The organism is Methanobrevibacter sp. (assembly GCF_017940815.1).
In the GTDB taxonomy this organism is placed as follows: domain Archaea; phylum Methanobacteriota; class Methanobacteria; order Methanobacteriales; family Methanobacteriaceae; genus Methanocatella.
The window spans coordinates 1-46,366 of record NZ_JAGAXX010000049.1; the positions used below are offsets into that span (position 1 = coordinate 1).

General features: G+C 35.4%; 60 protein-coding genes. 8 read left to right on the plus strand and 52 right to left on the minus strand.

The features are described 5' to 3' along the window. The first annotated feature begins 586 nt into the window (after positions 1 to 586). Genes proS through ILA26_RS05960 form a run of 4 tightly spaced genes read left to right on the plus strand, consistent with a single transcriptional unit; the run spans position 587 to position 3,799 of the window. The gene (proS, locus tag ILA26_RS05945) at positions 587 to 1,990 is read left to right on the plus strand and encodes a proline--tRNA ligase (protein ID WP_292895316.1); all 1,404 of its coding nucleotides are present in this window, start codon (positions 587 to 589) and stop codon (positions 1,988 to 1,990) included. 7 nt (positions 1,991 to 1,997) lie between these two features. Next, entirely contained in the window at positions 1,998 to 2,669 is a 672-nt protein-coding gene (gene cofC / locus ILA26_RS05950) for a 2-phospho-L-lactate guanylyltransferase (protein WP_292895319.1), read from the plus strand. A 4-nt stretch (positions 2,670 to 2,673) separates the two neighbouring features. After that, complete coding sequence (thiD, locus tag ILA26_RS05955) at positions 2,674 to 3,408, plus strand: bifunctional hydroxymethylpyrimidine kinase/phosphomethylpyrimidine kinase (RefSeq protein WP_292895322.1); 735 nt, start codon at positions 2,674 to 2,676, stop codon at positions 3,406 to 3,408. A gap of 4 nt (positions 3,409 to 3,412) precedes the next feature. Continuing rightward, positions 3,413 to 3,799, plus strand: a complete 387-nt coding sequence (locus ILA26_RS05960; RefSeq protein ID WP_292895325.1) for a putative zinc-binding protein — start codon at positions 3,413 to 3,415, stop codon at positions 3,797 to 3,799. A gap of 4 nt (positions 3,800 to 3,803) precedes the next feature. On the opposite strand, the gene ILA26_RS05965 is transcribed toward ILA26_RS05960, so the two are convergent. The 7 genes from ILA26_RS05965 to ILA26_RS05995 all read right to left on the minus strand — a co-directional run bounded on the left by ILA26_RS05965 (position 3,804) and on the right by ILA26_RS05995 (position 10,493). Then, entirely contained in the window at positions 3,804 to 4,556 is a 753-nt protein-coding gene (locus tag ILA26_RS05965) for an ABC transporter ATP-binding protein (protein ID WP_292895328.1), read from the minus strand. A gap of 9 nt (positions 4,557 to 4,565) precedes the next feature. Further along, positions 4,566 to 5,315, minus strand: coding sequence for an ABC transporter permease (locus tag ILA26_RS05970; protein WP_292895331.1), 750 nt, complete (start codon positions 5,313 to 5,315; stop codon positions 4,566 to 4,568). An 87-nt stretch (positions 5,316 to 5,402) separates the two neighbouring features. Then, complete coding sequence (locus ILA26_RS05975; RefSeq protein ID WP_292895334.1) at positions 5,403 to 6,623, minus strand: hypothetical protein; 1,221 nt, start codon at positions 6,621 to 6,623, stop codon at positions 5,403 to 5,405. A 142-nt stretch (positions 6,624 to 6,765) separates the two neighbouring features. Continuing rightward, positions 6,766 to 8,913, minus strand: a complete 2,148-nt coding sequence (locus ILA26_RS05980) for a heavy metal translocating P-type ATPase (protein ID WP_292895337.1) — start codon at positions 8,911 to 8,913, stop codon at positions 6,766 to 6,768. A 31-nt stretch (positions 8,914 to 8,944) separates the two neighbouring features. Continuing rightward, positions 8,945 to 9,211, minus strand: a complete 267-nt coding sequence (locus ILA26_RS05985; RefSeq protein WP_292895340.1) for a DUF6110 family protein — start codon at positions 9,209 to 9,211, stop codon at positions 8,945 to 8,947. Between the two features lie 714 nt (positions 9,212 to 9,925). After that, positions 9,926 to 10,051 carry a hypothetical protein gene (locus tag ILA26_RS05990; protein WP_292895343.1) on the minus strand — a complete coding sequence of 42 codons (126 nt, stop codon included), beginning with the start codon at positions 10,049 to 10,051 and terminating at the stop codon, positions 9,926 to 9,928. Between the two features lie 160 nt (positions 10,052 to 10,211). Further along, entirely contained in the window at positions 10,212 to 10,493 is a 282-nt protein-coding gene (locus tag ILA26_RS05995) for a 4Fe-4S binding protein (RefSeq protein WP_292895346.1), read from the minus strand. Between the two features lie 127 nt (positions 10,494 to 10,620). Between ILA26_RS05995 and ILA26_RS06000 the strand changes: the two genes are divergently transcribed. Further along, positions 10,621 to 11,550 (plus strand): CPBP family intramembrane glutamic endopeptidase, encoded by a 930-nt coding sequence (locus ILA26_RS06000; protein ID WP_292895349.1) that lies wholly within the window; start codon positions 10,621 to 10,623, stop codon positions 11,548 to 11,550. 154 nt (positions 11,551 to 11,704) lie between these two features. On the opposite strand, the gene ILA26_RS06005 is transcribed toward ILA26_RS06000, so the two are convergent. The 10 genes from ILA26_RS06005 to ILA26_RS06050 all read right to left on the minus strand — a co-directional run bounded on the left by ILA26_RS06005 (position 11,705) and on the right by ILA26_RS06050 (position 17,180). Then, positions 11,705 to 12,037, minus strand: coding sequence for a carboxymuconolactone decarboxylase family protein (locus tag ILA26_RS06005; protein ID WP_292895351.1), 333 nt, complete (start codon positions 12,035 to 12,037; stop codon positions 11,705 to 11,707). A gap of 73 nt (positions 12,038 to 12,110) precedes the next feature. After that, the gene (locus tag ILA26_RS06010) at positions 12,111 to 12,308 is read right to left on the minus strand and encodes a helix-turn-helix domain-containing protein (RefSeq protein ID WP_292895352.1); all 198 of its coding nucleotides are present in this window, start codon (positions 12,306 to 12,308) and stop codon (positions 12,111 to 12,113) included. 81 nt (positions 12,309 to 12,389) lie between these two features. Continuing rightward, the gene (locus ILA26_RS06015; RefSeq protein WP_292895353.1) at positions 12,390 to 12,779 is read right to left on the minus strand and encodes a hypothetical protein; all 390 of its coding nucleotides are present in this window, start codon (positions 12,777 to 12,779) and stop codon (positions 12,390 to 12,392) included. 484 nt (positions 12,780 to 13,263) lie between these two features. Then, positions 13,264 to 13,956 (minus strand): DUF4013 domain-containing protein, encoded by a 693-nt coding sequence (locus ILA26_RS06020; protein WP_292895354.1) that lies wholly within the window; start codon positions 13,954 to 13,956, stop codon positions 13,264 to 13,266. A gap of 123 nt (positions 13,957 to 14,079) precedes the next feature. Continuing rightward, the gene (locus tag ILA26_RS06025) at positions 14,080 to 14,277 is read right to left on the minus strand and encodes a helix-turn-helix transcriptional regulator (RefSeq protein ID WP_292895355.1); all 198 of its coding nucleotides are present in this window, start codon (positions 14,275 to 14,277) and stop codon (positions 14,080 to 14,082) included. Between the two features lie 101 nt (positions 14,278 to 14,378). Continuing rightward, a complete protein-coding gene (locus tag ILA26_RS06030; RefSeq protein ID WP_292895357.1) occupies positions 14,379 to 14,798 on the minus strand; it encodes an RNA-binding protein in 420 nt (139 codons plus the stop codon). Between the two features lie 35 nt (positions 14,799 to 14,833). Then, complete coding sequence (locus ILA26_RS06035; protein ID WP_292895359.1) at positions 14,834 to 15,391, minus strand: 50S ribosomal protein L15e; 558 nt, start codon at positions 15,389 to 15,391, stop codon at positions 14,834 to 14,836. A gap of 135 nt (positions 15,392 to 15,526) precedes the next feature. Continuing rightward, the gene (locus tag ILA26_RS06040; protein ID WP_292895361.1) at positions 15,527 to 15,718 is read right to left on the minus strand and encodes a hypothetical protein; all 192 of its coding nucleotides are present in this window, start codon (positions 15,716 to 15,718) and stop codon (positions 15,527 to 15,529) included. Continuing rightward, positions 15,719 to 16,456, minus strand: a complete 738-nt coding sequence (locus ILA26_RS06045) for a hypothetical protein (RefSeq protein ID WP_292895363.1) — start codon at positions 16,454 to 16,456, stop codon at positions 15,719 to 15,721. 154 nt (positions 16,457 to 16,610) lie between these two features. After that, positions 16,611 to 17,180 carry an FmdE family protein gene (locus ILA26_RS06050; protein WP_292895365.1) on the minus strand — a complete coding sequence of 190 codons (570 nt, stop codon included), beginning with the start codon at positions 17,178 to 17,180 and terminating at the stop codon, positions 16,611 to 16,613. 70 nt (positions 17,181 to 17,250) lie between these two features. Between ILA26_RS06050 and ILA26_RS06055 the strand changes: the two genes are divergently transcribed. Beyond that, on the plus strand, positions 17,251 to 17,652 hold the full coding sequence (locus tag ILA26_RS06055; RefSeq protein ID WP_292895367.1) for a DUF3795 domain-containing protein: 402 nt from the start codon (positions 17,251 to 17,253) through the stop codon (positions 17,650 to 17,652). 18 nt (positions 17,653 to 17,670) lie between these two features. Here ILA26_RS06055 and ILA26_RS06060 read toward each other — a convergent pair whose 3' ends face one another. From ILA26_RS06060 to ILA26_RS06085, 6 genes are all read right to left on the minus strand, one after another. Then, on the minus strand, positions 17,671 to 18,102 hold the full coding sequence (locus ILA26_RS06060) for a DUF3021 domain-containing protein (RefSeq protein ID WP_292895369.1): 432 nt from the start codon (positions 18,100 to 18,102) through the stop codon (positions 17,671 to 17,673). Between the two features lie 8 nt (positions 18,103 to 18,110). Further along, the gene (locus ILA26_RS06065; protein ID WP_292895371.1) at positions 18,111 to 18,551 is read right to left on the minus strand and encodes a LytTR family DNA-binding domain-containing protein; all 441 of its coding nucleotides are present in this window, start codon (positions 18,549 to 18,551) and stop codon (positions 18,111 to 18,113) included. 3 nt (positions 18,552 to 18,554) lie between these two features. Beyond that, positions 18,555 to 18,830 carry a 2TM domain-containing protein gene (locus ILA26_RS06070; protein ID WP_292895373.1) on the minus strand — a complete coding sequence of 92 codons (276 nt, stop codon included), beginning with the start codon at positions 18,828 to 18,830 and terminating at the stop codon, positions 18,555 to 18,557. A 126-nt stretch (positions 18,831 to 18,956) separates the two neighbouring features. Continuing rightward, positions 18,957 to 19,655: a diacylglycerol/polyprenol kinase family protein gene (locus tag ILA26_RS06075; protein ID WP_292895375.1), complete on the minus strand. Its 699-nt coding sequence runs from the start codon at positions 19,653 to 19,655 to the stop codon at positions 18,957 to 18,959. Beyond that, positions 19,652 to 20,773, minus strand: a complete 1,122-nt coding sequence (locus ILA26_RS06080) for a tocopherol cyclase family protein (protein WP_292895377.1) — start codon at positions 20,771 to 20,773, stop codon at positions 19,652 to 19,654. The genes ILA26_RS06075 and ILA26_RS06080 overlap by 4 nt, the downstream gene beginning before the upstream one ends. 287 nt (positions 20,774 to 21,060) lie before the next feature. Then, positions 21,061 to 22,446, minus strand: a complete 1,386-nt coding sequence (locus ILA26_RS06085) for an MFS transporter (protein WP_292895379.1) — start codon at positions 22,444 to 22,446, stop codon at positions 21,061 to 21,063. A 545-nt stretch (positions 22,447 to 22,991) separates the two neighbouring features. Here ILA26_RS06085 and ILA26_RS06090 point away from each other — a divergent pair. Then, a complete protein-coding gene (locus tag ILA26_RS06090) occupies positions 22,992 to 24,305 on the plus strand; it encodes an IS4 family transposase (protein WP_292895381.1) in 1,314 nt (437 codons plus the stop codon). Positions 24,306 to 24,551: 246 nt separating this feature from the next. Here ILA26_RS06090 and ILA26_RS06095 read toward each other — a convergent pair whose 3' ends face one another. The 28 genes from ILA26_RS06095 to ILA26_RS06230 all read right to left on the minus strand — a co-directional run bounded on the left by ILA26_RS06095 (position 24,552) and on the right by ILA26_RS06230 (position 44,739). Further along, the gene (locus ILA26_RS06095) at positions 24,552 to 24,989 is read right to left on the minus strand and encodes a helix-turn-helix domain-containing protein (RefSeq protein WP_292895383.1); all 438 of its coding nucleotides are present in this window, start codon (positions 24,987 to 24,989) and stop codon (positions 24,552 to 24,554) included. A gap of 155 nt (positions 24,990 to 25,144) precedes the next feature. Beyond that, positions 25,145 to 25,507: an EamA family transporter gene (locus tag ILA26_RS06100; protein WP_366514883.1), complete on the minus strand. Its 363-nt coding sequence runs from the start codon at positions 25,505 to 25,507 to the stop codon at positions 25,145 to 25,147. Positions 25,508 to 25,718: 211 nt separating this feature from the next. Continuing rightward, on the minus strand, positions 25,719 to 26,345 hold the full coding sequence (gene upp / locus ILA26_RS06105) for a uracil phosphoribosyltransferase (protein WP_292895385.1): 627 nt from the start codon (positions 26,343 to 26,345) through the stop codon (positions 25,719 to 25,721). Beyond that, positions 26,338 to 27,627: a uracil-xanthine permease family protein gene (locus ILA26_RS06110; RefSeq protein ID WP_292895387.1), complete on the minus strand. Its 1,290-nt coding sequence runs from the start codon at positions 27,625 to 27,627 to the stop codon at positions 26,338 to 26,340. The genes upp and ILA26_RS06110 overlap by 8 nt, the downstream gene beginning before the upstream one ends. Before the next feature lie 240 nt (positions 27,628 to 27,867). Then, positions 27,868 to 28,509 (minus strand): queuosine precursor transporter, encoded by a 642-nt coding sequence (locus ILA26_RS06115; RefSeq protein ID WP_292895389.1) that lies wholly within the window; start codon positions 28,507 to 28,509, stop codon positions 27,868 to 27,870. Between the two features lie 106 nt (positions 28,510 to 28,615). Next, positions 28,616 to 30,484, minus strand: coding sequence for a hypothetical protein (locus tag ILA26_RS06120; RefSeq protein ID WP_292895391.1), 1,869 nt, complete (start codon positions 30,482 to 30,484; stop codon positions 28,616 to 28,618). A 166-nt stretch (positions 30,485 to 30,650) separates the two neighbouring features. Continuing rightward, on the minus strand, positions 30,651 to 31,286 hold the full coding sequence (locus ILA26_RS06125) for a CBS domain-containing protein (RefSeq protein WP_292895392.1): 636 nt from the start codon (positions 31,284 to 31,286) through the stop codon (positions 30,651 to 30,653). A 14-nt stretch (positions 31,287 to 31,300) separates the two neighbouring features. Continuing rightward, positions 31,301 to 32,128 carry a 4Fe-4S binding protein gene (locus tag ILA26_RS06130; RefSeq protein WP_366514884.1) on the minus strand — a complete coding sequence of 276 codons (828 nt, stop codon included), beginning with the start codon at positions 32,126 to 32,128 and terminating at the stop codon, positions 31,301 to 31,303. A 34-nt stretch (positions 32,129 to 32,162) separates the two neighbouring features. After that, a complete protein-coding gene (locus ILA26_RS06135; protein ID WP_292895394.1) occupies positions 32,163 to 33,095 on the minus strand; it encodes a carbohydrate kinase family protein in 933 nt (310 codons plus the stop codon). A gap of 9 nt (positions 33,096 to 33,104) precedes the next feature. Continuing rightward, positions 33,105 to 33,995 (minus strand): formylmethanofuran--tetrahydromethanopterin N-formyltransferase, encoded by an 891-nt coding sequence (locus ILA26_RS06140; protein ID WP_292895396.1) that lies wholly within the window; start codon positions 33,993 to 33,995, stop codon positions 33,105 to 33,107. Positions 33,996 to 34,003: 8 nt separating this feature from the next. Further along, entirely contained in the window at positions 34,004 to 35,047 is a 1,044-nt protein-coding gene (locus ILA26_RS06145; protein WP_292895398.1) for a hypothetical protein, read from the minus strand. Positions 35,048 to 35,050: 3 nt separating this feature from the next. Further along, entirely contained in the window at positions 35,051 to 36,421 is a 1,371-nt protein-coding gene (locus ILA26_RS06150; protein WP_366514885.1) for a 4Fe-4S binding protein, read from the minus strand. Next, the gene (locus ILA26_RS06155; RefSeq protein WP_292895402.1) at positions 36,418 to 37,446 is read right to left on the minus strand and encodes a 4Fe-4S binding protein; all 1,029 of its coding nucleotides are present in this window, start codon (positions 37,444 to 37,446) and stop codon (positions 36,418 to 36,420) included. The genes ILA26_RS06150 and ILA26_RS06155 overlap by 4 nt, the downstream gene beginning before the upstream one ends. A gap of 1 nt (position 37,447) precedes the next feature. Then, positions 37,448 to 38,572, minus strand: a complete 1,125-nt coding sequence (locus ILA26_RS06160; RefSeq protein ID WP_292895404.1) for a nickel-dependent hydrogenase large subunit — start codon at positions 38,570 to 38,572, stop codon at positions 37,448 to 37,450. Beyond that, positions 38,569 to 39,018, minus strand: a complete 450-nt coding sequence (locus tag ILA26_RS06165; RefSeq protein WP_292895407.1) for an NADH-quinone oxidoreductase subunit B family protein — start codon at positions 39,016 to 39,018, stop codon at positions 38,569 to 38,571. The genes ILA26_RS06160 and ILA26_RS06165 overlap by 4 nt, the downstream gene beginning before the upstream one ends. Positions 39,019 to 39,051: 33 nt before the next feature. Then, positions 39,052 to 39,444 (minus strand): DUF1959 family protein, encoded by a 393-nt coding sequence (locus ILA26_RS06170; RefSeq protein ID WP_292895409.1) that lies wholly within the window; start codon positions 39,442 to 39,444, stop codon positions 39,052 to 39,054. A gap of 10 nt (positions 39,445 to 39,454) precedes the next feature. After that, positions 39,455 to 39,757: an energy-converting hydrogenase subunit EhaL family protein gene (locus ILA26_RS06175; RefSeq protein WP_292895411.1), complete on the minus strand. Its 303-nt coding sequence runs from the start codon at positions 39,755 to 39,757 to the stop codon at positions 39,455 to 39,457. Between the two features lie 8 nt (positions 39,758 to 39,765). Beyond that, positions 39,766 to 40,020 carry a hypothetical protein gene (locus ILA26_RS06180; RefSeq protein ID WP_292895413.1) on the minus strand — a complete coding sequence of 85 codons (255 nt, stop codon included), beginning with the start codon at positions 40,018 to 40,020 and terminating at the stop codon, positions 39,766 to 39,768. Next, positions 40,017 to 40,889, minus strand: coding sequence for an NADH-quinone oxidoreductase subunit H (locus ILA26_RS06185; RefSeq protein WP_292895415.1), 873 nt, complete (start codon positions 40,887 to 40,889; stop codon positions 40,017 to 40,019). The genes ILA26_RS06180 and ILA26_RS06185 overlap by 4 nt, the downstream gene beginning before the upstream one ends. 9 nt (positions 40,890 to 40,898) lie before the next feature. Continuing rightward, positions 40,899 to 41,114 carry a DUF788 domain-containing protein gene (locus ILA26_RS06190; RefSeq protein WP_292895417.1) on the minus strand — a complete coding sequence of 72 codons (216 nt, stop codon included), beginning with the start codon at positions 41,112 to 41,114 and terminating at the stop codon, positions 40,899 to 40,901. A gap of 9 nt (positions 41,115 to 41,123) precedes the next feature. Then, positions 41,124 to 41,798 (minus strand): hypothetical protein, encoded by a 675-nt coding sequence (locus ILA26_RS06195; RefSeq protein WP_292895419.1) that lies wholly within the window; start codon positions 41,796 to 41,798, stop codon positions 41,124 to 41,126. A 6-nt stretch (positions 41,799 to 41,804) separates the two neighbouring features. After that, on the minus strand, positions 41,805 to 42,491 hold the full coding sequence (locus ILA26_RS06200; RefSeq protein ID WP_292895437.1) for an EhaG family protein: 687 nt from the start codon (positions 42,489 to 42,491) through the stop codon (positions 41,805 to 41,807). Then, positions 42,488 to 43,081: an EhaF family protein gene (locus tag ILA26_RS06205; protein WP_292895421.1), complete on the minus strand. Its 594-nt coding sequence runs from the start codon at positions 43,079 to 43,081 to the stop codon at positions 42,488 to 42,490. Before ILA26_RS06205 ends, ILA26_RS06200 begins: the two co-directional genes overlap by 4 nt. Then, the gene (locus ILA26_RS06210; RefSeq protein ID WP_292895423.1) at positions 43,078 to 43,338 is read right to left on the minus strand and encodes a DUF2107 family protein; all 261 of its coding nucleotides are present in this window, start codon (positions 43,336 to 43,338) and stop codon (positions 43,078 to 43,080) included. The genes ILA26_RS06205 and ILA26_RS06210 overlap by 4 nt, the downstream gene beginning before the upstream one ends. Continuing rightward, entirely contained in the window at positions 43,338 to 43,601 is a 264-nt protein-coding gene (locus ILA26_RS06215; RefSeq protein ID WP_292895425.1) for a DUF2108 domain-containing protein, read from the minus strand. Before ILA26_RS06215 ends, ILA26_RS06210 begins: the two co-directional genes overlap by 1 nt. Positions 43,602 to 43,603: 2 nt before the next feature. After that, positions 43,604 to 43,855 carry a DUF2109 domain-containing protein gene (locus tag ILA26_RS06220; RefSeq protein WP_292895439.1) on the minus strand — a complete coding sequence of 84 codons (252 nt, stop codon included), beginning with the start codon at positions 43,853 to 43,855 and terminating at the stop codon, positions 43,604 to 43,606. Between the two features lie 4 nt (positions 43,856 to 43,859). Continuing rightward, a complete protein-coding gene (locus tag ILA26_RS06225; protein WP_292895427.1) occupies positions 43,860 to 44,357 on the minus strand; it encodes a hypothetical protein in 498 nt (165 codons plus the stop codon). Then, the gene (locus tag ILA26_RS06230; RefSeq protein ID WP_292895429.1) at positions 44,350 to 44,739 is read right to left on the minus strand and encodes an energy-converting hydrogenase A subunit A EhaA; all 390 of its coding nucleotides are present in this window, start codon (positions 44,737 to 44,739) and stop codon (positions 44,350 to 44,352) included. The genes ILA26_RS06225 and ILA26_RS06230 overlap by 8 nt, the downstream gene beginning before the upstream one ends. A 115-nt stretch (positions 44,740 to 44,854) precedes the next feature. Here ILA26_RS06230 and ILA26_RS06235 point away from each other — a divergent pair, with 115 nt between their 5' ends. Next, on the plus strand, positions 44,855 to 45,787 hold the full coding sequence (locus tag ILA26_RS06235) for an NAD-dependent epimerase/dehydratase family protein (protein WP_292895431.1): 933 nt from the start codon (positions 44,855 to 44,857) through the stop codon (positions 45,785 to 45,787). 23 nt (positions 45,788 to 45,810) lie between these two features. Here the strand turns inward: ILA26_RS06235 and ILA26_RS06240 are convergent, their stop codons facing one another. Next, positions 45,811 to 46,182 (minus strand): hypothetical protein, encoded by a 372-nt coding sequence (locus tag ILA26_RS06240; protein ID WP_292895433.1) that lies wholly within the window; start codon positions 46,180 to 46,182, stop codon positions 45,811 to 45,813. Positions 46,183 to 46,366 lie beyond the last annotated feature (184 nt).

Consider the following 46,366-nt stretch of genomic DNA (forward strand, 5'->3'; position numbering starts at 1 on the left):
ATATTAATATTTAAGTTCCACCTTATATATTAATTTTACTGCTTTTAAATTAAAAATAAAGAAAAAATAGAACGAAAAAATTTCGAGACTCAAAAACTAGTGAAAATTCAAATCACACAAGTTTTTGAAAGAGACAAAAAATACAAAAATTGCATCTAGAAAAAATAACAGAAAACATTCCAAAAATAAAAAAACTAAAATTAAATCAGCACAAAAAATTTAATGCCCAATATTGCGAGTTTAAAAACTCACAACACCGCCTTTAGGCATTAAACTGTCAATAATTTAAAAGTTGAGGTTAGCTCGTTTTGGAGATAACTCTCTTGATTAACTATATTATGGAAGGTCATATATAAATATAACTTTTAAAAGCTTTTTACATACTGGTTTTGATTAAAAAAATATTTAAAGCTTGTTGAAGTCATTTTGGAAAATTGCTTTCATTGAAACATAATATATGAAGTTTTTGTCAAATATTTTTAGAAACAAAGATTATAATATTGTTTTTTAATGAAATATTCATGATTAAATTTAATAGTAATTAAAAACAGATAATTTAATATTATAAAAAAATTATTTAGGTGATATGGTGGAAAATTTTGATGAATGGTTTCATGATATTTTAGAACAAGCAGATATAACTGATTCAAGATATCCTATTAAGGGAATGGCTGTTTGGAGACCTTATGGTTTTCAAATAAGAAAACATTCAATGAACATTATTAAAAACTTATTGGACAAAGACCATGATGAAGTATTGTTCCCAATGCTCGTTCCAGAAAGCGAACTAGCAAAGGAAGGAATCCATGTTAAAGGATTCGAGGATGAGGTATACTGGGTTACAAAAGGCGGTCAAAGAGAATTAAACGAACAATTGGCATTAAGACCTACCAGTGAAACTGCAATCTATCCGATGTATTCATTATGGATCAGAACACACATTGACCTTCCAATCAAGATGTATCAAATCGTCAACACTTTCAGATACGAAACAAAACACACCAGACCATTAATCAGGGTAAGGGAAATCACAACATTCAAAGAAGCTCATACCGCTCATGCAACACCCGAGGAATCAGATGAACAGGTTCAGGACTTCATTGAAATGTACAAGGAATTCTTTGACGATTTGGGTCTTCCATACCTGATTTCCAAAAGGCCCGAATGGGACAAGTTCCCAGGCGCCGACTACACAATGGCTTTTGATGTCATAATGCCTAACGGTAAGACCTTACAAATTGGTACAATCCACAATTTAGGCCAAACATTTGCAAAAACATTTGATATTACCTTTGAAGACAAGGATGGAGAGCACAAGCTGGTTTACCAAACCTGTGCAGGACTTTCCGACAGGGTTATCGCATCTGTAATCGGAATCCATGGAGATGACAAGGGTTTACGCCTACCTCCAAAAGTATCACCTAATCAAGTTACAATAATTCCAATCCTCTTTAAGAAAGGAAAAGAGGAAGTTCTTTCAAAATGCGCTGAAATCAAGGAACAATTAGAGGCAAAAGGCCTAAGGGTTAACCTTGATGATAGGGACATCAGACCGGGTAAGAAATTCAACGATTGGGAATTGAAAGGAACTCCAATCAAGCTCGAACTTGGACCAAGAGACTTGGAAAACAACATTACAATTGCAATGAGCAGGGATGAAGAGGAAAAAATCGAAATTGCATTGGATGACAATTTAGCAGCCAACGTGGTTGACCTATTGAACAAATCATCTGAAAACTTATCCGCTCAAGCATGGAACTTCCAGGAAGAGCATGTCAAATTTGCAAACACATTAGAAGAAGTTCCTGAACTTGTTGAATCCGGAAATGTGGTCAAGTTCTACTGGTGCGGAGAAGAGGAAGTAGGACACGAAATCGAAGAGAAAACTGGTTATGACGTTTTAGGCATACAGGAAGAAGTATCTGAAGGTAAATGTATAGCCAGTGGAAAAGACGCTAAATACATCGCTTTAATTGCTAAAACATACTAGTGATAACATGGATGACATATACGCAATTATCCCAGTAACCAAGTTCAAAAATGCTAAAACCCGTTTATCACCCTTTTTATCAGAGGAAGAAAGGGAAAAACTTCTAAAAGCAATGCTCCATGATGTAACCGACACCTTGAAAAAATATGTTGATAAGATCTTCATAATCAGCAGGGACGAGGACGTGTTGAGTTACGCCCACAGTTTGAATGTGGACACCATCCTGGAGGATGAAAACTCCAATTTGAACAAGGCCTTGAAACAGGCAATGAAATTCTGTAAAGGAAAAACAAAAAAAGTAATCATCGTTCCATCAGACATACCATTGATTGGTAAAACAAATATCCAAATGTTGATTGACGCTTCAAAAAGCCTGGACTTCATCATAGTTCCAGCCAAAGGAGGCGGAACCAACATGATTATCATGAAACCTATGGCAATACACACAAGATTTGAGGGTTTCAGCTATAAGGAACATGTGCAAGCCGCTGAAAGGAAAAAGCTTAACCCACAAGTTCATGATTCCTTCTTCATGGCATTGGACGTCAACACCACTGAAGACTTGGGAGAAATCATGATTCATGGGGACAAGACACATACCAGAAAATATTTAAAAGAACTGAAAGTTGAGTTTGAACCTTTCCGTGGTTCTGAACGGATTAAAGTAACAAGAAGATGATTTTATGATTGTAATGAGCATTGCAGGCGTTGACCCATCAGCAGGAGCCGGTGTTTTTGCTGACTTGAAAACATTCCAAGCAGTGGGAGTTTACGGTACAGGCATTGTAACTGCTCTTACAGCCCAAAATCCTTACAAATTTTTCTCAACCCATCCCATTTCACCAAACTACATTGAAGAGCAAATAGATTCCGTCATGGATTCCTATGATATTAAGTTCATAAAAACAGGAATGCTATACTCACCGGAAATAATTAAATTAGTATCCAAAAAGATAAAGCAATACGATTTGAAGGCTGTGGTTGATCCAGTCATGGTGGCAACATCAGGTGGAGATTTGACAAAAGAGGATATTGCAAAGGTGATGAACAAATACCTGCTTCCAAATTCAATCTTAACCACACCAAACATTAGTGAAGCCGAAAAGCTAAGTGGAATCAAGATCAGCAATAAAGAAGATGCCATTGAAGCTTCTAAAAAAATAAAATGTGACAGCCTGATTACAGGAGGGCATCTGGACGGTATCAACACAATAAACATTGACGGAGAAATATCAATTCAAAAGCAGGAATTGATTGAAACAGACAATTTACACGGTACCGGATGCAACTTATCCGCAGCAATCACCGCATACCTTGCCAAAAACAATGATTTGTATAATTCCATCACAAAAGCATTGGATTATGTGTATGAAGGAATAAAAAACGGAAATCATGGAACATTAATAGCTAAATTGTGATAAGATGAAAGAAAAGATTGTGTTATGTGCATGCAGTGGCATGAATCCGCGTGGCGAAGTGTCACGAGTCAGCGTTTACGATTTGTCCGTTGAACACGATGACATTGAATATTGCTGTGTTGTTGCAAGCGGAGGAAATTATCAAAAATTCATTGAACTTGCTCAAGACCATAATGTAATAGCCGTTAACGGCTGTGAAAACTGCTGTCCTGAAACAATACTGAAAACAAAAAATGCCACAGTCGAATATAATCTAAATGTAAGCAAACTATTGAAAAAACATGACTTACACGCTGAATGTACAGTCAGAATCAATGAAAATGATGAAAAATGCGTTAATATAATTAAAAATGAAATTTTAAAAATAAAAAATGAGTTAGAAGATAGTTAATTAACTAATCTCCCATATCCAAATCTTCTACAATAGTTTCCTGAAGAGCTATGAACTCTTTGGAATCTCTTTTTCTAGGCCTTTCAATATCCACATCGATGATATTTGCAATCCTGCCCGGATTCTTATCCAATATGACTATCTTATCTGCAAGGTATACTGCCTCATCAACATCGTGGGTTACAAAAACGATTGTGTTTTCAAACCTTTTCCAAACACCGATTAATTGTTCCTGAAGCTTGTGCCTATTTTGCATATCCAATGCGGAAAACGGCTCATCCATAAGTAATATTGGAGAATGATTAAGTAGGGATCTGATAATTGCAACCCTTTGCTTCATACCACCTGAAAGTTCATGAGGATAGCTATCCTTAAAGTCGATTAATCCTACACTTGTCAAGTATCTTTCAGCGGCAGCAATGTTTTCCTCTTTTGCACCCTTGTTGGTCATTTCCAAACCGAATGTCACATTCTGCAATACTGTCAACCATGGGAACAGTGAATATTGTTGGAAGATTACTGCCCTGTCACCAGATGGCTTTTTAACTACTTCGCCATTTGCAACAATCTCACCTGAGGTAGGCTGGTCGAGACCTGCAATCAATCTTAATAAGGTTGTCTTACCACAACCTGAAGGTCCTAAAAGGCAAACCAATTCACCGTCATCGATTGTCAAATTGATATTTTCCAAAACGGATAACTGATTAGTTTTCTTACTCTTAAAGGATTTGTTAATATTTTTAACTTCAATTGCCATTCATAACACCTACCAGAATATCCTCTCTTGAGCTTTTGTAAATACATAATCGAAGATGATTCCGATTAAACCAATATCCAACATACCAACTACGGTTGTACCCGGATCGAACAGGCTTGTTGCTGTAAGAATCATGTAACCTAAACCGCTGCTGGAACCTACCATTTCCGCAGAGATGGTACACATCAAAGCAATACCTATTCCCACTTTCAAACCGGAAACAACATAAGGGACTGCTGATGGTAAAATAACTCTTTTTAAAACGTTCCAATCACTTGCCCCTAAAGTTTGAGCGGATTCTATTAAAACCTTGTCGGTTCTTTTTACACCATCAATTGTATAGACCAAAATAGGGAATACACAACCCATGAATATGATAAATACTGCTGGAAACATTCCAATTCCGAACCATAAAATTGAAAATGGAATCCATGCAACAGGAGGAATCGGTCTTAAAACACTTATAACCAATGTAGCGATATCTTCCAAGGTCTTATACCAACCGAGCAAAATACCTAGTGGAATTGCAACTACAGAAGCTAAAATCAAACCTCCAAACACTTTGTATAATGTATCCAAGGTATTTGCGAGAAGCTTTCCGTTTAAAATTAACTCCCAAGCGGATTGACATACTGTAATCGGACCAGGTAAAATGTATGGATTGACCAAACCTAGCCCCTCAGTAATTAAATACCAAAATATGATTATACAAATTGGTAAAATTAATGGAATAAACTTATTCTTATAATTATCTAACATTTAATCACTTAGTAAAAAATTTTTATACAATATTAGATTAGCATATCATCATATAAAAACTTTTAAAACTTTAAAAAAAAGACTCTTTCAAAAACTTTGTTGATTTTCAAAATCCTTTTTGCGATTGTCATTCCAAATTAGATCTCTGCGATATATTCGTTTTAAAACCCCTCGTTTGGTCTTGAATGTTCGTTTTCTTGATTTTGGCATTGTTTTTTGAAATGCATTTTCAATTTTGTTACTTGTCTTTTCAATTCGTTTATCTTTTAAGTGATAAATGAAGCTTTTATATCTTGGAGCTATTGATTTTCTAATGATTTTATAAATAACTGGATGAAAATCATTTTTATGATAAATTAATGATTGTACTTCATTTTTGAATTCATCATAGTCATTTAAATCGAATAAATCTTTGATAATTTTCAGTTGTTTGTGACATTCTTGATATTCTTCGTCAGAAATACGATTTTTATCTTTAAAAGTTTTTAATTGTTTATTTAAACTTTTTTTAGTATGAAAAATACATAATTGATGTTTAAAACCTAGTTTTGGAATAATTGAGGCATATTTTTTATCTAGATCTGTTGTGATTGCAATTTTATTTTTATTTGCTGTAGATTCTCTTAAAAACTTTTCTACTGTTGTTTCATCTTCAGTATCGTAAATTGCATCGGCTATGATGCAATTTGATATGGAATCAAGTAATGTGTGACGATATTTCCATTCTCCGTTGATTTTTATCCATTCAACATCAAAGACGTAATAACCCGAGCAACGTCCTAAATCAAATTCTAAAATGTTTTCATTAACAAAAAGCCAATTTTCAATTGTTTGATGTGAAACTGTGATTCCAAAGAATTTTTTAAATGATTTGCAAACATTTTTTAAGCTTCCCAGATAATCTGAAATTAAATGTTCTGATTCACTTTTCAATTCATTCGTAAAATTGCTGTTTTTATCAACAAGACTTGTTAAATCTGTTTGAAAGGTTTTATTACAGCGTTTACAGATATAACGCTGAACTTTCACATTAGTTTTACCTATTTCTTTAAATACTAGGGTTCTTTTTGTAAAACCATATTTAACAACATGACGAGTTCCACAATAGGGGCATCTGGCTAAACTCATTTTAAAATAAGGAACATCCTTTTTAAAACTTAAATCAAAAGATTTAAGAGCCTTTTGACAGGATTTAAAAATTTTCACAAAACGAGGATCTGAAAGGACTAATCCATCATCAGAATCACAAAATATATATTGTTTAACATCTAAAATACTATTTGGAGTAAATGTTTTTTGATTGGGCATGATAAAAACTTTACTCCAACTCTTTATTAAATTTAACTATTTTTAAACGAAATTAAAAATTCAAAGATAACTTTCATCAAAAAAATTCAAATCAACAAAGTTTTTGAAAGAGTCAAAAAAAATCAAGAAAAAAAGAAAAAAATTATGAAGCGTCAGCCACTTCAACGGCCTCTACTTCAATATCGTTTGTAAAGTCTCTGTCTTTAAGCACTGATTTTGTACTCATTGCACCGAACATCATTGTGGACAGGTTATGTATCATTGATGATGTTGACGGTGGAATAACACCCATTACGCCAAGAACTAAAAGGGAACCGTTCACCGCAACGATATTGCGATAGTTGGAATTGATCTTATCCAACATTCCAGTGCTTAGCTTTCTAAGGGTTACCAGGTCATACAAGTCATCAGACAACAATGAAATGTCTGCAACCTCACGTGCAATATCTGATGAATGTTTCATTGAAACTGATACATCAGCCGCCGCAAGAGCAGGTGAGTCGTTAATTCCGTCTCCAACCATGATTACGGTCTTGCCTTCCTCCTTAAGCTCTTCGACAATCCTTGATTTGTCTTCCGGAAGAACTTGTGACCTGTATTGTGTGATGCCCAATGCCTTAGCACCTGCTTTGGCACCGCTTTCACTGTCACCGGTAAGCATTATGATGTTTTCAATGCCTAGTGCCTTAAGCTCTTCAATGACATATTTTGCCTCTTCCCTTACAGGGTCGTCAATGCATATCAATCCTTCAAGCTTTCCGTCAATTGCAAGGTAAACTACAGAGTGTTCGGCTGCTTTTTTTGCAATCTTCTTCTCTTGAGTCTTGGTTACCTTAACCTTCTCGTCATCGAACAGGAAGTGTTTGGATCCGATTACTGCACGTTTGCCATCATATTCGGTAACGATACCATGAGCAACAATGTATTCAACCTCACTGTGGTCCTCCTCATGCTTGAGGCCCTCCTCTTCAGCCTGGTTTACAATGGCTGTAGCAATACTGTGTGCGAAGTGCTCCTCGATACATGCAGCCATTCTGAGGATTTCATCACGTTGGTATCTTTTTGACATAGGAATGACTTCAACAACCTTTGGAGTTGCATTGGTCAAGGTTCCTGTCTTGTCGAACACGATTGTGTCTGCATTTGCATACGCTTCAAGGAATTTACCTCCCTTGACCATCATCCTGTTGTCGGATGCCTCACGCATTGCAGATATGATTGACAATGGGGTTGTAAGCTTGATTGCACATGAGAAATCAACCATCAATACGGACAATGCCTTAGATGCATTTCTTGTGAGTAGATATGTCAATGCTGTCGCAAGGAAACTGTACGGCACGATTGAATCGGCCAATTTTTCAGCCTTGCTTTGAGTTTCAGCCTTCAACTCCTCTGAGTTTTCAATAAGGTCAATAATCTTATTTAATCTGGTTTCCTTGTTCATTGAATATACTTCAACGACAATGTTACCCTCTTCAATTACGGTTCCTGCGTGAACTGTTTTTCCTAAGGACTTATGAACAGCCAGTGGCTCACCGGTCATTGAGGCCTCATTGACCATGGCTTCGCCGTCAACTACTTTTCCGTCCACAGGGATCACGTCACCCATGTGGATTTTGATTTTATCCCCTTTATTGATATCCATAGCTGAAACCTGTTTTTCCTCACCGTCTTCTCCGACTACCCAGACAGTATCAATATTTAAAGCCAAACTGTCTTTTAAAGTACTTTTTGCTTTTTGTACTGTGTAATCCTCTAAAGCGTCGGAGATGGACAACAAGAACATCATGGAACTTGCAGGTTGATATTGTCTTTGCAGTAATGCTCCTGCAACTGCAGCACCATCAAGCAATGCCACATCTATACGGAAATCGGTCAAGCTGTCGAAACCTTCCCATACGTATCTGATTGCACGATATATTGTCAATGCATTCTTGATAGGCAGTGGCAGGAACCATCTTCCAAGCAGCCTGCGTCCGATCATCTTGGACAATTTCAAATAGAAGTCGTCTGTGATTTCCTTTGAAACCTGAGTCTGTGTCGGTTCGGCTTCAAACAAATCATCAATTGTGATTGCGCTTAGAATATCGAATATCTTATGCTTGTTTTCAACCTCCCCATCATAGTATATCAATATACTACCGTTTCTGTGGGAAGTGAAAACCTCATGGATAAAATCTTGCTCTAAAAGTAATGAAGCGATGCCATAACCTTCCTCCTTGGTGAAGGCCCATTGGCCAGCGCGGATTCTTAAACGAACCCCGCTATCATGCATTACTTGAAATTTCATTTATACCACTTATGAAAAAAAATGATTGAACCTATTCTTTGGATTCAACGTAGATTTCTTTTTTAGTATCAGCGTTTGCATCAATAACAATGTCTTCTGCGTTTTCTTTCATGTCTTGGAAACATGCTTCAGCGTCTTTTTTAGCTGACATTACAGTAGCCATTCCTCTTGTTGCTGCGTCTTTAACAGTTTTTGATTCTAATACTTTTTTACCTACGATAGCAGTTGCAATTCCTGCTGCAAAAATTAATGCATGTTTGTGTTCTACACAAGTGTTAATAATATCTTCGCGTTTCATTTTTATACCATCCTTTTTTAATAAATTTTTTTAGTTATATCTTGAAGCTTAAAATACACTCCAACAATATACTATTTGTTTTTTTAATATTAATATTTTAGGTAAACCTAAAACATTTCTATTTTATTACTGGAAACAAAGACTCTCCCGCTCAGCCTAGAAGATATTTTGAACCTGATCTCAAAACTTATGCAAACCTAAAAAATTTCTTCGATTTACATAAGCCATCTGACAATACAATATTAATAAATTATTCCATATAAACTAATCGATTTTTAAAGTGTTTTTAGGCTAATCAAAGGATTTTTATTTAGTTATACTTAAAAATAATTTACGTGCATCAAAAAAATTTTTAGTGATGCCAAAAAAATATCACACCTGAATAATGGATAAAACACTAAAAAATCATGAAAAATAGTCAAACGATAAAGGCAATAAATTTAAAAAAGCAAAGGTGTGTACTTGAGGTAAAATCATGCAAAAAAAACATGAAGTAGCTAATTTAAATTTGGAATGCCTTTACGGTATAAGTTTTGATTATACACTTAAATATTAACATCCCTATTATATTTAAATTAAACGGTCTAAAATTGAGTTATACCTAAAAAAGTAAAACATATTTAGTTATACCAAAAAATAACGAAGTTATGCAGGGATGTTAAAAAAAATAGTAAAAAATATACAACATAAATACAAATTCATGTCAAAATATGCTCATTTCTTAATTATTTCACGAGCTATAAATGCGCCTAAGGCAACATCCTTAATCAGGCTCAAACTTGATCTTGGACGTGGGCGCAATAAACTATGTGACCTTCCATGTCTATGTCTGCGTCCCATATTACTATCCTCCGAAATTTTTTACTACAGAAAATAAGCTCAGCAATAATATATTAAAATCAACAATATATAAATTAAACGGTTATAAATAGGTTTTTAGGCAAAACAAATAATTAAAATAAGTAAAAAAAGAAATAAAATTTATATATTCCTAAAAATTTTATAAACGAACCTGGTCAAGGCAGCGAGTCGGACATCTCATAACACACTTAAGGCATTGTGTGCAACGCCTGTTGTTCAATGTCCATGTCTTATTGTGCACACTAACTGTTATTGCATTTACAGGACATACAAACTGGCATTTTCCACATAAAGTACACTTATGGATGTCATTTCCTATACGCCATCTTGACTTATGTGATGAACGTAAAAATTCTGAAAACAAATGCATTCCTAATTCCAAACCAATTGATGAATGGCCACCACCATGTCTTCCTCTCAAGTACACTCCCCCATTTTTTAGGTATACCTAATTTTATTTACAATCATATATAAATATTTTGGAATACCTAAATTTTATGCGATAAGTAAAAATAACAAAAAATCAAAAAGGTATACAAGGTGTAAATTTGAACATTCACAAAAAATTCTTCTCAAAAATAGGATTCAGCTACCTTGCACTTGGTCTGATTGCAATAATATTCCAAATGATTATAGTAAATCTAATTAACATGACAAATCCCAGCTATTTGTCAGATTTCAATATTCTTTGCGCAATATCCTCATTATGCAATTACATATTGCCGTTTCCAGTGTTTTACTTGCTGATGAAAAAGCTTGAAAGCTTTAAACTTGAAAAGAGCAATCCGACAGCCAAGACATTTGCACTATATCTTGGAATCACATTCACATTGATGTGGATTGGAAACATGATTGGATTAGGAATAACCGCAATCCTAAGCAGCACCATACAGACAGACATCTCAAATCCAGTTCATGAGCTGATCAACAACACAGACATCTTGTTCAATCTGATTGTGATAAGCATAATCGCGCCAATCTTTGAGGAGTTCTTATTTAGGAAAATGCTGATTGACAGAAGCATCAAGTATGGTGCACGAGTGTCAATAGTACTATCAGCAGTTCTTTTTGGGCTGTTCCATGGAAACTTGAACCAGTTCTTCTACGCAGCACTGATAGGAGGATTTTTTGCATATGTCTACATCAAAACCGGAAAGCTGATTTACCCAATAATATTGCATGCATTCGTAAACCTGATGGGATCGGTCGTGAGCTTGATATTGGCCAATGCAATAATCAATCTTGAAACTTCCATAAACTCATTTGATTTGACAATAGCGCTATTGTATCTGGTTGTTTGTGCAACATTGGTAGTTTTGGGAATTGTTGGACTTAGCAGATACAAAAAAGCCAAGTTCAATGGTGAAAAAACCAAAATCAGTCTCAAGTATCCATATAAAACCCTGTTCATGAATTTGGGAATGATATGCTTCGTTGTGTTTTTCATATTCGAAACAATAATGCAGGCCATCCCATAACCATCAAATAATTAAAATGAGACATCATCAAAATAGACTTTTCAATGATAAAATCAATATTCTTATCTGAATTTTTAATTAAAATGAAAAACAGTCTAAACCAAGATTATTTCAATAGGTAAATCTACATAAAAAGAAAAAGATATGGATAAAATTATTCATCCATAGTAGCGATAACGCTGTTTAAGATTTGAAGTGATTTTGAAAATGCAGGCATTCCTGAAGTTAATAACACAATTCTTAAAACATCAATAATTTCCTCTTTGGTAATGCCTAACTCATGAATTGCACTTTTGATTTGCTTTTTGGTTGCTCTTGGATCAGCACGGGAAGCGGTAATTCCAATAGCTATCAATTTTTGGGTTTTATAGTCTAAAACCTTACCGTTCCAAACAGTTTCATTGATATCCTTAACCAATTCATATAAATCCGGTTCGTCATTTTCCAATTCACGAATACCCTTACCGTAAAATACTTCACCTTTCATATAACTCTCTCCAAAATTATATAGTTAAAAATATACCTTTTAAATTATTTATAATTTAAGATTTTAAAAAAAATCATTCCTCAAACAGAAAAACATCTGCAATAAAATCCTTTTTCAATGCTTTGGTTATATCACGTGCAGTCAGTAAAGACGGTATGTTTTTATTGGATTCAATGTCATTTAACTCTTCAACGGGAATATTAACGATATTTGCGAGCTGCTCTTGAGAAATTCCTAATTCCTCACGTAATTTTTTAATGTTATTTTTCATATAAACGCCTCCGAGTGTAATGTATAATTTACATTTGTTTCTAATAATTTATAAATGTATTATACAGGCCAATATGAAAAACTAATTATGAGTTACAGACACATTGCCATCATAAGTGCATCCATGATACTTGCCCTCACCTGCAAAGGTGAAATTACCATAATAATTTTCATTGCCCGCATCTGCCAAATATTCGGCATTTTCAATCGTGAACTCCCCATTTTCATCGGTTCTCACATCCACAATTGTTCCCATCCGATAACCCGGCTTATGATATGTAATTGTTTTGTTAGCCACACCGTTGCCATATGAATCAACCAGCATACCTGAAAATGATCCGTTTTCAGCAACTTCAGTTTCATTAATTATCATGAATGTTGACACGTCATTGTTGAATTGGAACCAGAACACCCCCATGCATATCACAAAAGCAGCCAACAATACTATAAGATATTTACTTTGTTTTTCCACAATATCCACCTAATTTTATATTTATTAAAGCAACAAATAAACATATTGATAAAAATGTAAATTAAAATTTACAATATAATAAATTTATAATTGCACTTTAAATTAAAAAATATAGAATATAAATTGATTTCTAAAATTTTTTTATAAAAAAATTTATATAACATGAGTTATTTAATTAACAAATATGTAAATATATATTTACATTATCGGCATATCACTATGAAATTATTAATTTAAAATTAATGAAACAATCATCTATTTTAAATCTCAATAAATCATATCTCCCTTTAAATATGCCGATACAAATTAATTCCAAAAAAACAATACGCAATCTACATAATATCAGAAATCAAAAAGTTAAGGGAAAAATCCAAATAATCAGTGCAGAATACTAAATTATTAAAAATAAATCATTTATTTATTATCCCCTAACACAGCAGAAAAACAGCATAATACTTAACTGATAATTCTTTTGGGAATTAATTTAATTAAAATCCATATAAACCATTCCAACGATTCTTGCAACTAAAATATGTAAAAATGGTTGCACTAACAATGCAAATATTATCAGGACCACAAAACCTGCCAGATCAATGGAGAATGAGAAAATTGTAATATCTGCAGTAATAAACAAATTAAGAAAATCTACAAAATCATCTAGAAATACACCCAATCCAGAATAAATGATAACAAAACCTATTAACACTCCTAATACTAGTTTAAGACCAATCTGACTAATTATGATATGGTTTATCTCATTAAGATTAAATGCTTTTTTAAATGAATTCTTTTTAATCATATGGGCAATGGCAATATAACCATAGCTATATGTTAACACGAACAGGATTGAAAACACAATAAACTCGAACGCCCCATGAACAACATCCCATCTTAATAGAAACATCACTGCAAGAGGAATTAATAAATAAATCACTTTTACAACATATACTTTAATTCCATTGAAAAAAAGTTGCTTAAATCCATTAAATTCAACCATCTGGTCGTCACCGCCGATAATCGAATCCAAGGAATGTTCTATAATCTTATACTGATACCCTGAAACAAAAAAAGCAGGTATGAAAAATACAGAAAATAACTCAAATAAACCCAATTTCAGGATATTTTTAGGGTTTGAAAAAGAATATTTTAAAGAATCGCATAATACATCTATAATCATTTTATCACAATCAAAACTGCAATAGAAAAAGTACACAAAATTCTAAAATTCATGAATTAATTAATTGCAATTGTTATGTAAACATATGTTTACTTATTATATAAATTTGATGTAAAAAATTAGTTACTCTTCGTATAAGAAAACATCTTCAATATACTTCTGATTTAATGAAAATGTTATCTTAAATGCATGAATCAGATTAGGACTCATACGATTGTTTTCAATGGCATTCATGGCCTGGCGTGAAATACCCACCTCATTAGCCAGCTCCTCTTGAGTCAAGCCCTTCGCTTTTCTTAAAATCTTAATATTGTTTTTCATAAGATGCCCAAAACTATTCAATTTTCAGTTAAATAATAACAATATATATTTAATATATATTTTTTTACCATATTAAAATATGTTGTTTATCACAACTAAAATTAAATATTCAGAATAGCTTCACGTACCTTGTCAACAGCAATTTGTTTTTTAGCAGGAAATGCAGCAACCTTAACCTTAAGATGTATTGCATCGCCACTGTCCAAGATGGTCCATTTTTCATCCAAAGCATCGGCCTTGTCGAACCTTAAAAACCAATTACCCTTCTCATCCATCTTGCGTTCAAGATCATCATTCAACTTGTCCAAATCCACACTTTCCAAAAGTGTATTGAAAAAAGCCTTAGTGAAACGTTTCTTTGACACAACACCAGTCAAAATAAGAATCTTGTTTTCAAGCATTCCTTCAGCCTCTTCAGCCTCGATTTCAGCTTCAGGAAGAATGTTTAAAATAGCTTGTGAGACTTCGTCCACATCCTCATCCTCATAGACGAAAGCCCTGAATTTAATGTTATGAATCATTTTTATCAAAAATAGAAAAAAGGAAAAAAGAGAAATTATAAATCTCTTCTTCTAGCTTGTTCTGAGCCTTTTCCTTTAGATTTAATTCCACGTCCTTTATTACCAGCACTGGTTAAGCCTCTGAGAGCTCTGTTAGTGTGTTTTTTGGAGCAAATCCAATTGATTTTTTTATCGTTAATGATAGAAGGACTTTGTGGATCTACTAAAATTACTTCGTAATATTTATATCTACCGTCAGACCATACCCAGTAAGAGTTTAAAACTTCTAAGTTAGGGTATTTTTTGCCTACACGTTCTTCAGCAATTCTTTGAATAGATTTAGCTTGGGTAATTTTGTTTACACCCATTCTTTTAGGTTTACGACCGTTGAAGTGACGGGTTTTCCTTCTTCCACCACGTCTTACTCTGGTTCTTACTAAAACGAAACCTTTTTTAGCTCTGTAACCTAAGCTTCTAGCTCTGTCGAGCCTGGTAGGTCTTTCAATTCTTTGAACTGCTTTTTGTCTTCTCCATTTAGGAGCTCTTTCCCACATGAGCTCACGTACGTAAGACTCATCAGGGTTTTTCCATGCGTCTCTAATATATTTGTACATAAATAACACCTTTTTGTTCAGCCACGAGGGCCACATCCATATGGGACAATATCCCAAAAAAAGTAATTTATCACTGCCATTAAAATAACAGTAATAAAGTATTTGTTTTAAGCATTTATAAATGTATCGACATTATCAATCATTAGTTAATTTGAACCCATACTGATTTAAAAATTTATCAACACGCATTTTTCTATCTTGAATTTCATCTTCACTAAATTCAATAGGATTATCAATATGAAAATGATATTCCTCAGGATACATAGGTATCCCTCCACATTTATATGCCTGACCCCACCCATCATTTGACTCATATTCATTAGACATTTAATCAAACTCCTTTTTAACCAAAAGCAAATCTATACCTTGAATTTCTTTATCAATTTCATTCATTAAATAATTACCTATGACATCTTCGGTAATATTATCAATATCATATTTCGGACAATTGGTTCTGATAATTGAAATAATTCTACCCATATCCCCGCCAAGGAATTGTTGAAATAATTTTCTATATTCTTTAGCAATTTTTCCTTTAAATTTTACAATCCAAAATGCACTATATGAAATGATTATTTCATAATCCTCATGGACATTTTCCAAAATATCAAAATTGTCTGGAGAAGGGAACGAGTAGAATCCTTGTGGATGATTGTGAATTGATGCAATTTTTCTATTACAAACATGAATATTTTCAAAATCACCTTTAGCTTTTCCTTTTTCACCTTTCCAACAATATATCACTTCACCATTTGTATAATCAAAGTACAGCATCCATTCAATATCCTCATTAACAGTTTTCCTATGAAATTCATCAACCAATTTACAGACTTTCGGACAAAATTCCTTAGTCAAATCATTGGGACTGATTGATTTGACAGATTGGTCAACTTCCAATCGCTTATAGTCCAGCCAGTCCTTATCTGGAATGTGAATTTCATCAAATGACAACATCAATCCTCCACGATTGTCCTTTAAAAACCTTTTGAATTCATTTAGGGAAAATGCATTTGAAAGAAATTTTAACATTAATGAAAATCTGTATTCAATATCTCTGAAGTTCATGAATTTATATTATAATCAAAGATATTTAAATGTCTTATTTTAAATAAAAACAATTTTACAAGCTCAAATCAATATTACGATATCGTACAATTAATTAAAAAAAATAGCAAAGGAGTTGAAACTCCAACTAAACAAAGAATAAAATCAATATAACTCATTCTTCAATAATCTCATAATAAGACCCTTCCGCACAAGACCTGCACATCGGTTTGCCTCCTCTGAGCACGTGACGTCCGTCAGAAACCTTTTCACCGCAAACTGAACAGAATGTTGTGATGTAAGGCTTGCCCGGCATGTCACCCGGACCCAGTTCAAGTTTTACTTTAGTAACCTTGAACAATTCTTCAGGAGGGGTTCTTCTAAATCGGGAAATCATTTCCTCTTTTGTTTCATTATTCTTAATCTTTTTATTTGCATCTGCATCAGTTATCCTCAATGCAACTCCTGTATCCATATTATAGAATGTTGCTGCAAATTTCCCATAGTACATCTGCTTCAATGTCCGTTTCCCCATGGAACATCCTGTAACTGACTGAACGGCATCAGACATGCACCTGTCAATTTCCAAAAATACAATCAGGTTTTTATGGACCTGATTCAGTTCCATTCCCAAAAGTTCCAAACCATACATTGCAAGTTTGGTTCCAATTGCAATTCCTCCACATAGATGACCATGAAACTCAACTGCCTTTGCCAATTGTTCGTCATACTCTTTTTCGTCCATATTATCACTTAAATATAATATCTCCCTCGGATTAAATAAATATATTAATTTCTTTAACTAAACTACTATTATGAAAATGCCCGATGAACTAGATTCAAAATTGCTTGCCCCTTGTGGGATAAACTGCATCAGTTGTGAAAAATATCAAAACCCCTGTGGAGGATGCTTAATAAGTAACGACGGAAAAAGCAAGGCCAGTCTAAAATGCAAGATCAAAGCCTGCTTTGATAAAAAGAATTTCAGCTATTGCGGGCGTTGCAGTGAATTTCCCTGCCCATTAATGAAAAAGCACTCAAAAAAATATATCAAGAGGCATGGTCTTGACACTTTGGGTTCCGCAAAAAGAATTAAAACTACAGGCATTGGAAAGATGATGGCACAAGACCGTGAAAAATGGTTATGTCCCCAATGCGGAGGAATCATCAAATTCCAAAATAAAACCTGTAGCGAATGCGGATTTGAAACCGATTAAACTGGAAAAATAGCTCAGCTATTTACCGTTCACTATTTTTTTATTTATATTGCGTGCAAGCAAGTAATAATATACATAAAAGCCACACCAGAAGACTGCTGCAAACACACAAGCAATCAAAATCCATGTTATTATCGGACCGATTCCCAGATTAATCGGCATCCATTTAAGATAAACTGCAACCAAGAACAGCACAGTCATCCCGATTCCCATCTGGAAAATGATTTGAAGCGGCAATGCGATGTCTTCCCTTTCATATATCAATCCGGTCAATGAGAAGCTCCATCCTATGACTATGCATCCGAAGAAGAGATTGATTATGTCCACCCCGGAAAAGCTGATGTTTTGAGGTCCCACCTGGAAAGAAATCAAGACTGCAACCATCAATCCGATAAAGCATCCGACAAAAGCGCCTAAAGCTAAACTTTCAATTATATCCGTAAGTTTCATGATTCCACCTATAAATCCAAAGCATTCTTAAAATCTGGCAAGTATTTCCTTGAGATATTGTCCTTCAATCCATTCTTAAGTTCGATAAACATCATTCCCTTAAGTGAGGGAGCCACACGCTCTATCCTTCTTAAGTTGATGATTGTTGTTTTTGAAATGCGCACAAAATCACCGCTTAACTGCTCCTCAACCTGATACAGAGGTTTTTTAATCAGGTATTCCTTATCCTGGGTAAATACTTTCACCTGTTTGTCCTCAACCCTGAACATGAATATTTCATCAAATTCCAAAAATGCAATATCTAATCCCCTCTTGACTGCAATCATGTCATTAGAATCATCACTTTCCAGAATTGATATTGCCTTTGTAACGTTATCGGTCAGCTCATTGGTATGGATATCTGCATGAGGCTCGTCAATATCTCTTGAAACAAATAAATTTACTTTCATAATTTAAATCCTTAATTTTTCCATTTCCTCTTGGATTTTACGTTCTCTGTAATCATCGCTGTCGAAATCATCAATGAATACATAAGCCTTTAAAAAGTCAACTAGAACACCGATTCCCCAGAAGACTATTGGGAAAGAAACCCACCAAAAGTCAGGTGAGCTAAACCAGTTGATTACTGCTAAAACTGCATTAACAATTAAATATGCTTTTAAGTTTCTATAAAATTTAATTTTCAGGTTTACTCTTTCTTCAGCTCTTGCTCTTAAACTGTCAGACATCACTATTATCTCCTTTAATTCGATAATAGTACTTAGTTTAACTATATATAAAGCACTAGTTATCAACCTTACTGAGATGCGAATTTCATAAACTAAGATGCAAAAAATAGAAATTGAAATTAGTAACTATAAGATAGTTACTAAGTAATATAAGATTGAAGTTATTGCAGGAACTGTCAAGTTGTCAATTCCACCATAACTGAACGCTTCACAGATTGTTGCAACAGCAGAGATTGCTATGATATAAACAATGTTGAATTCAGGCATCGCACATCCGATTGAAGAGAAAACCATCCATACGAATACGCTCATAACTGTTGTAACAACAAACATGGTAAGTGATCCTTCTAGAGACTTTGTTCCACCGAATACGGTGTATTTGACCTTACCGAATTTTTGACCTATCAATGCTGCAAATCCGTCACCGTATACCATTGGAACAATAGCCAATGCAACAATCCAAATGTAATATTTAGGGTCGTTTGCCGGTGCGATTGAAGCGAATATTGCAATCAATACTGTCCAGATTCCAGCATAGAAGAATAAACCTAAAGCATGTCCGGATTCGGTCACGCTGTTTTCAATCTTGATAGGAGAATATTCTGTCAGGAAGAATAGCACTATTGTGATTGGCAGTGTCAAGAACCAAACCATTACCCACGGATCTGAGAAAAATGGCATGGCAAATATCATGTTACCTACCATAATATGTAAAAATTTACGTGAAACTTCAGGCCGTGTCTTTAAAACCATTTCAGCTACAACGAAAATGATAGCAACGTAAACATATACAACAATTAATGCAAGGATATCAAAGAATATCATTCGTCATCATACTCCCCATATTCGCAACCTGCGTTTTCAATTTTCACATGGTCAATGAGGGTTCCATCTTTCTTGTATAATTTGATTTCACCGTAACCGCTTCCACCGTTCCATAAGCGGTTATGTCTTTTTTGACCGTCAGGAGCTTCATAGTTGAAAAGCATCATTTCTTCACGTTTGCAGTAAAGAACCAACTCCATTCTGGAGTTTCTGTTGCTTGCGTTAACATGCCATGTGTGAACGTCTTCGCCTTCCTCGAAGTCAAAGTCGATTTTTACAAGGTTCCAGAATCTTGCGAAGTTGTATTCATACATTTTTCCTTCATAGTAGAAACCTATCAATAATTTACGAGGCAAAGCAATACCGAATGCCTTTGGCCTTCCACCACCGGCTTCAAATGCGGAATTGTTTAATTTTTTGCCTGTAATAAGACTTGTCAAGTTACAGGATGAAATCCATAACCATGGAGAAGTGAAGTCCCCTCCCCAGTTCTTATCAGCATATCCATAGGATTTTTCAGGAATAACTTCATATTCCTCACCGTCTAGCCATACAGTACCGCTGTATTGTGTTTTGATTCCTTCTGCGTGCCAGAACATTTCAAAAGAGTTTAGTTTTCTGAATAGGGTGTTTGCCCCATAACCTACGTTGAATGTGATTTGCTTGTCAATGTCCAGGTCCCACATCATGTCCCCAGCGTCAGACATGTACTCAGGGTGGTTTTTGGCTTCCTCTTCAGTGACTCTTGAAAATCCGCTCATGTGAGTCTCTGTCAAACTGCAGTCGCCGACCTGGATGTTCAATTCATCATCGGGACAGTTGAAATATTTCATTGAGTAAAAATTATGAATTTGTTTTGGGTCTTTACCATATGCACCTGCCTTAATCATGCAGTAAGATGGTCTTTTGCCCGCTTTTTGGTTTTCAGGGTCTTGTCCAAGCACTGGTTCATCTTCAGCCAATGCAGGGTTACATGTAAAGTATTCTATAAAAAATGGCCTTGCCTCACCGGTTTTTTTGTTGTAACCAGTGAAAGAATGCCACCACCAGTCATAACCTTTTTTGGCAAGAGGCCCTTTTAGCATATAATGGTTCCTCTTCAAATCGCTTTTATTCATATTAATCCTCCCAGAGTAAGATAATATGATATTTATTGAAAATCTTTTAAATAATTTATTATAAAAACTGAAAAAAAATAAAAAATTAATAAAAATTACCCTTTAGAAAATATATCCCCAACATCGTAACTATAATACAATTTAACTGTGAAAATGATTAATAAAATTATACAAAAAATTCAATCAACTTGAAAAAATTCATAACCATCATTAAATTTGTTTCAATTAAAAAAAAATTATTTATAAAATAAGTTATATAGGCAAATAAAAAAAATAATAAAATGAAATCACATTAAATCGTGAATTTCATCCTTAATATACAATACAACAATCACCGCTGAGATGATTGCAAGAATTGACATCACAAGTGAAGTCTGCGCGAATGCGGACACTGAAAGGTAGTTATGACCCACATTTCCTCCTGCAAATGCAGCCATCAGCACAACCGCAACCGCTGAACCGATTGCACCTATGATTTGCCTTACTGTGTTGTTGATTGCTGTTGCATCCTCAACGTCACCTGATACAACCGCAATTGTCCATGTTACTGCAGGCATCAATCCTAATCCCGCACCGATTGCACGCACAATCTGGGTTACGACCATGTACTCAACAGAAGTTGTTCTTGTATAGGTCATCATCAAAAGGTACCCTACAACGGTGAATAAACAGGATAGAAGCAATACCTTGCGAACACCGAACTTGTTGGCCATCAAAGGACCTATGAAGTTGAACACAATCATCACAAGAGTTGCCGGAAGCAATATGACTCCAGCAGTTGTCGCATCATGGCTTGCTATGCTTTGGGCAAACAAAGGCATGATAACATTCAATCCGCACATTGTAAAGTACAATATAGCTGAGAATAATGTTCCAAAGAAGAAATACTTGTTTTTAAGGGCATGCAAATCAAGTAATGGAGTTTCAATGCCGAACTGCCTTTTGACAAATAGCACTAAAGATATTGCACCAATCACAATAGGCAATATTACCCAAATCATGTCGAATCCGTTTTGGGCGATGTTTGAAAATCCAAACATTATGCCGACACATGCAAGCACACAAAGTATCAGTGAAGCTATGTCCAGCGGATAGTGTCCTGTTTCGAATTCCAGTTTCACAACAACTGAAGCAACCACCATCAATATCGCAACCATGATTGCAAATATCAAGAATATGGATCTCCATCCGACGGAATCGATAATGAATCCTCCGGCTGTCGGAGCCAATGCAGGGGCGATTCCTATGATGAAACCAAACAGTCCCATGTAAACCTGCCATTTTTCCTCAGGAATGACCTTAAAAAGCACAATCTGAGTAATTGGAAGCAGGATTCCAGATCCACAGGCCTGGATAACCCTTGCAAGAATCAGTACCCCAATGTTTGGAGCAATATACGCTATGATTGATCCTATTAAAAACAAGCCCAATGAGGCCAGCAATATTGTCTTTATCTTAAATCTACGGGTAAAAAATGCAGATAACGGTATCATAACACCCAATACCAGCAAGAATGAGGAGTAAATCCATTGTGCTGTTGTTGAGTGAACATGAAAATCAGCCATTATCCCGGTAATACCGGTTGTCACTACACTCTGAGCGGCACTCAATATGGCCGCAGCAATAATAAAAATAATTAATGTTGACATTCCTCTGTCTATGTTCTCATTCATAATATACACTCTAATAATTCCAATGTCGTCAACTTAATTTTTTCTGAAAATTCTTATTTTTTGTTTTATTAATATATTATTAGTTTATTAGTAATATACTGTGTTCAAAATTTTTATTTTTTAAAATTAATAATTTACTATTTGTATTTCTTTATTTAAATAGTTATTTGTCTTATTTTATTTTGCAAGTTATTATGTCTTGAATCAATTTAATTGGTGCTTTATTTATTTTAGTTAAATCAGCTGTAAATTTCATTAATTTTTAAATGGTTGATATTGATATGACATGAGTCATTATTAGAAGTTGTAAATATTTAAAAATAGATTTGAGGAATTATACAAAGTTTTATTAAGGATTGAGGGTATATTATATATTATGCGAGAAAATAACAAACCCTCAATACTATATTGGGGAAAGGAACTAATTAATTTTTCTATTTTTTTCCAAAAAATAGAATTTGTGAAACTTGTTGTAAAATCCTTAAAAATCAGAAAAAACATTAATTTTAATGTTATTTCGTCTCAGTATAGTGTTGTGATGCTCCATGTTTTATCATATTAAAAATACATTTGATAATATTGCAAAACCTATTGAAAAATATGTTCTTGGAGAAAATAAATTTATAAGAGACAGTAAATTTTCATTTAAGGATTATGTGACGTTTCTTTGCTTTAATAAAGGGACATCCAATCAGGCAGATCTTGAAGATTTTATCGAAGACAATTTCACAACAGACATTCAACAAATAACAAGACAAGCATTTTCTAAACAAAGAACATTCATTAATCCATTAGTATTTAAAGAAATAAGTAAACAATACTTGCTTGAAATTAATTATCATAAAAATTATGACTTTTTTAAGAGTTACAAAGGATTTCGTTTGTTTGGTGGTGATGGATCTGACTTTGAAATTCCTGATTTTGAAGAAGTTCGAAAAGAATTCCAAATCAAAAACACTGAAAAATACAGAAAACCAGCTCAAGCCAAATTTTCATCAATAATGGACTTATTAAACGGATTTATACTCGATGGAATCATAGGAAACTACAAACAAGCAGAATTACCATTAATGCACCAAAACCTAGAGAATATCCAAGAATTAATCATCCCAGAAAAATCAATTTTCATTTTTGACAGAGGATACAACGCAATGGAGCTATATGCACACATAATGTCCATGAGCAGTTATTTTATCGTCAGATTAAAAGATAAAAGCTATATAGACGACAGATACAAAATAACAGAAAACGACGCAGAAATCGAACTAGAACTCACAAAACAGCGACTAAAAAAATTCCACAACAAAGACCTAAAAGAAAAATACAGCAAAGAAAAACACTTAAAATTAAGAATACTAACAATAAATCTTGAAAACGAATCAAAAGAATACTTATTAACTAACATATTAGATAAAAACTTCACAATGGAAGATTTCAAAGAACTCTATAATCTGCGCTGGGGAATCGAAACCAACTACAATACAATGAAAAACAGACTAAACATAGAAAATTACACTGGAAAAAGAAAAATAACTATCAAACAAGACATATATTCCAAATTCATCAAATATAACATCTTCCAATACTACAAAATCTATTTCAACCTACTAATCAACCGAGTAAAAAGACAAAAAGGAATAAAACAAAAATACAAAGTCAATCAAGCACACCTAATACGAAAACTCAAAAAATACCTGCCCATAATGATTCTAAATCCCACAAAAGAAATAATAAGAAAATACACAAAAAAATTAATAGATTCCTGCACACAATCGCCAAACAAAGACATCAAAAATCCAACAACAACCAGAAACAAGAAAAAACAACGAAAATTCAACATCAACTACAAACCAACATAAAAACCAGGAAAAAACATGAAATCAAAAATTAAGTTGACGACATTGCTAATAATTCTAGAAATATATTAATCAAATATATTATATAAACTTAATTTATAAAACATATTAATAAAAAATTTATAATATAATTGAACAAATCATTAATTTATTAGAATTCTAATGAAAATAGTGAGAAGTTAAAAATTGTTTAGTGAAAAAATATGATTAAAAAATATGTATAGGACAAAAAAAAGTATATATAAATAATCATTTTATCTTGTTGGAATTAATAACATCCAAAAGACCCAAATCAAAAATAAGCCTGCGCAGGTGCCTTTCTGAATAAGTAACATTAAATTCTTTTTGAATCTCTTTTTTAATCTCAGAAATGCTTGATAAACCCTTAACCGTAATGTTATTCTTTAAAATTTCCAATTGATAATCTGACAACTTGGAGATTCTCCCGGAACCTTCCTTTCTAAACAGACCGTCAAAACCCTCATCATTCCATGTTTTCAACCATTTATATCCAGTTTGAGGAGTTTTGCCCCTGCGCTCCATTGCAGATTTGACAGTTTCATCACAGTATAACTCCTCTATGAATGTCACTTTTTCATATAAATCCACAAACTTCTGCAAATCACGTTTTACCCTACGGATTTCAGTTATTGGAACATCCTTGTTTACATAGGCCTGCCTGCTCATAAGATAATTTAATAAAAAAATACTATAAAAATTTTATGTCAGTAATAGTCATCTTCTTCATCATCATCGTCGGAACCGTCATATCCGCATTCAGGACAGCATGGCTCTCCAAGGTCAATCCATGACCCGCATCTAGGACAAATCATATTTTCACCTCACAAATTTATCAAAATCAACCCTGCCATGCAGACAAATATTCCTAAAATCTGCTGCAGGGAAACATTTTCCTTGTATAGGAAATATCCAACAACCAAAAGAACGCAAGCCAATCCTATGTTTGCAACAACACTTGCAGTGCTTACAGACCATCCTGCACGATAGACAAACACGTATCCCACTTCAAGACCAACGATAACCAATGCCAATATGATTGAAGTCCAATTGACCTTTGACAATTCAAAGGCTACATTCGCCGGTTTTACCATGAAAACAAATATTATCGCAGTGATAATCGCAGCTCCAATGTATGTAACCATCAATGCAGCAAATGGATTGACATCTGAAGGCATCGATTTCATGCAAATGTTATAGACTGTATTTGACAGTATAACTATCAAAATCGGTCAGATCAAGTTCCACACAGTCAATCACCTGATTCAGGGTCAAACGGAATGAAACCGCAATTAGGACAAGGCACATCAAAAACATCGCAAGGATAACCGCACATAGGACATTCATCTAACATGTAATCACCAAAAAAGAAAAAAAAGTTAGTGAAGATTGACTTCACTATTTTGTACCGTATACTCTGTCACCAGCGTCTCCAAGACCTGGCAGGATGTATGCATTTTCGTTTAATTCCCTATCCACTGTTGCACAGAATATTTCAACATCAGGATGGTCTTCCTCAATGCATTTGATACCTGCAGGTGCAGCCACAATACACAGCAATTTTACCTTGCTTACACCGTCCTGCTTGAGCCTTGAAATTGTTGCTGATGCGCTTCCACCGGTTGCAAGCATAGGGTCAACCACTAAAACCTCACGGTTTCCGATTCCTTCAGGCATTTTGTAGTAGTATTCCACAGGCTCGAAGGTTTCCTCATCCCTATAAAGACCGATGTGGCCTATCTTTGCATTAGGAATAACGTTCAAGACACCGTCAACCATACCCATTCCTGCCCTTAAGATTGGAACGATAGCATAATTGTCTTCATTCAACATACCAGTATCCATCTTTTCCAATGGAGTTTCAATTGTTGCTTCCTCAAGTTTTGCATCCCACATAGCTTCATAAACAAGGATTGTTGATATTTCTGTTACAAGTTCCCTGAACTCTTTTGTTCCTGTGTTTACATCTCTTAAAATTGCTAGTTTATGAGTTATCAACGGATGGTTTAATACGAACTCATTCATGGTTTTCCTCCGGCACTAAAAGATTTAATAATACTCCTACAATAGCTGCAAGAGACATTCCTGAAATTGATATGGACAAGTCTCCATATGCGAATGATAATGCTGCACCACCTAATCCTAGAACAAGCATTGTTGCAGCGACAACCACATTTTTATTGTTGTTGAAGTCCACTTGGTTGTGAATCAAAATTTTCAAACCGTTTACACATATGAAACCGTATAGCAATACTGAAATACCTCCTAAAACAGGACCTGGAATTGCGGTTAAAATTGCAGTCAGGTGTCCTGAGAATGCAAATATTATTGCAATGACTGCAGCAAGACCTATTACGTAGGTTGATGCCACACGAGTCATACCGACAACTGAAGTGTTTTCACCATAGGTGGTGTTAGCTGGTCCTCCAAGCAATGCTGCAACGAATGTTGCAAGACCGTCACCGAGAAGGGTTCTTTGAAGACCTGGATCTTCAATCAAGTCACGACCGATGATTTCACTCAAAACCTTGTGGTCTCCAACGTGCTCCACCATTGTCACAAGTGCAATTGGAACTATTGTCAGTACTGCCGCAAAGTTCAGATTATAGCTCATGAACGGCATGTAGAATTTAGGAACCTCAATTACATGGGCAGCAAGGGTAGCTGAAAAATCAACCATACCTAAAGCAGCAGCGACTATATAACCTACAACGATACCAACCAAGAACGGAATGACCTGCAGGATTCCTTTTCCACGAACCGCAACAATTGCAGTCACCAAGAATGAAATGAATGCAACAAACAGACTTTGCCATGGCACAACTTCCAAATCCAGACCAATTGATGAAATTGCTGTTGGAGCAAGGGACAAACCAATTACCATAATCATCGGACCGACTACTACAGGAGGCAGCAGTCTGTTAATCCAGCTAGGACCTGTCATACGGATGATCAGTGAGATGATTACATATACAATACCCACAATCATTAATGCGGTGAATACACTTCCAGTACCCCCGATTGCATAACCCGCAACCATAGGAGCAATGAATGCAAATGAACTTCCCAAATATACTGGGCTTCTATTACGGGTACAAATCAGATAGATTAATGTACCTATACCAGATGAAACTAATGCTACTGGAATTGACAATATATCTGCACCAGCAGTGGTGTTTACAACGATAGGAACCAGAATTGTAGCCCCAAACATTGCACATACATGCTGGATAGCAAGCAGAAGCCACCTTAATGCGGTTGGCTTGTCACCAGTGCCGAGTAACATGTTACTATTTTCTTCCACCATACTTATCACAAAATTTTCCTATATTTCTCATAAATTGATTAATTAATTTAAAAATTAAATTGAATAACTTACCAATTAACCATTAAAATATTTAAAAACTGTACAATTACGCTTTAAATACTGAAATAATCATTTATGATTAGTCATATATTTCTAAATGAAAGTATAAATGTTTTCTCATTAAAAAAATAGCAATGTGAAAAATAAAAAAAAGTTGGGAAAATGAATTCCCTAAAAAATTTAAGCTTCTGCAGGTTTTCCTTTCTCAGCCCATCTTACAGTCATACCTGTGAATGGTTGAGCGATTGCACTCCAAATTAAACTTAATACCCAGTGAGAAATAATCATCACTAAGATTTCCCATACAGGGAAAACACCGATGAATGCTAAACCGATGAAAACAAAGTTGTCGATTAATTCACTGAAAGCGATTACAGCTAAGTTTTTAACAGCGGAATAGTCGTTTCCTCTGTTAACAATTGTTGTAATTCTTGCGTTTACAAAGTTACCGATTAAGTAACTAATGTATGATGCAACAAGGATTCTTGGAGTTTGTGTAAATACAAATGCCAAGCTTGAGTCTCCGGTATATGTTGCAGGAGAAGGCAAGAATAATATTAATGTTGTCATGAAAACAAACAACACATCTACACAAAGACCTAAAATAATGGTTCTACGTGCAGTCCTTTCACCATAAACGTCAGCAATCACATTGGTTAAGATATATACTAAAGGATAAATCAATACTCCAGCAGGAGTTTCCATTCCTAAAAATCCAATGTTAATGATTTTAACGGTTATTAAGTTTGCAATGGTGAACGCCATACAGAAAAATGCAGTAATTATTACTCTTTTTTCAGTAAAGTCAAAATTCAAATCCATACACACTAATATTAAGTTTTAAAGTATTTAAAAGTAATTATAAAGCTTATTTGATATATCTAAAATAAGAATGATAAAAAAATAAAAAAAAGTTTAATTTGAAAAATTAAACTCTACCAATCCCCTGACCGGTACTATGCTTAAGCCAATTTGTGCCGAAACTACTGTAATAACTGTTGACACTATCCTTTACGGCATCCGGCAGATTATAGTTAAGTCTAACTATCAGGCTTTCATCCCATTTTGGAGAGAACCTGTTTTTCATATAGCTCACCTTTACCCACTTGGTAGGGATATTGTCATATGTGCCGTAGGAATTACTTACCAAAACCTTCTTGCCGTCGCCACTTATGTCCAGAATGCTAACATAATGATTGTTTGCATGGAATATCAAAGCGGCACCTCCTTTCTTAAGCTCATTCAATGCTGAAGTGAATGTGGACTTATAGAAGTAACTGCATTTGAAATTATTCTTTTGAAGTGCGGCAACCATATTAGGGCAACTGGTTCCGGTGGAATCAGTTCCTGAAATCTTTGCCAAGTATCTCTCACAGAAATAATTCTTCAAAACCTGGCTGCAGACACTGGCTGATGTCGGACCGCAGGTATATCCTGTTCCCTGAACATCCCTAACTTCAGGATAAGTGTATGATTTTCCCTTAAGGGAAACTGTTATCTTGCCAGGCCAATAGCCATTCTTGTTCTTTTTGACAAGTTTTGTGTTGATGGCCCTTTCAATAACGTTCCATTTCTCCCGTGAGATAATATGATTCAAGTTAGGATGTGACTTAGTTTTAAAGAAAGTGTATTTTGTCAGTTTATTATTTAAAAACAGACAATAGCTATCTCTTTTTAGAACATCCTTATATTGGGACTTTTTAAGAGTGTATTTTGCATTGCCATCACCTGTAACATAATTTCCCGGCATCAAATCAACGTCCGGAACTCCATTTTTCAAGGCAACCTTCTCTTTTAATGGGTCTTTTACATTACCCTCATAACACATGAGAATCTTTTGTGAGTAATATTTTCCAACCTTTGCCTTAACCGTATAAAAGCCCGCTTTGACTTGAGGTTTGAAAACTGCAATTCCCTCGGAATTTGCCTTTTTGGACAGTTTCTTGTTGCCAATTGTCAGAGTGACCTTTTTGCTGACTGCCTTTCCGGCAACTTTCAGATAAACTCTGATAAACCCATTTGTAAGCACCTTAGTATTCTCTATTTTAATTGATCTTGATGAGATTACATGAATCTTAAGGCTTCTTGAAGAAGATTTATGCTTATTGTCGCCTTTAAATTTAGCCTTGATGGAATACTTAGAGTTAGATGATTTGATTTTAAGTTTGGCCGTACCATACTGATTGGTTTTTTTAGTATAAGTTTTTCCATTGAATTTTATTGTCATCTTCTTATTTGCCAAGCGGTTTCCATTGCTATCTGCCAAAGAGAAATATAAATAGTTCCCCTTAACTGCAAAATTGGCAGATTCGGTGATTTTGGTCTGCAACTTGACCACTTTAATATTGAAACTTTTAGATACTGGAGTATAGTTGTCATCACCCTCAAAGGACATGGTCAACTTATATGTTTTTGCAGGCAAATCAATGGTCAGTTTTGCAATTCCCTTTGAATTGGTGGTAAGAGGATATTTCTTATCATTAATACTGGCAATTATCTTTTTAGATTTTAAGGCATCGCCAGAAGAGTTGGTTAGCTGGATTTCCAAAGTGTCCTTGCAGTTAACTTTCTTTGATTCAATTGAGATTTTCGGCGTTGTCTTTTCAATAGGTTCTAAAACAGATGAATTTACCTCATCAACACCCTCATCAGCAATATCTTCAGCTTCAAGGTCTGCTGAGCCATCATGATCCAATTCAACAATCTCAGTTGAATTTAAATCATCAGCTGAAACCGCAGCAATATTGACAAATAAAAAAATGATTAGTATAATAAAAAATTTTTTATCGATATGCATTTATTCACCAAACAATTAAATCTTTGTCCAGGTCAATATAAATAATTAATGAAAAATAGAAAAATGCCTAAAATCAAATGATTTTAGGATTAATGGGGTTAGTGAATGTAGAATTATTAGTTGTAATCAAATGTGTTGTTGGTAAATTTTCATTCACTAAATCAACTTATTTCTTTGCCTTTCCAACACGGCGAGCAATAACCATTTCTCCAACAGAAATCAAACCTGCGAAGAACTTTTCAAGTCCACCAGTAGCCCAAATGGCTTCACCGAATGTGGAATTCATGATATTTGCTTCATACTCTTCAGGAGAAATCTTTTGACCGGTTGTTTTCTTGGATACCAAAGCGGATGCTGCCATCAACTCTTCCCATGTTACCCCTTTGAGTTGGTTTTGCATTGCCTTGTATAATTTCACGACTTTGATGTCATAAAGCTCGGACAGCAATTCAACGATGTCACATGCACGAACCATACCTATAACCTGATTGTCATCATTCACAACAGGAACGGTCACAAACTTGTTGTTAGCAGTTAATATTACTGCTTTTCTTGCAGGATCATTTTCATGAACTGTTGAAACCTCTTCGGAACTGCTCATGATGTCAGATATCTTTTCATGACCTTCCCTCAAACCTCTTGTAATGTCAAATGCTGTAATCCATCCGACCAATTGCTTGTTTTCGTTTACAACAGGACAAGTAAAACGTCTTACATCTTCCATCGCTTTTGAAGCGTCCACCACTGTGTCATCACAGTTCAAGTATACAAAACTTTCATCCATTAATTCTTTTGCTTTCATAAACATACCCCATTTTATTTCATATCTATTCTTTTAAGTGCTCCTACAGGACAATGATTTGTACATTCAACACATCTTATGCATTTATCATTGTCAAGGACAACTTCACCATCAACTAACTCTATTGCACCTGTCGGGCAATTCTCTTCACATAAAAAACAATTCACGCATGAATCATAGTTTACATCAATGAACCTAGAATGATGAATAGGTCCGATGTATCTATCCAATTCAATTGCAAACTCATTTAGTGATATTTCTTTACATGCCCCACATCCAATGCACATCTTTTCATTGATATATGGATACAATTCATCATCGATTAGTTCAATGCCTAAATCCATATCCAAATCTTCAAAGAACTCTCTGAATTCAAGAGTGAATGCATTTGTTGGACATAAGGTTGCACAATCATCCCAATTATTATCAACTGAATAATCAATTGAAATTTCATTCATACGAACTACTCTATGAGGATAGCTAACGTTAGCCAAATTATATTCAATAACATCACGCTCATCCTCACTATTATAAACGACTGCATTACTGATCAGCTTGATTGCTGAAACCGGACATGTCTGAACGCATATCTCACATTTCACACACTTGTCAGTAATTTTAGCCATTCTGAAAATATTAGCTGGTTCGATTGCATTAACTGGACATTCACCAACACAGGTATTACACCTTACGCACCTAGGCGCAACGGCAATGATTTCTTCTTCGGTACTGAAATCCTCCAGTTCGAATTGGAAATCGTCACCGTCATCATCTAATTCAACAGACTTCAAAAGGACCTCACGTTCCAAGTTTTTCATCTGTTTTATAAAAGACACATTCATTTTAATACCAACTAAATAATTTATTTAAATAAACTTAAAAAAATTCCTCCAAGTCCTTTAGGGAAGGGAATTTTTCCATACCGAATCCTTCTATTGCCTTGCTGGCCACCCAATTTCCGATTTTGCATGATTTTTCCAAATCATAACCTTTCAAGTAAGAATATAGGAATCCACTGTTAAAGCTGTCGCCCGCACCGGTAGTGTCAACAACATCACACTCAAATGACTCGACTTCACAGGTCTGATTGCCATTCATTGCAAACACTCCTTTTGAGCCTTGTTTTACAACAACAGTTTCAATTCCCAAATCTAAAAATCCAATAGCCAACTCTTTTAAAGAGGATTCATTATTATTACATAATAATCTTAATTCTGACTCATTTATCAATAATATATCAGTCCTATCAAGAATAGGTTTTAACTCGTCAAAGCCTTTTTGCACATATAGCATTCCAGGATCAAAGCTTAATATGCATTCCTTGCTAAGCTTATCCAACAGTTCAATCTGAGTTTTGAATGAGTCGCCAACAAAAGATGTGTAATGCATGATTTTACATCTCATGATGTTTAATGGATTTATCTCATCGATTCTGATTTCATCATTAACTCCAGGGTCGATGTAAAGGCATCTTTCACCTTCAGAATCGACAAAACCTAAGCATTTTCCTGTAGACCCATTTTCAGAATAGATTAAATTATTTGTATATACTCCATTGACGGCCAAATTGTACTCTATCAAGTCACCGTCCTCATCCTCAGCAATTTTTCCAATCAATGAGGTGGAACACCCCAATCTGGATAAACCTATTATGGTATTTGCTGCAGAACCTCCGGGAGTGTCGGTTTCGTCCTTGATGAAACTTTCCTCATCTTTTGAGACTATATGTTCCACTGAATATAATTTATCCACATTCAATGCGCCAAATCCTATGACTTCTGCATTCAAATCATTGTCAAATATTTCCATATTAAAACCTTACTTTAAGATATCTAATAGATTAATGTTCTTATCTCCAAGTTTTCCATCGAAATTACCTGCAGATATTTTAATTACACCATCAAATTTTAAAGCAGCATCAATACCTGCTTTAACTGCATTGTTCATTGATTCCTCATCGATTGCATTAATTACAACTTCAGGAATGTAGTTAACGCCTTCAGGAACCTTGGACTCATCGCCTAAAGTCTCCTTTAATGATGGGCAGTAAACATGATTGGTGGTCGGACCGATTTCCGGGAAATTTGTTTCAGGCTTTGAAGCAGCTGAACAAATATCGAATGGTGCTGTTGCACCTTCAACTTCCATGATGGCATCAATGATTGCTTCACCGGCTTCAAGCACGGCTTCCGGAGTTTCACATAGATACCAGAAGTTACCTCCCATGGTCCCATCGTTTATTTTGAATTTCTCTTCAATTTGGAAATCAGGCACTGCAATAGGAACGTTGATCATTTTTCTTCCATATTCCTCAACAATCCATTCATATCCATCACCGCAGTGACCTACAATGTCCATCATTTCAATATATTCATCACTGTCTTTATCAGAGTAATCAAAGATACGTGTGAACGGTTTGACCAATACGTCTTGTCTTAATCTGTAGGAAAGTTCAAATGCGAATTTTTCAACATCGTCACCGCCTAACCAGTATTGGACAATAGCACCATACCTTCCGTCAGGAGTTTCGGACTTGTCTAAAAATCCTTCAACACCCCCTTCAACCCTACCAATCACTGCACTAGGAGTTGAAGTTGAATCGTATGCTGCTCTTTTTACGATTTTTTCATTAGGGCCAGTAATCAATGCCCTTACATATTTTCCTTGAAATGCTTCAAAGAATGTGTCTTCTACTTTATCATAACTCATCTTTACACCTAACCTAATCCACCTATATCTTGACCACGGATATTATTTCTCATTTCCTTGCTTATTTTTAGGATATCCTCATAGTTTTCATCAGTGATTATTTGAATTACAGGATATTCCTCTTTAAAAATTGAGAAAAATTCATTTTTTACATTTTCATTAATATTGTAGTCATTAAATAATTTTTCATAATCATTTGAGCCATTATACTCATTTATAAATTCTAAAACTTTATCTTTGTCATGATCTGCATAAACGTTAGCGATTACTGCAGTCGCTATTGCACTTGGTGAGACAATTGCAATTTCTGCCACATTCAATGGATATTCGTTTCCGTTGAATGATATGCTCACACCATTATTATTGCGGGCAAACTCCAATGGTTCGACATCAGTTATGCTGTCTCCAATGTAGAGGATTTCATTGACATCAATTCCATCCCTTTCGATTATCTCATCAATGGCCAGTTTCTTGCCTTGACCTCCAACAACTTCTATTTCCTTGATTTTGTCATAGATTCCCATTTGGGTAATCTGTTTGAAGAATATGTCATCAAACAGCTCATAGTCTGTCGGATTTTCAAGTATTGATTTTTTGAATTCCTTGATTTTTTCAGTTTCTTCGACAGAAAGTTCAAGTGCATCCACATCCACATTTGTATAAAATGTGTTTTCAAATGGAACTTCCATATAATTGGAAACTGCTTCAATATACTGACCATAACTGGTGCTGACTATGTAAGTATTCATAGCTTCCTTCAAGTAATTCAATAGGAATTTTGAATCCCTGACTGAGTAGATATTGTTTTGGGAAAATTCAACCATATCATTATTCTTAAGGTTTTCAACCACAAAAAATGGCAAGATCAACTTTAAGGTGTTTCCTGCCTTATAGTTTTCTTTCTTGACAACATCCACCAGATAATCATCGTATAAACTGAGAATCTTGAATAATTCTCCACCGTCTTCAATGAAATTAGCAGCCAATTCAAATGCATTGTCATTCAAGGTCAGAGGACCTTCACAATCTGTAATAAATGATTTTTCAAACATGGTTCACCTGAAATTAACTATTCTAATCGCATCCAACGGACAGATTTCCTCACAGGTTCTGCAGTAGATACATTTTTCGCTGTCGAAATCTATTGCATCATCCTCAGTCAATGACAACGCATCGGCAGGACAATTCTTTACACAAATCGCACAAGCCTGACACTTGTCCGCTGAAAGTGAAAAGTCACCAAGTCTTTGTTGATATAAATATGACCTCGCATAGTACAAATCGCTGTCCTTACTGTAGAAGTAATCGTCATATGCACCGATAGCGTCAAATTGACAGACCTCAACACATTTTCCACAGTAAACACAATTGTCGTTGATGGTTATTGGATTTGGACCGTTCACCTCTATTGCATTTACAGGACAGACGTTGTAACATTCGCCACATGCTATACATTTCTTGTCATAAACCTCGATGTTCCTGTCCATCAGATAAGAACCGAAAAGCTTTGTGAACTTATCCACTTCAATACTGGAGTCCAAACTGATTTTCAACTCCCTTTCCATCATGTCATTTACCTTGCATTCGATGAAGTGCTCGAAGTTCTGGTCATTGAATTCCAACGCTATTGATTTTCCTACCTTTTCAAGAACCTTATTCAAACTGATCAAGTCAAGAGACAGCCTTTTGACATCATAATCTATGATACTTGAAACTATATCATAGGATTTGATTTCACTGTACATCTTATAAGCTTTCTTACGTGATGAATACCTTATTGCTGTTGAAGGACATGAATGCATACATTCCTCACATCTCGCACAGTATCCCGGGTTGATGTATGGCAACTTGTTGGTTCTTCCAACATTTATTGCACCCATTGACGGACATACCCTTGTACATGTCATACAGCCAATACATTTGGCCTGGTTAACAACAATAGCCTTACCTCCCTTAACGGTCTTAGGAAGCAATTCACCATATTTGATTGCATCAGTAGGACATACCCTGAAACAGAATCCGCATCTGACACAGGTGTCCTTATCGATTTTACTGTGAGGTTCGTTATTGCCGTCAGCCACAATGTGAATGGAACCGTTCTTACATGCCTGGACACAGGCACCACATGCCTTACATAATTTTGTGTTGATGTTTGGAACGTTTTCCTTTAAAGGAGGGTCCATCTTAACATCCAATGATATTGCATCAAACGGACAAGCGTTACGACATAATACACAACCAAAGCAAGTACTTTTCAGTTTAATGAGACCATCAGTTTCATCCATATATATCGCATCGATTGGACATGACTCCAAACATGGCTTGTCACTACATTCAGCACATTTTGTCTGGTCCACAACATAGTCGACGTCCACGTGTCTCAATGGTCTTGGTGTTTTAGTAAAACTATCTATCATAACACTCACTCCATAAATAAATCATCATTCAGATTAGATGCCTTTACGGTAACATGAATATTCTCGCCGTCTTCCAGCGAGAATTTGGAAATGAAGTACTTGATTACTGAAAACGGACATGTCTGGTAACAAATACTGCATCTTAAACATCTATCCTTATCTCTTACAATTGTATCTTCAGCCTCATCAAATGAAATGCATCCTGTTGGACAATCCGGAATACACAATTGACATTTTTTACATTTGTCCTTATCCCAATCGATGATTCTGACTTTAAGCCTGTTAACGGCATTGACAATTATTTCCAATGCAATTTCATCATCCGGAATGATTTTTAAAGCCTTATCCCAAATGTCGGATACAGGCACATCATACTGCAGAAGGTCATTTTTGTCCAATGCCCTCAAGTCCTCTTCCTTGGAGTTGATGTAATTTTCAAGATAATCCACACATAAAAGAATCAAATCCTTTTGGTCTTGAAGGTTATCCACAAACACTGCCTTCATTGCACCGTTCACTGGACATACATCCACACATTCTCCACAGGAGATACATTTGAGCTGATCAACCACAACCTTGCCGTCAACTTCACTTATCGCATCAACAGGACATTTCTTTAAACATTTCTTACATTTAATACATAGATAATCGTCAACAATGTATTGCCTTTTTGATGGAATTATATTGAATTCAGGTAAGATGAAATGATTTACCCCACATTCCAATGTTTTCGGATCTGTCGGACACACTTCCGCACAAAAACCGCAACGGATACAAGCTCCCGGCTTGATTACCGGATAGGTCAATCCTGCACCTTCCTCAGAATCCTCATCACGAACCAGCTTGATTGCATTTGGTGAAGGGCATGAAACTGTACATGCACCGCAACCGATACAATATTCCTTATTGACCTTTGGGAAATCCCTGAAACGTTCTGGCTTTTCAGAAATCTCCGGTTCGTTTTTCGCATTTGCAAAAGCGTCGACCCATGCCTTTCTTGCAAAGTCGTAAATGTACCATATTAAGGATGACATTCTATATCACCTCATCAAACTTCTTGATTGAGGTTTTTCCTGCCTCATTGGTTATTGCCACCCTTTCAGCACATGCAACACAAGGGTCGCTGGTTGCATATGTAGCTACAGCATCTGCAACGGTTGGAACATCACGAATCATGTATTTGGCACATGAGTCCATATTTGCAATACTTGGAGTCCTGATTGAAATGTTCTTGATCAGATTACCGTTAGTTTCAATCATGTAGGTTACTTCACCACGAGGAGCCTCGTTTTGACGCATTGCATAACCAGATTTTAAATCTACAGGAGTACGTACTTCACCTTTCGGTATGTTTTCTATTGCTTGTCTGATTAAACTTATTGATTCAGGTATTTCATCAAATCTAGTTAATGTTCTTGCGTAGTTATCCCCTTCGGTTCTTCTGATAACCTTAAAGTCAAAGTAATCATCATAAGTGTAATGGCCCTTACGGAAATCCTCTTTTATTCCTGATGCCCTTCCGATAGGTCCGACAGCCCTTCCTTTGATAGCTTCTTTTTTAGTCATTACCCCTATTCCTTTACATCTTAAAGCCAATGCAGGACCTTCAGCAAACAATTGCCTTGTCCGTTCAAATCCTTCTTCAATGATATCAAGGTTCTTGAGTATTGCATCGAAGTGGCGCTCATCTGCATCCATCCTCACACCACCCACAACGTTCCAACCCATGTTAACACGGTTACCGGTTAACAATTCGATTGAATCCATTGCATATTCCCTTAACTCCAGAACATGCATGAACAATGTTTCATGATCCATTGATTTGAAAAAGGTAGAATTTCCAAGCAAGTGGCTTTGAATTCTATCCAATTCGTTTGTAATGACTCTCAAGAATTGAGCTCTTGGCGGAACATCAACATCAGAAATCTGCTCGATTGTCTCTGCAAAGGTTTGGGTGTGCTCATATGAACAGATACCACATACCCTTTCGGACAAGTAGATTCCTTTCTGCCAGGTTTTTCCTTCAATTATCTTTTCAATTCCCCTATGAACATAACCGTATTCAATTTCTGCTTTAACAACCCTTTCACCTTCAGTTTGAAGTCTTAATCTGATAGGTTCTTTTAAAGCTGGGTGAATTGGACCAATAGGCACTATCATTTTTGTTCCCTCCCACGATCAGCAATAGCTTGAGGTCCAACGGCAAGGATAGCTTCCAATATTTCACTAGGCCTTGGCGGACAACCTGGAATTTCTGCTGCAACCGGAATGAAATTTGACGCAGGAGCATTCACATGACCTCCCTCTTGGGCAAACACGTCTCCGGATATTGGGCAGTTTCCAACCGCTACCGCTATTTTTGGTTCAGGAGCCTTATCATAAATTCTTTTTAAATTATCTTTCCATTGTTCGGTGACAGCACCGGTTAACAACAGAACATCAGCTTCACGAGGATTGTTGTGAACATAGATACCGAATTGCTCTAAATCGTATCTTGGAGATAATAATGCAACGCATTCAACATCGCATCCATTACATCCGCCACAATTTACGATACAGACGTGAATAGAGCTTTTTCTCACAACATCCTTAATAGCATCTAACATTGTACTCCCTCTTTTTGTATAAATTTATAAACGTTAATATTCTGATTTTTCCTTTAGTAAATCAAATAATTCTAGTTGACCTTCTTTTAATGCATCTTCATAACTTTTTCCTGATTTGACTTCATCAACTAGCTTCTCCTTAAGTTTGTCTCCTTCCTCTTCAGTTAGAATATTCAAGTAACCGACGAACCAACATAACCTCAAGTCGGCATGAAACTTCTTTGAAAGACATAACCTGTCAGCTATGTCGAATGTTCCATGAAATGCCTCCAATGTGGACATGTCAAACAATTTGAAGAAGACCTCTTTTAACTCTTCAGGTGTGCATTCAAAATCTTTTGAAAGTGGATCTATTATATCTCTTTGCCATGCATAACTTCCAAGTATTCTTTCTTTCATCAATATCATTTTAGATTCATCATCCATGCAAAACACCTCATACTGTCCAGTGCATTAGGAAATACACAACAATTGCTATAATTAATCCCACTGCACTTTCTTTTCTACCATATCCTGGCCTTTCTCCCATTATAAATCCTGCAAGGAGAAAACCGATACCAGATAAAATAACATTTCCTGCATTGAACGCCAAGACCCATCCGACGATGGAGATGATTGCTGCAACAGTATTGAAGTCTGTCACTGCAACAAATGCCTCACCATGTTGCTTGTAGCTGTAAAGCAATCCCAAAATGGACCCGACAACAAATGCAATTATGTAAATCATATAATCTAACATAATATCTCCTACATAGGTTTATAAAGTAATATAAATGAGCATATAATTGCTAAAAATGTAATCACAAAACATAATTTCTCAATGCTTTCAATCTTATGTGAAAAATTGCCTTTGGACAACAATACGAATGCTGTTAAGACCACACCGATTATTATGATTGGAGCAATCAGATAAGAATGCAATGCTGTAGTCAACAATCCCACAACAATGACACCTATAGCAACCAATGCGGTTAAATAAACAATAACGTTTTCACTCTTCATGCTACCACTCCAGTAAATATCATTACTATTGTACCAAAGAAGCATATGGCTCCAATAGTGATTTGAGTCATGACTGAATGATTTGGACTGAAAATCGGTGTTGTAGCGTTAATGAAACCGGTTATGAATGTTATGACAATCATTCCTATTAGGTATCCAACAGCGTTTAATGGTCCAAAGAAAATTGTTAAAAATACCCAAAGCATAACATACCATGCGATTGATTCTGAGAAATGCATGAATCCTCTTAAAAGACCGTAATGTTCGGTTTCAAATCCTGAAATTAAAGCCTTATCCTTTGTAATCGCAAACGGAGAGTAAGGGGATTTTGTAATTATCAGCATGAAAAACATCAATGCCGCAAGCGGAATTGTGTAGATTAACGGTCCGTGAACTGATTGATAGGTTATGATTTCCCCAATGTTCATTGTACCGGTGACCAGATAGACAAACACAATAGCTGCAAACAATGGAAGCTCTGTTGCCGCTGAAAGAACAGCCCTCACACAGCTCAATTTACCGTAAGGTGAACCGGAACTTGATCCTGAGTTATGCTCAACAATCTTGTAGACCGCATAAACACCAAATAATATGAGTAATGAATCATGAGCCACAGGTCCTGCAATTACTCCAACAACCCATATTAATGCAAGGATAAATGTGATTCCTATATAAAATGGTTTGGAAACTGTTTTTGGGAAACCTGTTTCTTTAAAGAAAAATTTCAATGAATGCAACAAGTGCTGTATTATAGGTGGACCTGGACGTCTCTGAACACGTGCCATGATTTTTCTATGCAATCCCAAAAGCAGGCTTCCTGCCAGGAATGCAATAATAACTTGAATTAAAATATTTGCCATCAAATTCATATTACCACCCTAATATCCAGTAAATGGTTCTTTCAACCTTCCTTCTACATCTTCAGGTTTCGGTTTGGCCATTGTCAATAGGCCTAAAGATAAAACCCATGCTGGAATACCGAACATAGCAACTGTATAAACTATCCATGCGTCAAAGTCTATAACCAAGCATGCAAGGATTGCTATTGTTGATAATACCAATACTATAATACTAACGATTTTTTGACTAACCATTCTAACCACTTACCACAATACCAATAATAATATTTCAACGGCTCTTACAATAATGAATAATGAACTTAAGTGAATTATAACAATGAATGGAGAACCAGGAGTCCTGAACATCTCTGCTTTGCTTGCAAAGAATGGGGCCACTCCACTTTCACCTAAAATTCCAATCAACATCAATATCGCACCAAACACTACCATCGGACTTGCAGGCATTTGGGACAATACTGCAAGGGATAATGTACCTGTTGAAGCTAAAATGATAGCTGCTCCACCAAATAACGGCAGGCTGCACATCATGGCGATTAAACCGTAATTGAAAGCTGAGTTTAAAACGCTTGTCTGTTTAACTGCAGATACGATACCGATGTTTAATATTCCCACCAAAGCCATGAACAGTGTGAAGTTAAATAAATCTCCAGTAATCATTGCTCCAGCGGAGGCGATACCACATATTATTGATAAAAATCTTCTTTGCCTAAATTCTTTTTCATCCACTTTGACTTCCGCAACACCTAATGTGTTGAATTTGGATGCCTCAACTTGTGTTTCAGGTTTACTTATGGCAATAAGGAATGTGAAACCAAGCAGCACCGCAAAAAGGAACAAGTTAAACGGATTTATGTAAAGTACAATATCTCCAAGCGGAATTGTTCCAAGTAAATCTCCTCCAAGTGTAACAAAATCCATATTATCCTACTCCTTATCAATATCCTCTCTCATAAGCAGGCCTATTAAACCCACTTTGGATGCTACTTTCAGTAATAGTCCACATGCTGCCAAGAATAAACTTAATAACCAATATTGCGGTGTGACGAAGAACAGTAAAAATCCTATAATCCATAAACACCATGCAATACCGGAAACACCAGCGATACCGTCAAGCACAAGCACTGGAAGTCCTCTTGCTTTTTTGGATAAAGCGTACAGTACAATTCCTCCACCAGCTACTGCTCCTCCAGTAAAACCAGTCAGGAATATACCATATGCTATTAAAATCAATGCTATGAAATTTGGCGCAGTAGTCATGATTTCCATATCAAGTGAAAATGCCTGTGGGAACAGTGAAGATGACCTTTTGAGATTTGCTCTTGGATCCTGTTCGATTTTACGCATTTCACGTGTGATAAGAATTTCTGAAATGGCCAATGTCTCAGCCAGTTCAACTACCAAACCAGGTAAGATCAACGCTTCCGCAAGGTCTGTTCCGACCGCAGAAACAACGAATATCATTGCAAGACCAACAATGTCAGTGAGGATAAGAATGTGAATCTCTTCCCTTTTCATTGCAATCGCCATGGTTCCGATGAAACCTATGATCAATCCTGCATAGATTGCAGGCAAATACATGCTAATGAACTCTTGAGGAACATACAACATCAGTTATCCCTCCTAAGTTGTTTTGACCTTGCCTTAATGTCATTTGCCTTAACCTCATTAGCCACATGAGTGGAATCGGTTATGGCCTTTTTGAAGTCTTTCTTGATTTCATCCTCATCATTCTTTCTGTTCATGGTGTAATTGACAGACAGCCATGAAGCGATGATGAATGACATCATCAAAATGCTTGATTCAAGGATTGTATCGAATCCCCTTGTGTAATACAATATCTCATCAATCAGTCCACCAGGGGATGAGTAAATGGATGTACCGAAGTACGGTGAAATTGATGATATCCATTGGGCCAATGGAGACATGTATCCTGTAATCATTCCCAGACTTGCCGCATTGTCCGGATATTGCGGATTAATCTCTCCCGGTGCGACTAAAACCTCGCCACCCCGGTCATAAGGTGCGATTGCCAAACCTTCATCAATTTGCTCCTGTGGAGCAGGTCTAGGATACAATTGATCAGGATTCAGTGCCATCGGCACAATCAAACCAACGATTAGAATTATTCCAAGGCTAAATGCAAATAGACGTGGAATGTTTTTAGGGTCAGCCAGCTTATTCCATAAAACTCCTATTCTCATACGTCTGCCCCCATCTCTTCTAAACGAATAATAGCTCTGAATAAAATTAAACTAATGATAACTGTTGTTGCAAGCAATGTCAACAATGCCAACACATGATTGTAGCATAAAAGCACTAGACATACTCCAATTGATGCAACTTCAGTGTTGAATGTCCTTACAACTGGATCGTTAACTCCCGGACCCCAAGCAGTAGCAATACTTCCTATTATTGCTAGAAAAATTCCAAAGTAGAAAAATAATGAAACATCTATCATTATGCATCACCACTTGCAATTTTCTTTGTTCTGATTTCTTTGATCTTAACAATAGATAAGATAAATACTAAAGTTGACAATGGACCTGCCAAAGCCGCAAACATCGCAACATCCAAATATTTGAATAGAACAATAACTAAAACAAATCCTGCATCAAGTATTGAAAACATTATGACCTTATCCAACGGCCTTTTCAGGAATATTATACCGAATGCCCCGATAACCATTAAAGCTATTGCGATAATTGATACGAAAAACTCCACTTTCAGTCCTCCAGTAGTATTTCATCATCTAGTCTTTTTAATGTATAAGCAATAGCATTTGCACTAATTGTTGAACAAATAAAGAATGCTGCTGCAACTATAAGGGCGAATGGAGTGTTGATAACCAATGCAATAATTGCAGAAACTCCAAACCCAATAACGTTTATGTACAATAGCCTTTCAGCCCTGTTTTGGGTTATCAAAGCCCTTAATGCTACAAATATGACTATAATTCCAATAATTTCAACATACATATAATCACTCTCTAGCATGCCTATTGAATTTTTTGGCAACTTTACCTAAAACTATTGAAGCCCTTGTCTGATCGATTCCCATAATGGTCAAAATGGCTATAACCATACCAACAATGAACATTTCAGGTGTTAAACCGATGAATGATGTCAGGAATATGATTATTGTTGCAGTCAAGCTTCCAACAGTTCCGGCATACCCTGGATCTGCACACAATCTGTTTCCGATGAAAACAAGGAATGCTGCAATGATTCCTCCAGGAATTCCTAAAAGCAAGTATCCAATAGAAGCCAATAATGTACCAGCGGATGCGTCCGGAGAACATAAAACGTTTCCTTGGAAGAATCCACCAGCAATGTCTCCCCCTCTTTTCTCAATGTCTTTACCTATTATGCTGGCCCCTCTTACGCCAGGCTGCTCGGGAAGTCCGAAATATGTATCTACAATAACAAAATTCAACCAACAAAGAATTGCAGCAATTATTATTCCAATTACCTCATTCATCAATATCCTCTCCCGCATTTTCATCCAGAGGTTTTGGAAATACAAAATCAAATAAATATTTCACAAATAATGCAGATAAAACACCAATTATAACGGCTAAGACCAAACCATTATACATGAAAGTATAGTTTAAAACTAAAAATATGGATAGAATACCAACCGCTATTATTGGAGTTGGATATATTGCACTCACATCAAAAGAATACCTATATGGTTTGCTTGGCAACAATGGGATTTTTAAAACCAATGCCACTACAATAGAGCATAGGATAGCCACAATATAAGCTAATGCAATGTCGAATGCACCAATTGTTATATTGCTAAGCCCAAAGAAGTTAACCTTTGAAGCAAAAAATATGGTATCGTACATCAAATCAAACATATTATTAGACTCCTCTTATAATATAATTATTAATATATAAAAATATATAAATATTGCTTCTTAAAAATTTAATATAATTGTCCAATATTAAGCTAAATAGTAATACGGTGATTTAATGATAAATAAAAAGATTTTAATAACAGGAGGACTTGGTTTTATTGGATCGCACATTGCAAATGAGCTAATGGCCAATAATGAAGTGATTATTGTCGATAATTTATCCACAGGCAACATTAAAAATTTGAATAATTACAATTCAGAAAATTGCAAAATTATTGAAGAGGACATATGCAATGCAAATTTTGATGACCTAACCCGTGATGTCGATTACATTTTCCATCTTGCGGCGATGGTGAGTGTTCCAATGAGCGTTGAAAATCCGATTGAATGTGACAGGATTAACGTTAATGCCACAGTCAGGCTATTAGATTCAGCTGCAAGAAACGATGTCAAGAAAATCATATTCTCATCATCATCTGCAGTTTATGGGGAAAATAATAATATGCCCTTAAAGGAAACAGAGCCATTCATGCCAAATTCACCATATGCCGCATCAAAGGCAAGCGGTGAGTTATATTTACAATCATTTTATGAAAATTATGGTCTGAATTACACTGCCTTAAGATATTTTAATGTGTTTGGACCAAAACAGGATAAAAACTCCCCATATGCGGCAGTGATCCCCAATTTCATTAGCGCATTGCTTGAAGGCAAACAACCAGTCATCTATGGAGACGGCGAACAGACAAGAGATTTCGTCTATGTGGGAGACATTGCTCGTGCCAATATCGAAGCGGCCAAATCTGATTTCAATGGAGTTGTTAACGTTGCTTCCGGTGAAAAGTTAACCATCAACAGATTATATGAAATTGTCAAGGCCACATTAGGAAGCGATATAGATCCTAAATACCTTCCAGAACGTTTAGGCGATATAAAACATTCCGTAGCCGATGTAACCAACCTTGAAAAAATAAATATCGAAATAAGTTCTGACAATTTTGAAAATCAGCTGATTGAAACGGTTGAATGGTTCAGAACCATCCTTTAATCAAAATCTAAAAAAAGTTAAAGTTAGTGGAATCCGCATCCACTACAAGTTTCACATTTTTCTTCTTCTAAAGGATCATATTGCTTATCTTCCTGCAGGGTGGCTGAGATAAAGTACTGGTCGAATTCGTCCTTGTTTTTAAGTACCGGTGAAATTCCTTTGAAATCACATTTAATGTCACCTGTTCCACCAATATCAACCAGGATAGGTTCACCTAACTTAAATCTTTTAAAGTACGCTTCAATTTCATCTATTAAAGATCCAGGCACTCTGAAATTAAAAGATAAAATATTGTTCTCCTTCATTTTTAAACCAACATATTTCTGGTCTATTTCATAGTTCAGGCCTAACTGCTTTTTGAATATTACATTAGTACCGATATCATTAGATGACATTTTTTATAATCTCCTTAAATTATTAAATTAAAATTATTAGTTTGTAATATATAAAACTTTCCGATGATTGTCACAAAAGATACAATTTAAAAAAAAATTTGTTCATTGAAATTATAACGAATTATAATGATTTTTACTAAGATTTATATAATTTTAAATTCAAAATTTAGAATATGTTATAATA

Bases quoted from the DNA above. Each gene is read 5' to 3' on its own strand.
- cofC (WP_292895319.1), top strand. From the start codon at position 1,998: ATGGATGACATATACGCAATTATCCCAGTAACCAAGTTCAAAAATGCT.
- ILA26_RS06145 (WP_292895398.1), bottom strand. From the start codon at position 35,047: ATGTTTGAAAAATCATTTATTACAGATTGTGAAGGTCCTCTGACCTTG.
- ILA26_RS06240 (WP_292895433.1), bottom strand. From the start codon at position 46,182: ATGTCATCTAATGATATCGGTACTAATGTAATATTCAAAAAGCAGTTA.
- ILA26_RS06185 (WP_292895415.1), bottom strand. From the start codon at position 40,889: ATGAATTTGATGGCAAATATTTTAATTCAAGTTATTATTGCATTCCTG.
- ILA26_RS05960 (WP_292895325.1), top strand. From the start codon at position 3,413: ATGAAAGAAAAGATTGTGTTATGTGCATGCAGTGGCATGAATCCGCGT.
- ILA26_RS06190 (WP_292895417.1), bottom strand. From the start codon at position 41,114: ATGGTTAGTCAAAAAATCGTTAGTATTATAGTATTGGTATTATCAACA.
- ILA26_RS06110 (WP_292895387.1), bottom strand. From the start codon at position 27,627: ATGGTGGAAGAAAATAGTAACATGTTACTCGGCACTGGTGACAAGCCA.
- ILA26_RS06170 (WP_292895409.1), bottom strand. From the start codon at position 39,444: ATGGATGATGAATCTAAAATGATATTGATGAAAGAAAGAATACTTGGA.
- ILA26_RS06065 (WP_292895371.1), bottom strand. From the start codon at position 18,551: ATGAAAGTAAATTTATTTGTTTCAAGAGATATTGACGAGCCTCATGCA.
- ILA26_RS06035 (WP_292895359.1), bottom strand. From the start codon at position 15,391: ATGTACAAATATATTAGAGACGCATGGAAAAACCCTGATGAGTCTTAC.
- ILA26_RS05980 (WP_292895337.1), bottom strand. From the start codon at position 8,913: ATGAAATTTCAAGTAATGCATGATAGCGGGGTTCGTTTAAGAATCCGC.
- ILA26_RS06070 (WP_292895373.1), bottom strand. From the start codon at position 18,830: ATGTCTGACAGTTTAAGAGCAAGAGCTGAAGAAAGAGTAAACCTGAAA.
- ILA26_RS06220 (WP_292895439.1), bottom strand. From the start codon at position 43,855: ATGTATGTTGAAATTATTGGAATTATAGTCATATTTGTAGCATTAAGG.
- ILA26_RS06175 (WP_292895411.1), bottom strand. From the start codon at position 39,757: ATGTTAGATTATATGATTTACATAATTGCATTTGTTGTCGGGTCCATT.
- ILA26_RS06055 (WP_292895367.1), top strand. From the start codon at position 17,251: ATGAAAATGCCCGATGAACTAGATTCAAAATTGCTTGCCCCTTGTGGG.
- ILA26_RS06010 (WP_292895352.1), bottom strand. From the start codon at position 12,308: ATGAAAAATAACATTAAAAAATTACGTGAGGAATTAGGAATTTCTCAA.
- ILA26_RS06075 (WP_292895375.1), bottom strand. From the start codon at position 19,655: ATGATATTCTTTGATATCCTTGCATTAATTGTTGTATATGTTTACGTT.
- ILA26_RS06140 (WP_292895396.1), bottom strand. From the start codon at position 33,995: ATGAGTTATGATAAAGTAGAAGACACATTCTTTGAAGCATTTCAAGGA.
- ILA26_RS06050 (WP_292895365.1), bottom strand. From the start codon at position 17,180: ATGGACGAAAAAGAGTATGACGAACAATTGGCAAAGGCAGTTGAGTTT.
- ILA26_RS06090 (WP_292895381.1), top strand. From the start codon at position 22,992: ATGTTTTATCATATTAAAAATACATTTGATAATATTGCAAAACCTATT.
- ILA26_RS06040 (WP_292895361.1), bottom strand. From the start codon at position 15,718: ATGTCTAATGAATATGAGTCAAATGATGGGTGGGGTCAGGCATATAAA.
- ILA26_RS05970 (WP_292895331.1), bottom strand. From the start codon at position 5,315: ATGTTAGATAATTATAAGAATAAGTTTATTCCATTAATTTTACCAATT.
- upp (WP_292895385.1), bottom strand. From the start codon at position 26,345: ATGAATGAGTTCGTATTAAACCATCCGTTGATAACTCATAAACTAGCA.
- ILA26_RS06095 (WP_292895383.1), bottom strand. From the start codon at position 24,989: ATGAGCAGGCAGGCCTATGTAAACAAGGATGTTCCAATAACTGAAATC.
- ILA26_RS06005 (WP_292895351.1), bottom strand. From the start codon at position 12,037: ATGAAAGGTGAAGTATTTTACGGTAAGGGTATTCGTGAATTGGAAAAT.
- ILA26_RS06125 (WP_292895392.1), bottom strand. From the start codon at position 31,286: ATGAAAGCAAAAGAATTAATGGATGAAAGTTTTGTATACTTGAACTGT.
- ILA26_RS05965 (WP_292895328.1), bottom strand. From the start codon at position 4,556: ATGGCAATTGAAGTTAAAAATATTAACAAATCCTTTAAGAGTAAGAAA.
- ILA26_RS05990 (WP_292895343.1), bottom strand. From the start codon at position 10,051: ATGGGACGCAGACATAGACATGGAAGGTCACATAGTTTATTGCGCCCA.
- ILA26_RS06230 (WP_292895429.1), bottom strand. From the start codon at position 44,739: ATGTTTGATTTGATGTACGATACCATATTTTTTGCTTCAAAGGTTAAC.
- ILA26_RS06025 (WP_292895355.1), bottom strand. From the start codon at position 14,277: ATGAAAAACAATATTAAGATTTTAAGAAAAGCGAAGGGCTTGACTCAA.
- ILA26_RS05985 (WP_292895340.1), bottom strand. From the start codon at position 9,211: ATGAAACGCGAAGATATTATTAACACTTGTGTAGAACACAAACATGCA.
- ILA26_RS06085 (WP_292895379.1), bottom strand. From the start codon at position 22,446: ATGAATGAGAACATAGACAGAGGAATGTCAACATTAATTATTTTTATT.
- ILA26_RS06120 (WP_292895391.1), bottom strand. From the start codon at position 30,484: ATGCATATCGATAAAAAATTTTTTATTATACTAATCATTTTTTTATTT.
- ILA26_RS05975 (WP_292895334.1), bottom strand. From the start codon at position 6,623: ATGCCCAATCAAAAAACATTTACTCCAAATAGTATTTTAGATGTTAAA.
- ILA26_RS06210 (WP_292895423.1), bottom strand. From the start codon at position 43,338: ATGATAGATGTTTCATTATTTTTCTACTTTGGAATTTTTCTAGCAATA.
- ILA26_RS06205 (WP_292895421.1), bottom strand. From the start codon at position 43,081: ATGAGAATAGGAGTTTTATGGAATAAGCTGGCTGACCCTAAAAACATT.
- proS (WP_292895316.1), top strand. From the start codon at position 587: ATGGTGGAAAATTTTGATGAATGGTTTCATGATATTTTAGAACAAGCA.
- ILA26_RS06195 (WP_292895419.1), bottom strand. From the start codon at position 41,798: ATGGATTTTGTTACACTTGGAGGAGATTTACTTGGAACAATTCCGCTT.
- ILA26_RS06160 (WP_292895404.1), bottom strand. From the start codon at position 38,572: ATGATAGTGCCTATTGGTCCAATTCACCCAGCTTTAAAAGAACCTATC.
- ILA26_RS06060 (WP_292895369.1), bottom strand. From the start codon at position 18,102: ATGAAACTTACGGATATAATTGAAAGTTTAGCTTTAGGCGCTTTTGTC.
- ILA26_RS06225 (WP_292895427.1), bottom strand. From the start codon at position 44,357: ATGAATGAGGTAATTGGAATAATAATTGCTGCAATTCTTTGTTGGTTG.
- ILA26_RS06100 (WP_366514883.1), bottom strand. From the start codon at position 25,507: ATGAAATCGATGCCTTCAGATGTCAATCCATTTGCTGCATTGATGGTT.
- ILA26_RS06235 (WP_292895431.1), top strand. From the start codon at position 44,855: ATGATAAATAAAAAGATTTTAATAACAGGAGGACTTGGTTTTATTGGA.
- ILA26_RS06180 (WP_292895413.1), bottom strand. From the start codon at position 40,020: ATGAAGAGTGAAAACGTTATTGTTTATTTAACCGCATTGGTTGCTATA.
- ILA26_RS06020 (WP_292895354.1), bottom strand. From the start codon at position 13,956: ATGATTATAGATGTATTATGCGATTCTTTAAAATATTCTTTTTCAAAC.
- ILA26_RS06135 (WP_292895394.1), bottom strand. From the start codon at position 33,095: ATGGAAATATTTGACAATGATTTGAATGCAGAAGTCATAGGATTTGGC.
- ILA26_RS06115 (WP_292895389.1), bottom strand. From the start codon at position 28,509: ATGGATTTGAATTTTGACTTTACTGAAAAAAGAGTAATAATTACTGCA.
- ILA26_RS06030 (WP_292895357.1), bottom strand. From the start codon at position 14,798: ATGATTCATAACATTAAATTCAGGGCTTTCGTCTATGAGGATGAGGAT.
- ILA26_RS06130 (WP_366514884.1), bottom strand. From the start codon at position 32,128: ATGAATGTGTCTTTTATAAAACAGATGAAAAACTTGGAACGTGAGGTC.
- ILA26_RS06080 (WP_292895377.1), bottom strand. From the start codon at position 20,773: ATGAATAAAAGCGATTTGAAGAGGAACCATTATATGCTAAAAGGGCCT.
- ILA26_RS06155 (WP_292895402.1), bottom strand. From the start codon at position 37,446: ATGTCATCCTTAATATGGTACATTTACGACTTTGCAAGAAAGGCATGG.
- thiD (WP_292895322.1), top strand. From the start codon at position 2,674: ATGATTGTAATGAGCATTGCAGGCGTTGACCCATCAGCAGGAGCCGGT.
- ILA26_RS06165 (WP_292895407.1), bottom strand. From the start codon at position 39,018: ATGTTAGATGCTATTAAGGATGTTGTGAGAAAAAGCTCTATTCACGTC.
- ILA26_RS06045 (WP_292895363.1), bottom strand. From the start codon at position 16,456: ATGAACTTCAGAGATATTGAATACAGATTTTCATTAATGTTAAAATTT.